The 57,671-nt window shown below is 58.7% G+C and carries 51 protein-coding genes and 2 pseudogenes (2 of these 53 only partly in view); 33 read left to right on the top strand and 20 right to left on the bottom strand.

The features are described 5' to 3' along the window. The 11 genes and pseudogenes from RAM80_RS04995 to RAM80_RS04945 form a co-directional block, all read left to right on the top strand. On the top strand, window positions 1-1,589 hold the 3' portion of the coding sequence (locus RAM80_RS04995) for an FAD-binding monooxygenase (RefSeq protein WP_416425128.1). 292 nt of this gene lie to the left of the window's left edge; only the last 1,589 of its 1,881 coding nucleotides appear in the window; its start codon lies off the left edge, out of view; the stop codon is at window positions 1,587-1,589. A gap of 13 nt (window positions 1,590-1,602) precedes the next feature. Beyond that, complete coding sequence (locus tag RAM80_RS04990) at window positions 1,603-2,037, top strand: MarR family winged helix-turn-helix transcriptional regulator (protein WP_416425127.1); 435 nt, start codon at window positions 1,603-1,605, stop codon at window positions 2,035-2,037. 175 nt (window positions 2,038-2,212) lie between these two features. After that, the gene (locus RAM80_RS04985) at window positions 2,213-3,190 is read left to right on the top strand and encodes an AraC family transcriptional regulator (RefSeq protein ID WP_416425126.1); all 978 of its coding nucleotides are present in this window, start codon (window positions 2,213-2,215) and stop codon (window positions 3,188-3,190) included. Between the two features lie 83 nt (window positions 3,191-3,273). Continuing rightward, window positions 3,274-4,638 carry a benzoate 1,2-dioxygenase large subunit gene (benA, locus tag RAM80_RS04980; protein ID WP_416425125.1) on the top strand — a complete coding sequence of 455 codons (1,365 nt, stop codon included), beginning with the start codon at window positions 3,274-3,276 and terminating at the stop codon, window positions 4,636-4,638. Continuing rightward, complete coding sequence (gene benB, locus RAM80_RS04975; protein WP_416425124.1) at window positions 4,635-5,123, top strand: benzoate 1,2-dioxygenase small subunit; 489 nt, start codon at window positions 4,635-4,637, stop codon at window positions 5,121-5,123. Before benA ends, benB begins: the two co-directional genes overlap by 4 nt. 10 nt (window positions 5,124-5,133) lie before the next feature. Next, window positions 5,134-6,141 (top strand): benzoate 1,2-dioxygenase electron transfer component BenC, encoded by a 1,008-nt coding sequence (gene benC / locus RAM80_RS04970; RefSeq protein WP_416425123.1) that lies wholly within the window; start codon window positions 5,134-5,136, stop codon window positions 6,139-6,141. A gap of 95 nt (window positions 6,142-6,236) precedes the next feature. After that, window positions 6,237-7,001: a 1,6-dihydroxycyclohexa-2,4-diene-1-carboxylate dehydrogenase gene (locus RAM80_RS04965; RefSeq protein ID WP_416425122.1), complete on the top strand. Its 765-nt coding sequence runs from the start codon at window positions 6,237-6,239 to the stop codon at window positions 6,999-7,001. Between the two features lie 57 nt (window positions 7,002-7,058). Beyond that, a complete protein-coding gene (gene catA / locus RAM80_RS04960; protein WP_416425121.1) occupies window positions 7,059-7,982 on the top strand; it encodes a catechol 1,2-dioxygenase in 924 nt (307 codons plus the stop codon). Between the two features lie 5 nt (window positions 7,983-7,987). Continuing rightward, a pseudogene (locus RAM80_RS04955) lies at window positions 7,988-8,799 on the top strand (benzoate/H(+) symporter BenE family transporter); the annotation flags it as partial. Beyond that, window positions 8,768-8,965 (top strand): LysR substrate-binding domain-containing protein, encoded by a 198-nt coding sequence (locus RAM80_RS04950; protein ID WP_416425120.1) that lies wholly within the window; start codon window positions 8,768-8,770, stop codon window positions 8,963-8,965. The pseudogene RAM80_RS04955 and the gene RAM80_RS04950, both read left to right, overlap by 32 nt. 98 nt (window positions 8,966-9,063) lie before the next feature. Next, the gene (locus RAM80_RS04945) at window positions 9,064-10,296 is read left to right on the top strand and encodes a LysR family transcriptional regulator (protein ID WP_416425119.1); all 1,233 of its coding nucleotides are present in this window, start codon (window positions 9,064-9,066) and stop codon (window positions 10,294-10,296) included. Between the two features lie 49 nt (window positions 10,297-10,345). Here RAM80_RS04945 and RAM80_RS04940 read toward each other — a convergent pair whose 3' ends face one another. From RAM80_RS04940 to RAM80_RS04925, 4 genes are all read right to left on the bottom strand, one after another. Next, complete coding sequence (locus RAM80_RS04940; RefSeq protein ID WP_416427415.1) at window positions 10,346-11,689, bottom strand: MFS transporter; 1,344 nt, start codon at window positions 11,687-11,689, stop codon at window positions 10,346-10,348. A gap of 32 nt (window positions 11,690-11,721) precedes the next feature. Then, a complete protein-coding gene (locus RAM80_RS04935; RefSeq protein ID WP_416425118.1) occupies window positions 11,722-13,143 on the bottom strand; it encodes an alginate export family protein in 1,422 nt (473 codons plus the stop codon). Window positions 13,144-13,208: 65 nt separating this feature from the next. Then, window positions 13,209-14,153 carry a PDR/VanB family oxidoreductase gene (locus RAM80_RS04930; RefSeq protein ID WP_416425117.1) on the bottom strand — a complete coding sequence of 315 codons (945 nt, stop codon included), beginning with the start codon at window positions 14,151-14,153 and terminating at the stop codon, window positions 13,209-13,211. A 17-nt stretch (window positions 14,154-14,170) separates the two neighbouring features. Then, complete coding sequence (locus RAM80_RS04925) at window positions 14,171-15,268, bottom strand: Rieske 2Fe-2S domain-containing protein (RefSeq protein ID WP_416425116.1); 1,098 nt, start codon at window positions 15,266-15,268, stop codon at window positions 14,171-14,173. 254 nt (window positions 15,269-15,522) lie between these two features. Between RAM80_RS04925 and RAM80_RS04920 the strand changes: the two genes are divergently transcribed. The 3 genes from RAM80_RS04920 to RAM80_RS04910 all read left to right on the top strand — a co-directional run bounded on the left by RAM80_RS04920 (window position 15,523) and on the right by RAM80_RS04910 (window position 20,575). Beyond that, window positions 15,523-16,149 carry a TetR/AcrR family transcriptional regulator gene (locus RAM80_RS04920; protein WP_416425115.1) on the top strand — a complete coding sequence of 209 codons (627 nt, stop codon included), beginning with the start codon at window positions 15,523-15,525 and terminating at the stop codon, window positions 16,147-16,149. Window positions 16,150-16,665: 516 nt separating this feature from the next. Beyond that, entirely contained in the window at window positions 16,666-18,246 is a 1,581-nt protein-coding gene (locus RAM80_RS04915) for a methyl-accepting chemotaxis protein (RefSeq protein WP_416425114.1), read from the top strand. Window positions 18,247-19,837: 1,591 nt separating this feature from the next. Continuing rightward, a complete protein-coding gene (locus RAM80_RS04910) occupies window positions 19,838-20,575 on the top strand; it encodes an alpha/beta fold hydrolase (RefSeq protein ID WP_416425113.1) in 738 nt (245 codons plus the stop codon). Between the two features lie 563 nt (window positions 20,576-21,138). Here RAM80_RS04910 and RAM80_RS04905 read toward each other — a convergent pair. Then, entirely contained in the window at window positions 21,139-22,509 is a 1,371-nt protein-coding gene (locus RAM80_RS04905; RefSeq protein WP_416425112.1) for an amidohydrolase family protein, read from the bottom strand. 38 nt (window positions 22,510-22,547) lie between these two features. Beyond that, entirely contained in the window at window positions 22,548-23,921 is a 1,374-nt protein-coding gene (locus RAM80_RS04900) for a nucleobase:cation symporter-2 family protein (RefSeq protein WP_416425111.1), read from the bottom strand. Between the two features lie 137 nt (window positions 23,922-24,058). Here RAM80_RS04900 and RAM80_RS04895 point away from each other — a divergent pair, with 137 nt between their 5' ends. Further along, window positions 24,059-24,958: a LysR family transcriptional regulator gene (locus RAM80_RS04895; RefSeq protein WP_416425110.1), complete on the top strand. Its 900-nt coding sequence runs from the start codon at window positions 24,059-24,061 to the stop codon at window positions 24,956-24,958. Window positions 24,959-25,151: 193 nt separating this feature from the next. Here RAM80_RS04895 and RAM80_RS04890 read toward each other — a convergent pair whose 3' ends face one another. After that, the gene (locus RAM80_RS04890; protein WP_416427414.1) at window positions 25,152-25,349 is read right to left on the bottom strand and encodes a helix-turn-helix domain-containing protein; all 198 of its coding nucleotides are present in this window, start codon (window positions 25,347-25,349) and stop codon (window positions 25,152-25,154) included. After that, window positions 25,301-26,065, bottom strand: a complete 765-nt coding sequence (locus RAM80_RS04885) for a hypothetical protein (RefSeq protein ID WP_416425109.1) — start codon at window positions 26,063-26,065, stop codon at window positions 25,301-25,303. The genes RAM80_RS04890 and RAM80_RS04885 overlap by 49 nt, the downstream gene beginning before the upstream one ends. A gap of 826 nt (window positions 26,066-26,891) precedes the next feature. Between RAM80_RS04885 and RAM80_RS04880 the strand changes: the two genes are divergently transcribed. The 3 genes from RAM80_RS04880 (at window position 26,892) to RAM80_RS04870 (ending at window position 28,994) form a co-directional block, all read left to right on the top strand. Next, complete coding sequence (locus RAM80_RS04880) at window positions 26,892-27,626, top strand: EthD domain-containing protein (RefSeq protein WP_416425108.1); 735 nt, start codon at window positions 26,892-26,894, stop codon at window positions 27,624-27,626. A gap of 61 nt (window positions 27,627-27,687) precedes the next feature. Continuing rightward, window positions 27,688-28,620, top strand: a complete 933-nt coding sequence (locus RAM80_RS04875) for a VOC family protein (protein ID WP_416425107.1) — start codon at window positions 27,688-27,690, stop codon at window positions 28,618-28,620. Further along, window positions 28,593-28,994 carry a Rieske (2Fe-2S) protein gene (locus RAM80_RS04870; protein ID WP_416425106.1) on the top strand — a complete coding sequence of 134 codons (402 nt, stop codon included), beginning with the start codon at window positions 28,593-28,595 and terminating at the stop codon, window positions 28,992-28,994. Before RAM80_RS04875 ends, RAM80_RS04870 begins: the two co-directional genes overlap by 28 nt. Here RAM80_RS04870 and RAM80_RS04865 read toward each other — a convergent pair. Then, window positions 28,981-29,976 carry a LysR family transcriptional regulator gene (locus RAM80_RS04865; RefSeq protein ID WP_416425105.1) on the bottom strand — a complete coding sequence of 332 codons (996 nt, stop codon included), beginning with the start codon at window positions 29,974-29,976 and terminating at the stop codon, window positions 28,981-28,983. The genes RAM80_RS04870 and RAM80_RS04865 overlap by 14 nt on opposite strands. Window positions 29,977-30,172: 196 nt before the next feature. Here RAM80_RS04865 and RAM80_RS04860 point away from each other — a divergent pair, with 196 nt between their 5' ends. From RAM80_RS04860 to RAM80_RS04805, 12 genes are all read left to right on the top strand, one after another. Next, entirely contained in the window at window positions 30,173-31,294 is a 1,122-nt protein-coding gene (locus RAM80_RS04860; RefSeq protein WP_416425104.1) for an FAD-dependent oxidoreductase, read from the top strand. A 141-nt stretch (window positions 31,295-31,435) separates the two neighbouring features. Then, window positions 31,436-33,061: a DUF1302 domain-containing protein gene (locus RAM80_RS04855; protein ID WP_416427413.1), complete on the top strand. Its 1,626-nt coding sequence runs from the start codon at window positions 31,436-31,438 to the stop codon at window positions 33,059-33,061. A gap of 16 nt (window positions 33,062-33,077) precedes the next feature. After that, window positions 33,078-34,442 (top strand): DUF1329 domain-containing protein, encoded by a 1,365-nt coding sequence (locus RAM80_RS04850; protein ID WP_416425103.1) that lies wholly within the window; start codon window positions 33,078-33,080, stop codon window positions 34,440-34,442. A 54-nt stretch (window positions 34,443-34,496) separates the two neighbouring features. Then, window positions 34,497-35,582 carry a WD40/YVTN/BNR-like repeat-containing protein gene (locus RAM80_RS04845; protein ID WP_416425102.1) on the top strand — a complete coding sequence of 362 codons (1,086 nt, stop codon included), beginning with the start codon at window positions 34,497-34,499 and terminating at the stop codon, window positions 35,580-35,582. Between the two features lie 3 nt (window positions 35,583-35,585). Beyond that, the gene (locus tag RAM80_RS04840) at window positions 35,586-38,123 is read left to right on the top strand and encodes an efflux RND transporter permease subunit (protein WP_416425101.1); all 2,538 of its coding nucleotides are present in this window, start codon (window positions 35,586-35,588) and stop codon (window positions 38,121-38,123) included. A gap of 6 nt (window positions 38,124-38,129) precedes the next feature. Next, entirely contained in the window at window positions 38,130-39,176 is a 1,047-nt protein-coding gene (locus RAM80_RS04835; protein WP_416425100.1) for a Rieske 2Fe-2S domain-containing protein, read from the top strand. A gap of 44 nt (window positions 39,177-39,220) precedes the next feature. Further along, entirely contained in the window at window positions 39,221-40,261 is a 1,041-nt protein-coding gene (locus tag RAM80_RS04830) for a Rieske 2Fe-2S domain-containing protein (protein ID WP_416425099.1), read from the top strand. Window positions 40,262-40,265: 4 nt separating this feature from the next. After that, entirely contained in the window at window positions 40,266-41,219 is a 954-nt protein-coding gene (locus RAM80_RS04825; protein ID WP_416425098.1) for a PDR/VanB family oxidoreductase, read from the top strand. Window positions 41,220-41,322: 103 nt separating this feature from the next. Further along, window positions 41,323-42,096, top strand: a complete 774-nt coding sequence (locus tag RAM80_RS04820) for an SDR family NAD(P)-dependent oxidoreductase (protein WP_416425097.1) — start codon at window positions 41,323-41,325, stop codon at window positions 42,094-42,096. A 291-nt stretch (window positions 42,097-42,387) separates the two neighbouring features. Next, window positions 42,388-43,389: an NAD-dependent epimerase/dehydratase family protein gene (locus RAM80_RS04815; protein WP_416425096.1), complete on the top strand. Its 1,002-nt coding sequence runs from the start codon at window positions 42,388-42,390 to the stop codon at window positions 43,387-43,389. Further along, entirely contained in the window at window positions 43,386-44,186 is an 801-nt protein-coding gene (locus RAM80_RS04810; RefSeq protein WP_416425095.1) for a cyclase family protein, read from the top strand. The genes RAM80_RS04815 and RAM80_RS04810 overlap by 4 nt, the downstream gene beginning before the upstream one ends. Then, window positions 44,183-45,028: a cache domain-containing protein gene (locus RAM80_RS04805; protein WP_416425094.1), complete on the top strand. Its 846-nt coding sequence runs from the start codon at window positions 44,183-44,185 to the stop codon at window positions 45,026-45,028. The genes RAM80_RS04810 and RAM80_RS04805 overlap by 4 nt, the downstream gene beginning before the upstream one ends. A gap of 170 nt (window positions 45,029-45,198) precedes the next feature. Here the strand turns inward: RAM80_RS04805 and RAM80_RS04800 are convergent, their stop codons facing one another. From RAM80_RS04800 to RAM80_RS04765, 8 genes are all read right to left on the bottom strand, one after another. Next, the gene (locus tag RAM80_RS04800; RefSeq protein ID WP_416425093.1) at window positions 45,199-46,002 is read right to left on the bottom strand and encodes a carbohydrate porin; all 804 of its coding nucleotides are present in this window, start codon (window positions 46,000-46,002) and stop codon (window positions 45,199-45,201) included. Further along, window positions 45,992-46,591: a hypothetical protein gene (locus RAM80_RS04795; protein ID WP_416425092.1), complete on the bottom strand. Its 600-nt coding sequence runs from the start codon at window positions 46,589-46,591 to the stop codon at window positions 45,992-45,994. The genes RAM80_RS04800 and RAM80_RS04795 overlap by 11 nt, the downstream gene beginning before the upstream one ends. A 204-nt stretch (window positions 46,592-46,795) precedes the next feature. Further along, window positions 46,796-47,755: an NAD-dependent epimerase/dehydratase family protein gene (locus RAM80_RS04790; protein WP_416425091.1), complete on the bottom strand. Its 960-nt coding sequence runs from the start codon at window positions 47,753-47,755 to the stop codon at window positions 46,796-46,798. A 1-nt stretch (window position 47,756) separates the two neighbouring features. After that, complete coding sequence (locus RAM80_RS04785; RefSeq protein ID WP_416425090.1) at window positions 47,757-48,752, bottom strand: fumarylacetoacetate hydrolase family protein; 996 nt, start codon at window positions 48,750-48,752, stop codon at window positions 47,757-47,759. A gap of 31 nt (window positions 48,753-48,783) precedes the next feature. Further along, the gene (locus RAM80_RS04780; protein ID WP_416425089.1) at window positions 48,784-49,797 is read right to left on the bottom strand and encodes an SMP-30/gluconolactonase/LRE family protein; all 1,014 of its coding nucleotides are present in this window, start codon (window positions 49,795-49,797) and stop codon (window positions 48,784-48,786) included. Between the two features lie 86 nt (window positions 49,798-49,883). Continuing rightward, window positions 49,884-51,011, bottom strand: a complete 1,128-nt coding sequence (locus RAM80_RS04775; protein WP_416425088.1) for an FAD-dependent oxidoreductase — start codon at window positions 51,009-51,011, stop codon at window positions 49,884-49,886. A 76-nt stretch (window positions 51,012-51,087) separates the two neighbouring features. Then, window positions 51,088-52,008, bottom strand: coding sequence for a VOC family protein (locus RAM80_RS04770; RefSeq protein WP_416425087.1), 921 nt, complete (start codon window positions 52,006-52,008; stop codon window positions 51,088-51,090). 35 nt (window positions 52,009-52,043) lie between these two features. Continuing rightward, entirely contained in the window at window positions 52,044-53,201 is a 1,158-nt protein-coding gene (locus RAM80_RS04765; protein ID WP_416425086.1) for an alpha/beta hydrolase family protein, read from the bottom strand. A gap of 90 nt (window positions 53,202-53,291) precedes the next feature. Between RAM80_RS04765 and RAM80_RS04760 the strand changes: the two genes are divergently transcribed. After that, a complete protein-coding gene (locus tag RAM80_RS04760; RefSeq protein ID WP_416425085.1) occupies window positions 53,292-54,263 on the top strand; it encodes a LysR family transcriptional regulator in 972 nt (323 codons plus the stop codon). Between the two features lie 338 nt (window positions 54,264-54,601). On the opposite strand, the pseudogene RAM80_RS04755 reads toward RAM80_RS04760, so the two are convergent. Continuing rightward, window positions 54,602-54,785: pseudogene (locus RAM80_RS04755) on the bottom strand (methyl-accepting chemotaxis protein); the annotation flags it as partial. Between RAM80_RS04755 and RAM80_RS04750 the strand changes: the two are divergent. Then, on the top strand, window positions 54,778-54,945 hold the full coding sequence (locus RAM80_RS04750; protein WP_416425084.1) for a hypothetical protein: 168 nt from the start codon (window positions 54,778-54,780) through the stop codon (window positions 54,943-54,945). The pseudogene RAM80_RS04755 and the gene RAM80_RS04750 sit on opposite strands and share 8 nt — an antisense overlap. Window positions 54,946-55,952: 1,007 nt before the next feature. Here the strand turns inward: RAM80_RS04750 and RAM80_RS04745 are convergent. Next, window positions 55,953-57,143: a tyrosine-type recombinase/integrase gene (locus RAM80_RS04745; RefSeq protein WP_416425083.1), complete on the bottom strand. Its 1,191-nt coding sequence runs from the start codon at window positions 57,141-57,143 to the stop codon at window positions 55,953-55,955. A 248-nt stretch (window positions 57,144-57,391) separates the two neighbouring features. Beyond that, window positions 57,392-57,580, bottom strand: a complete 189-nt coding sequence (locus tag RAM80_RS04740; RefSeq protein ID WP_416425082.1) for a hypothetical protein — start codon at window positions 57,578-57,580, stop codon at window positions 57,392-57,394. A 50-nt stretch (window positions 57,581-57,630) separates the two neighbouring features. On the opposite strand from RAM80_RS04740, the gene RAM80_RS04735 reads away from it, so the two are divergent. After that, window positions 57,631-57,671 carry the 5' portion of a Panacea domain-containing protein gene (locus RAM80_RS04735; RefSeq protein WP_416425081.1) on the top strand. The gene runs 400 nt beyond the window's last position, so the window shows 41 of its 441 coding nt (coding positions 1-41); the start codon lies at window positions 57,631-57,633; its stop codon lies off the right edge, out of view.

Genomic DNA, 57,671 nt, shown 5'->3' with positions numbered 1-57,671 from the left:
ACGAAACAGCATTCTGGCGGCCCAAGGCTGACGACCGCCACAGCATTGAGCGAACAGGGCGGGTACAGGATACAGAGGATGGCTTGTCGGAGTTTCCCCACGTCATCGTTAACCAGGCCCGTATCCAAGACTACCTGCTCGACAGCATGCTCAAGTCACCGCAGCGCCTGGAGCCGGACTATCACTTGGAGTTGGAGGATGTCACGCGTGACGACCATCCTACTCACCCTGTGGTGGCCACCCTCAAGCGCACCGATGCCGAGCACACGCTGCAGGTCCGCGCTCGATACTTGGTGGGTTGCGACGGGGCTCGCAGCAAGGTCCGCGCTGCGATTGGCCAGCAACTTCGTGGAGACGCAGCCAATCATGCATGGGGTGTGATGGATGTACTGGCTGTGACCGACTTCCCGGACATGCGCCTCAAGGTCGCCGTGCAGTCAGCGTCCGCAGGAAACATGATCCTGATACCTCGTGAGGGCGGGCACCTAGTTCGTATGTACGTGGATTTGGGGGAAGTGACTGAGCAAAACCGCACCGCCATCCGTGAAACTACCGTCAACCAACTCATCGCCACCGCGCAACGAATTTTGCATCCCTACACGCTTGAGGTGAAGGATGTGGCCTGGTTCTCCGTGTACGAGGTTGGCCAGCGCCTAACCGACCGCTTCGATGATGCAGTGGACGCAGATGGGCAAGTACGGGAACCGCGGATATTCATCGCCGGCGATGCGTGCCACACCCATAGCGCCAAGGCCGGGCAGGGGATGAACGTCTCTATGCAGGACGCATTCAACCTGGGCTGGAAGTTAGGGGCGGTGCTGGAAGGTCGTAGCCCGGCGAGCCTGCTGGCCAGCTACTCCCACGAGAGGCAGCCCGTGGCACAGGAACTGATCGGGTTCGACAAGGAGTGGTCGGCCATGATCGGCGCGAGACCAAAGGACCCTTTAAACCCAGGTGCCGGGGGCGTTGATCCTACAGAATTGCAGGAATATTTTGTCAAGGCAGGCCGCTATACCGCTGGGGTCGCTACTCATTACCATCCTGGGCCCCTCATAGGCGCAAACACTTGGCAGGAGCAAGCCCGGGGGCTGGTCATCGGTACGCGCTTCCACTCTGCGCCTGTGATCCGCGTCGCCGATGCGCGCTCGGTACACCTCGGGCATGCCGCGATTGCTGACGGCCGCTGGAGGCTGTATGCCTTCGCCGATGCGTCAGGTCAAGGTATTGCAGCGTTGTGCGAATACCTGGCGAATAACCCAGAGTCGCCTGTGCGACGATTTACCGGCGCAGGCGCCGACCTGGATAGCGTGCTTGATGTGCGCGCAGTGTTCCAGCAACCCCATCGGCAAATCAAGGTCGAGCAATTGCCGGCTTTGCTGCTGCCACGTAAAGGGCGCTTCGGACTGATCGACTATGAAAAAGCTTTCACAGTGGATCCTTCGGCCAATATCTTTGAGGCCCGGGGTATCGATGCCATTTATGGCGCCATGGTTCTGGTGAGGCCTGATCAGTATGTCGCTCACGTGCTGCCACTGGACGCCTATCCTGAGCTGGAGGCATTCTTGCAATCAGTTTTTATCCCGCAATAGAAGGCTCTCAATCGTGTCAGTCGACGCTCAACCTCGGATTCTCGTGCATACCGGTAGCCTGATCCGCCGTGCCCAACAACGTCATGTGGCCATCTGGCAGCAAGCTGTGTCCACGGATGTGACAAGCGTACAGTACGCAGTGTTGCTTGTGCTTGAACAACGCCCTGGCGTCAGCCAGCGGGAGTTGGGGGACGAACTCGACCTGGACCGCTCGACCATCGCCGAACTCGTGGCGCGCATGGTGCGCAACAGTGTGGTGGAGCGGGTAGGGGATACACAGGACAAGCGCCGTAATACGCTGTACTTGACCAATCAGGGGCGAGCTCAACTGGAGCAGCTGCGGCCTAGGGTGGAAACCGTTGAGCAGATTTTGACGCGGCAATTAAGCGCCTCGGAGCGTGAGCTTTTGCGAGACCTTATAGAGCGCTTGCTCGTCGCCGCTGACTGACTTCTGACTGTAACCGCTGAGGAGACGGAGCGTGCCTAGGTCTACCATCATACCCCGCGGGTATGTGGTAGACCTAGGCTATATTGGGGTTGCTGGCCAGTGCGCGTAAAGATGGGTACACGTCCGGCAGTGCGAGCTGCCGGCCAACTATAAAAACAATCCGAGTGACTAAGCCATGCACACGCCTTTTCTAGGCCAGCGCAGCGAAGTATTCAATCAAGCAGACCCCCACGCGGTGTCGTTGTACGTTAACCAGCATGTGGGAAGTCATTGCATTCAACTGCCCAAGGCCAGTCGCCCCTTGGCCCACCTGAACCATCGCGCGTTCGCCGAGCTGGATCTGTGTCGTATCACCTATGGCGCACCGGTGCGTGTTGTGTCACCCGCTTTGGAGCGCTGTTTTCATCTGCAAGTGTTGCTGGCGGGGCACTGCCTGTGGCGCCGAGGGCGCGAAGAACACTTTCTGACGACGGGTGAATTGCTACTGATCAACCCCGATGAACCCGTGGATCTGACCTATTCGACCGACTGTGAGAAGTTCATCGTCAAGATCCCCCTGCGCCTGCTGACGGACCTGTGCGAGCAACAACGCTGGGTTGTCCCATCCCCCGGGGTGCGGTTTGTGCAGAGCCGGTATCGGTTAGACGATGTGCAAGGCTTGGTAAGTCTACTGGGCATGGTCTGCCAAGAGGCCGAGGAGGTCGAACCGCAGCCCTTGGTACAGGCCCACTATACGCAAATCATCGTCAGCAAGCTGCTTTGCCTGATGAAAACCAATGTCCAGCACACACCGCAAGCGGGCCAAGCGCTCAACTTCCAGCGCGTGGCGGACTACATCGAACGCCACCTGCGGCAGGAATTGGATACCGACAACCTGGCAAGCCTGGTCAACGTCAGCCCGCGTACGTTGTATGGCCTGTTCGAGCGCAACGCCCAGGCTAGCCCCGCGGACTATATTCGTCAGCGCCGTCTGGCAAGGATTCATGCTTGCCTGAGTGACCCCCAATGCACGGTACGCAGTTTGTCCGAGCTGGCCATGGACTATGGATTCATGCACCTGGGGCGTTTCTCCGATCAGTATCGCAAGCAATTTGGCCAGTTGCCCTCGGAAACGTTGCGTCAGCGACGCTACGAAGTTGCGAAAAACGGATAGTGGTCTGCGAAAAACGGCTATCGACAATACTCACCCATTCGTACGCTGGAGGTGCCTGAACAATAACAACGGAGGCCCTGGCCATGACCCTGGGAATCGATTACCTGAATGCCTTGCTGCAGGAAGACCATGAGCAGGGCATCTATCGCTGCAAGCGCGAGATGTTCACCGACCCACGGTTGTTCGACCTGGAGATGAAGCACATCTTCGAGGGCAACTGGCTGTACCTGGCCCACGAAAGCCAGATTCCCAACATCAACGACTTCTACACCACGCAAATGGGCCGCCAACCCATCTTCATCGCGCGCAACAAGGCCGGCGAACTCAATGCCTTCCTCAATGCCTGCAGCCACCGTGGTGCCATGTTGTGCCGGCACAAAACCGGCAACCGCGCTTCCTATACCTGTCCGTTCCACGGCTGGACCTTCAACAATTCCGGCAAACTGCTGAAAGTGAAGGATCCCAAGGAAGCTGGCTACCCCTCCAGCTTTAATTGCGAAGGCTCCCATGACCTGACGAAGGTCGCGCGCTTCGAGTCCTACCGCGGCTTCCTGTTCGGTTCCCTAAACCCAGACGTGCCGTCTTTGCAAGAGCACTTGGGCGAGTCGGCGAAGATCATCGACATGATCGTCGACCAGTCTCCAGAAGGCCTGGAGGTGCTGCGCGGCTCCAGCAGCTATGTGTACGAGGGCAACTGGAAGCTCACCGCCGAAAACGGCGCCGACGGTTATCACGTCAGCGCCGTGCACTGGAACTACGCCGCCACTCAGCAGCAACGCCAGCAGCGCGAGGCCGAGACTGCCGCCAAGACGATGAGCGCTGGTGGCTGGGCCAAGCAGGGTGGAGGGTTCTACTCGTTCGATAAGGGCCACATGCTGTTGTGGACTCGCTGGTCTAATCCTGAGGACCGTCCGTTATACGAGCGTCGTGACGAACTGGCGCAGAACTTCGGTAGCGCCCGTGCTGACTGGATGATCCAAAACTCGCGCAACCTGTGCCTGTACCCCAACGTCTACCTGATGGACCAGTTCAGCTCGCAGATCCGCATCGCCCGCCCCCTGGACGTCAACCGCACCGAGATCACCATTTACTGCATCGCGCCCAAGGGTGAGAGCGATGCGGCACGCGCCCAGCGCATCCGCCAGTACGAGGACTTCTTTAACGTCAGCGGCATGGCCACCCCCGATGACCTGGAGGAGTTCCGCTCATGCCAGATGGGCTACCAAGGCAGCAGTACCGCCTGGAACGACATGTCGCGTGGCGCCGAACACTGGGTGCAAGGCGCCGATCAGGCCGCTCGGGAAATCGATTTGCACCCGCTACTCAGCGGTGTGCGTACCGAAGATGAAGGCCTGTTCGTTATGCAGCACAAGTTTTGGCAGGAAACGATGATCAAGGCACTGCAGGCCGAGCAGGCCAAGCGCATTGCCGTGGAGGTGGTGCAATGACTATTGCCTACGAGACGGTTCGTGACTTCCTTTTTCGCGAAGCTCGCTACCTGGATGACAAGGACTGGGACAATTGGCTGGAGCTATACGCCCCGGACGCTAGCTTCTGGATGCCCAGTTGGGACGACAACGACGAACTGACCCAGGACCCGCAACGCGAGATTTCTTTGATCTGGTATGGCCGCCGCGATGGCCTGGAGGATCGCATCTTCCGCATCAAGACCGAACGCTCCAGCGCCAGTGTGCCCGACACCCGCACCTCGCACAACCTGAGCAACATCGAGCTGCTGGAACAGGGCGACGGTGTGGCGCAGGTGCGCTTCAACTGGCACACCCTGAGCTTTCGCTACAAGACTGTGGACAGTTACTTCGGCACTAGTTTCTACACCCTGGATATCCGTGGCGAGCAGCCGCTGATCAAGGCCAAGAAAGTGGTGCTGAAAAACGACTACGTGCGCCAGTTGATCGACATCTATCATATCTGAGGCGGCCATCATGACTTACAAGATCGCACTGAATTTCGAAGATGGCGTCACCCGCTTCATCGACAGCAGCGCCACTGAAACCGTGGCCGATGCAGCGTACCGCCAGGGTATCAACATCCCCCTGGACTGCCGCGACGGCGCCTGTGGCACCTGTAAATGCTTTGCCGAGGCCGGTCAATACGACCTGGGCGAAGAGTACATTGAGGATGCGCTAACCGAGGAAGAGGCCACCGAAGGTTATGTACTGACCTGCCAAATGCGCGCCCAGAGTGACTGCGTGGTGCGCGTGCCGACGTCTTCCGATGTATGCAAGACCAAGCAGGCCAAGTACGAAGCCACCATCAGCGCTGTGCAGCAGTTGTCCGATAGCACCATTGCCCTGAAGATCAAGGGTGAGGCCCTGGCCCAGTTGGCCTTCCTGCCGGGGCAGTACGTCAATCTACAGGTGCCGGGCAGCGAGCACACCCGTGCTTACTCTTTCAGCTCGCTGCAACGCAATGGCGAGGTCAGTTTCCTGATCCGCAATGTGCCGGGCGGCTTGATGAGCAGCTTCCTGACCAGCCTGGCCAAGGCCGGTGACAGCATGACGTTGGCAGGGCCTTTGGGCAGCTTCTACCTACGCGACATCCGCCGGCCGCTATTGCTGCTGGCCGGCGGCACCGGTTTAGCGCCGTTCACTGCGATGCTTGAGCGGATTGCCGAGCAGGGCAGCGATTACCCGGTGCACTTGATCTACGGCGTGACCCACGACATAGACCTGGTGGAAACCGAGCGGCTGGAGGCTCTTGCCTCCCGCATCCCCAACTTCACCTTCAGCGCCTGCGTGGCCAGCCCGGACAGTACCTATCCGCGCAAGGGCTACGTGACCCAGCACATCGAGCCAGGGCATCTGAATGATGGTGATGTAGACGTCTACTTGTGCGGTCCGCCGCCGATGGTCGAGGCCGTCAGCCAATACCTGCGTGACCAAGCCATCGTGCCTGCCAACTTCTACTTCGAAAAATTCGCAGCTGCATAAGCGATCTCGGCGCCATGACGCGGCCTAGTGGCAGCTGCGACGAGACTTCGTAGCAGCTGCCCCAGGGTGCGTCATGGCCCCAAAGAGGAACTTTCATGAACCGATTTGACAATAAGATCGTGCTGGTCACCGGCGCCGCCCAAGGCATCGGCCTGCGTGTGGCTCAGCGCCTGGCCGCCGAGGGTGCGCGACTGGCGCTGGTGGATCGCTCCGAGCTGGTTTACGAACTGGAGCATCTGCCCAACAAACCACTGGTTCTGACTGCCGACCTGGAACAGTACGAGGAATGCAGCCGCGTAGTCGCTGCGGCGGTCAAGCATTTCGGCCGCCTGGACGTGCTCGTTAATAACGTCGGTGGCACCATCTGGGCCAAGCCCTTCGAGCATTACGAGCCGGCGCAAATCGAAGCCGAAGTGCGCCGATCCCTGTTTCCCACTCTGTGGTGCTGCCATGCCGCGCTGCCAGTGATGCTGGCGCAGGGCAGTGGTGCCATCGTTAACGTCTCGTCCATCGCGACACGCAGCCTCAACCGAGTGCCTTACGGCGCGGCCAAGGGCGGCGTGAATGCGCTCACCGCCTGCCTGGCTTTCGAAACCGCTGGGCGCGGCGTACGCGTCAACGCTACTGCCCCGGGTGGCACGCAAGCGCCGCCACGGCGCATTCCGCGTAACAGCGCCGAGCAGAGCGAGCAGGAAAAGGTCTGGTATCAGCAGATAGTCGATCAGACTCTGGACAGCAGCCTGATGCATCGCTACGGCACAGTGGATGAGCAGGTGGGCGCGATTCTGTTCCTGGCTTCGGATGAGGCGTCATACATCACCGGAGTGACATTACCGGTAGGCGGCGGAGACCTGGGTTGACCAAGGCACGCTCCTGCCAATTCAACGGCTCAACACCATAACAACAGGAACATCACAATGACCGTGAGAATTTCCCATACACCAGAGCTGCAGGCGTTTTTCCTGCAAGTCACTGGCGCCGCTACCGACCAGGGCAGCCCACGGGCTAAACAGATTCTGTTGCGTCTGGTTACTGAACTGGCACGTGTTCTGGAAGACCTGGAAGTCAGTGACGATGAGTTCTGGGGCGCGGTGGATTATGTTAACCGCCTTGGCGCCAGCAACGAAGCGGGCCTGCTGGTGGCGGGGCTGGGCATCGAGCACTTCCTTGACTTGCTGCACGATGCCCGCGATGCTCGCCTGGGGCAGGTGGGCGGCACCCCGCGTACAATCGAAGGACCGCTTTATGTGGCTGGTGCCCCCCTGAGCCAGGGCCAGGCCCGCATGGATGATGGCAGCGAGGAGGGGGTTGCCACGCCGCTGGAAATCCATGGCGTGGTACGTGATACAGATGGCAACCCTATCGCGGGGGCGGTTGTTGATCTGTGGCATGCAAACACCCAAGGTACTTACTCCTACTTCGATGCGCAGCAATCAGACTACAATCTGCGGCGACGCATCGTCACCGATGAACAGGGGCAGTATCGTGCCCAGTCAATCGTGCCGTCGGGTTATGGCTGCAACCCAGCCGGTCCGACGCAAGAATGCCTGGACCTGCTGGGGCGTCACGGCCAGCGCCCTGCCCATATCCATTACTTCATTTCCGCCCCGGGGTACCGTCACCTGACCACGCAGATCAACTTGGCGGGAGACAAATATCTGTGGGACGATTTCGCATTCGCCACCCGGGACGGTCTGGTGGGGCAAGTGGTGTTCAGCGAGCACGACGAAGGGGTGGAAGGACGTGTGGCACAGTTGGAATTTGACTTCTGCCTGCAGCCTACTCTCGCCGTCGCAGAGCAACAGCGCAGTAGTCGCCCGCGGGCGCTGCAGACGGCGTGACTGCTGTGAGGAGTTCATTCAGGGATTGTTCACTGTCAGCAGTGGTGGCGGGTTTTCTCGCCACATTGATTTCCTATGCAGGCCCGTTGGTGATCGTGTTCAACGCTGCAGCCCAAGGCCACCTCACCGCGCAGTAGATTTCATCATGGGTGTGGTCCATATCCATAGGCGCCGCGCTGCTGGGGGGCGGGCTGTCCCTGTTATATCGGGTGCCAGTGGTCATTGCCTGATCTATCCCTGGGTCGGCGCTGCTGGTCTCAGCCTTACCGCAACTGGGCCTGAATCAGGCCATCGGCGCCTATCTGCTGGCCAACGTGCTGTTGCTGTTTGTAGGCTGCACTGGGGTGTTCGATATGCTGTTGGTGCGTCTGCCAGGCTCCATTGCCGCTGGCTTGCAGGCGGGCATTCTGTTTGCCTTCGGCATTGAGGCTTTTCGGGCGTTGTCGATTCAGCCTTGGTTGCTAGGCTCGATGTTCCTTACCTACGTGGTGTTGCGCCGAACCTGGTCACGCTACGCGATAGCCGGAGTGCTGGTGGTTGGGATAGTGATCACTACAGTGGCCGGAAAATTTCACGGTGACGCGTTGGGGCCGGGTTGGGCAACACCCCAATGGATCATGCCGCAGTTTAGCCTGACGGCGGCATTGAGCCTGGCGCTGCCATTGATGCTGGTGTCGCTGACGGGGCAGTTCATGCCGGGCGTCGCAGTACTGCGAAACGCCGGATATGGCACGCCCGCCAGTCCGATCATCATTGCGGCGTGCTGCTGGCGCCGTTTGGTTGTCATGGCCTTGACCTGGCTGCCGTCACCGCTAGCTAAAGAAAGCCAGGATGACGGTCGACTGGAAAAGGTGCTCAGATCCTCGCTGGTGGGGGGCAGTACCTTCCACGTCGTCTGGCCTAGCAGCAGGCAAATGGCGCCCAAGGTACGCGCGTTCGTAGACTTTGTTGTGGCGCATTTTGCTGAGGGGCTGGTCATCTGATTTGCTAACCTGCCTTTGGAAAACCCCTCAAGAATATGGGTGTTAGGGCTCAACACATTGGTACTGTTCTGGTCATAAAAACAAACCGAGCTGAAGCCATGCCGTCCTTCGATTTAAACGAAGCGCCCAGCCTGCTGCACCTGCGTACCTTGGTGCGGGTCGCAGACCATCGCACCTTTTCCGGCGCGGCGCGCAAGATGCTCCGCACCGCTTCGGTGGTGCACGACGGCATTGTGGAACTAGAGCGGCAACTGGGGGTTGCGTTGTTCGAGCGCTTCCCTGGGGGATGGCAGTTGACCCCCGAAGGTACCTGTGTGGTATGCAGAGCACGCCGCATTCTAGCTGAGCTGGCCGTGTTGCCAGCTTTGCTGGGGCAGCCCCCGGTGACTGTGCACGAGCAACTGTACCTGCTCAATGCCCGGCGCCTGGGGGCTTTCGTCATGTTATGCAGGGTGCGCAATATGGGGCGGGTGGCCAAGGCCTTGTCGGTGACACAGCCGGCCATCAGCAGTGCGGTGAAGACGCTGGAGACCGGTACCGACAAGGTGTTGTTTGAGCGTTCCGGACGCGGTGCGCAACCCACCGAAATGGCGTTGGCGATCTTGCCCCCGATTACGCGTGCCCTCAACGAACTAGGGCATATCGAAGCGGACTTGGCTGCTCTTCAGGGGCGATTGAGTGGCAAAGTACGAGTAGGCGCATTGCCGCTAAGCCGCACCCGGCTGCTACCGGTAGCGGTGGTGGCGCTGTTGGACCGGTACCCCCACGTGCAGGTGGAAACCTTCGAAGGCACGTTCGAGCAACTTGAGACGGACCTGCGAGCTGGTGACCTGGACGTGCTGTGCGGTGCTTTGCGTGATCCGGGGGATAGCGAATTGACCGGGGAAGTGTTGCTCCATGAAAGCCTGGTGATTGTGGTCCGCTCAGGGCATCCGTTGTTGGGAAGGGCATCAGCACTGGCCGACTTGCATGCGGCACAATGGATCATGCCGCGCCCACAAACGCCTGCGCGGCGACTGGTTGAACAGGCGTTTCAGGCACAGCATCTGGAGCTACCGATGCCGTGCGTAGAGTCAGGGGACATGGCGATCATTCGCGGCCTATTGGCCCGCAGTGACTGGCTGGCCTTGGTGTCTCGTCATCAGTTTGAAACGGACGTTGCGAGCGGCGAGCTTGCGGTGTTGCCTGTCGAGCTACCTGCCACCCGCCGAGCGATAGGTTTGATCATACGGCGCCATGCGCTACATCCCCCCGCCGTGACTGCAATGATTGAAGCTCTGCGCGCCACGACTCTGGGAGAGGGCGAATCCGGAGAAGAAGGCGCCGCATGACATGAAGCATTAACGCCGGCTTCCTTAGCTGGCACGCAATCAAGAGGGATCAGTGGCCCAACGAGGCCACTACAGGGCTGCGGGCTGTTTTTGGTCCACTCATGAGGGAGAAGGCAGCCAATATTGCTGGCACGCCCAGTACGGCAAACACCAGGTTCATTGGCATGCCCAGGCTCAATAGGGTGCCACCTGCCAGGGAACCCGCAATGCCACCAAAGCGCCCGATGCCCAACATCCAGCTGACGCCTGTCGCCCGAAACGCGGTGGGGTAGAGGGCGGGCGCATAAGCGTTGAGTCCCGTCTGGGCGCCGTTGATGCAAAACCCCGCCAACAACACCAGAACGCCCAGAAAAGAACTGTTCACGGCCAGAAAGCCAATGGCGAACACGCAGCCAGCGCCGGCCAAATAGGCGAACGCGATGATCCGCCGCGGGCTGGTGCGGTCCATGGCATAGCCTACCAACAAGATGCCGGCCAGCCCGCCCAGTTGGAACAGCGCGGTGATCATCGCGGCGCGTTCAATCGGCAGGCCAGCCTCCTTGATCAGCGTTGGTAACCAACCAGTGAGCAGATAGATCACCAGCAGTCCCATGAAGTAGGTACCCCATAAGCTCAGCGTGATGCGTCGGTAGGGGCTGCTGAACAGTCCGGCGATGCGCCCGCCCGATGACTGGGGGGTGGCTTGCCCTTGGCTGATAAACCGTTGCTCAGGTGTGAACTGCCCTCCCATGGGGCGCAAGGCCTGGACGATACGTTCGGCAAGCATCTGCTTGCCGACCATGAATTCCACGGACTCGGGCAGTCCGCGCCACAGCAGCGGCAGTAGCAGAATCGGCAGAATCCCGCCCAGGATCAATAATGAGGCCCAGCCCCAGTGGGGCAGCGCCCAGGCGCTGACGAACCCGCCCATGGCCGAACCCAGGCCAAAGCCCATGAACATCAGTGTCACCAGCGAACCGCGCAAGCGTGCCGGAATGAATTCCGACAGCAGCGTGGTGCAGTTGGGCATGGCCGCCCCCAACCCCAGTCCGGTAAGCAGGCGCAGTGCCGCCAGTTGCAGCGGCGTCTGCGCCAGGCCGCTGAGCAGGCTGAAAAGGCCGAAGGTGGCGACTGACAACAACAGCACCCGGCGCCGGCCGATGCGGTCAGCCCATGGCCCCGACACCAAGGCACCGATGGCCAGGCCTATCATGGCCGCGGCCATGATCGGGCCGAACGCCGCCTTGGAGAGGGCCCATTCCTGCAGAATGGCTGGGGCAATAAAGCCCATGATGGCGGCGTCGAAGCCGTCGAGGGTGACGATGCAGAAACACAGGCACAAGATGCCCCACTGGTAGCGGGTCATGGGCCGTGCGTCGATCCACTGGCGTATGTCCACGGTAGGCGTTGTCATCGCAAGGTTCTCTCTTATTGTCAGGAAACGATTCAAAATCGCAGGGTGGGCCGCAGGCTGATGAAGTGTTGGCTTTTGCCGCCGGCTTCACGCAAAGCGCCGGCTACTTCGAAATATTCCCAGTCCAGGTCCAGTGTCAGATTGCGGGTGGCGAGCCAGCGCACGTACGTCTTGTAGATAGTGCCCAGGCGCCGGCTGTCGGTGTCGGTGCTGCCTGGCGCCAGGCCCATGCCGGTGAAATAAACGCCATCGTGGCTGTTCTGCTTCCATACGGCGTAGATGGCCGGCTCTATCCGCAGGGCGGGGACGGGCGAAAATGCCAGTTGCGGGCCGACGGCGATCAGGTTGGCGAGCGTGGTAATGCCAGCCTCGCCGTAATAGCCGTTCTTGCCATACAGCGGATCAAAGGTGCCGATGCGCTTGTCGCCACGCTGGCCGTCACCACTGGCCATGTCGGTGCGCAAGCCCAGGCGCGGTTGCCAGGGTGCATCGAAGGTATAACCGCTGCTGCCGGCCACCGCCCAGGCACGGATTGTGGCATCGCCCAGGTGGCCGGATTGGCCGGCGATATCCCAGCTCCAGTCCCAGCCGTTGGCCTTGCCGAATACCCGTGTACCGGTGGTGTAGCGCACTTCATCACCGATGACGCCAGCCAGGCTGCGGTTGCGGGTTTCCAGGTCCAGCGCGTAGAAGTCGAAGTTCCAGGGTTTGCTGAAATTGAAGGTGCTGTACAGGCCGGCGAAGACGATGTCATCGCTGGCCTCATCGTCGAACGACTTCAGCCCGTAGGCCACCGGGCGCAGGGCAAAAGCGTCGACCTTATAGCCCCCTGGGGTTTTGAGCATCAATTTCACGCCGTCCAGGTTGAATCTCAGGTTGGGCGCATCCCGATCGCTGATCAGCACCTGGTTGCCGTAGACCAGTTCCTGGCGGCCCAGACGGGTGGTGAAACTGTAGCCATTGTGCAGCGGCAGCTTCCAGTCGACGAACAGCTGCTGGAACTCGGTGCCGCTCTGGTCATTGGGCGAGTAGAACGCCTTGCGCCAGGAACGGGTGTCCTGCAACTGGGCGAACAGGCGCAGTTGATCGTCGAACAGGTGCACGTCGGCATAGGCCTGTATACGCTGCTGCAGGTAGCTGTTGGAATCCTTGCCACGCAAGCCGAAGAACGGCTGCTGGTGGCTGTCGGCGCGGTAGCGCAACTCGCCGCCGAAGGAAGCCCAATTACCGTCGCCAAAGGGCACGTAGCGCAAGGCATCCAGTGGATCGGTGCGTTTGGCCGGATCCTTGAGGAAGCGGTAGTCCTCGGCCCAGCGGGCGATCCCGGGACGCAGTGGGCGGGCGTTCTGTACGTCCGGCGGGGCCAGGACGTCGTCAGCCAGCACGCCGGTTGAGGTGCACAGCCAGGCGCAGGCGCCCGCTGCCAGATGTCGCACGGTCAGGGAGATAGTCATGTTTTTCCTGTCTTTTTGTTGTTGTCAGGATCAGGCGTAAAAAGGGCCGGCGCACCGGCCCGGTGTCACAGGTCCAGAATCAATCGCGCGCTTTTGGCCCGTGAACAGCAAGGTGTGAACTGGTCATTCGCCGCGCGCTGGGCTTCGGTGAAGAAGCTGTCGCGGTGGTCGGGAATACCGTCGATGACGCGTGTGACGCAGGTGCCGCACAGGCCTTGCTCGCAGGACACCGGAATTTCGAAGCCGGCGTCATACAGCACATCGACAATGGTCTGCTCGGCGCTGACCTGCAGGACTTCGCCGGAGCTGGCGATTTCGATCTCGAAAGCCTCGCTGGTGGCATCGACCTGTGGCGAGGCACTGAAGTACTCGCGGTGCAGGCGCTCGTCCGGCCAGCCAGCGGCGCGCCCGCTGCCCAGGATGTATTCCATGTACCCGCCAGGACCGCACACGTAGAGATGCGTTCCTTCAGGCGGGTTGGCCAACACCGTAGCGGCGTCCAGGCCTTGTTCGTCATCGAAGCACAGGTGCACGCGATCGCTGAACGGGCTGGCCAGCAGACGCTCCACGAACGCTGCACGATCACGGGTGCGTGCCGAGTAGTACAGCTCGAACGCAGCGCCCGCATGATGCAAGCGCTCAGCCATGCACAGGATTGGCGTAATACCAATGCCGCCAGCGAACAGCAGTGATTTCTGCGCCTGGCCGTCCAATTCGAACAGGTTGCGCGGTGCGCTGATCTGCAAGCGCTGGCCTTCCTCCACGGCGTCATGCATCTGCTGCGAGCCGCCTCGCGAGCTAGGCTCGCGTAGCACGGCGATCTGGTATCGGTGGTTTTCAGCGGCGCTGTTGCACAGCGAATATTGGCGCACCAAACCATCGGCCAGATGCACATCAATATGCGCGCCGGCGCTGAAAGGCGGTAGCGGCTGGCCGTCTTCACTGGCCAACTCGAAGCTGTAGATACCCTCGGCTTCCGCCTGTTTGCGGGCCACGATGACATTGATCATGCTGGCTTCCCCGGCGTTCATTGCGGTTGCACAGGGATGCCGTTTTCCAGCTGCGACAGGCGCAGCAGAGTACGGCGGCACATGATTCCGGGGCGATCCGGGGCGAAGCTCAGTTCCTCGACCGGCCCTGGTTCCTTGTCCAGCAGTTCCTGAATCCAGGTCAGGGCGTCCACGTCTTCCTGGTAGGCAGCGCGATGACTGTCCAGCACGTATTGGTCGATCTCGGCCTCGTCGTGGTGGAAGTCGCGGCTGTTGAACCACCAGTAGTGCAACGTGTTCTGGGTAGCGGGTGTGAAGGCGTGGGTAATGTTGACCTTGTACTCTTCGGCCTCTCCATCGCGTGGGTGCAGATTGACAATCTTGGCGTGGGCAATGTGAATGGCCGGCGACTCGAAGCGGGCGTCGGAGAAACGGTCCACGTCACGCCCTTCCAGTTTCATGGGGACCGCGTACACCGGTGGTGGTGGCGAGTTTTTCAGGGCGCGCAGGATGATCACCCGGTCGCCTTCCTGGCGTACGTCCAGGTCCGAACGCACGTAAGCCGGCGTACCGATACCGGTCTTGGCGTGCAGGATGGAGAAGTGGGTCTGGTCCAGCAGGTTTTCGTGCATGGCCACATAGTTGCTGTGGAACTGGAATTCACCGCCCAGGGTTTTCCACTCCGGATGCGCCAGCCAGTGGGTATCGGGCACCAGCGCCGGGTCGGCCTTGTCACGGTCCCCCATCCATACCCAAATAAACGGCGCATGCTCAATGATCGGGTAGCTGGCTAAACAGGCGTGGCCTGGCGGATTGGGCAGGGCAGGCATGCCCACGCACTGGCCACTGGGCGCGTAGACCATGCCGTGATAACCGCAGATGACGTCGTCGCCTTCCAGGCGGCCCTTGCTCAGCGGGAACGAGCGGTGGGCGCACCGATTGTTGAGGATCACGGGGGCGCCGGCTTCGGTGCGGTACAGCACCACCGAGGTATCCAGCAGGCGGCGTTCGAGCAGCGTGCGACCGACCTCGCTGCTGAGCGCTGCGACGTACCAGCAATTCTTGATCAAAGGGGTGCGATGGTCGGCCATCGCCTGGCCGCGCGCACGGGCGGGGCGGTGGGTGGTTTGCAGCATGGGCTAATCTCCCGATTCTTGTTATGGCGGCCTGTGGGGCAGGCTCGATATGGCTCGGGAATAACGGTATCGCCGGGGAGTGGGGGCTGTCGCGGCGGTAAGGTTGATAGCGTCGTCGGTTTTGCTTATGAGGGCCGGCGGTGGTGGATGCGCGGACTGTTCATCAGGCGGCGCAACGTTCGCGCGACAACCTATGGCCCGTTACTGGGTCGCACAAGATAGACGCGGTCGATCCTCGTTGGCATCATAGCTAAATGACTAAACCTTCTACTTTTCCGTGTTCGTCCAACGAAGATGTGCGCCGAGCGCGCCATACTCCTCAGCAAACCACGCGAGAGATACTGATCGCTGCCGAAGGCCTGTTCGCGGAGCATGGTTTTGCGGGTATGAGCATGAGCGGCTTGGCCAAACAGCTGGGGATGTCTGCTGCCACGGTACATAAGTATTTTGGCAGCAAGCGTGGGCTCGCGGAGGCCGTGTGTGGCCTGGAACTAGAACGCTTTGCTGGGCACATGGAGGCGGCCATTTCAACAGAGGACGGCACCGCTGTTGCTCTTGAACGTTTTGCGATTGCAGTACTGGCTTACAACTCCGGTTTCGCTTCTCCTACCCCAAAGATCTTTGAGCTGTATGTTTTTGCAGCTCAAAGCGACTGGACAGTGTTTCGAGCATTTCGAGAACGCGTCGTCCACTTGTTATCGAAGGTCCTTCAGGCAGGCGAAGTCCGTGGAGATGTGCGTGTGGGCGCCGCCGAATGTGTCGAGCAGGTGTTCGATGGCTTTTCGGCCATTCTCCACCCCTTGGTGGTAAGGGACTTTCGTTATCAAGGAGGGGGCCGCGCGCCAGCGTTAGCGCGTTTTCTCTACCAAGCCTTGCAGTGAGGGCCATGCTACATCAGTCTCGACGCGCGAGTGCAGCGGCTTGCCCCTTGTTCAGGCCGCTTGAGCAGCGCGCGTTCCTCGCCCTGTGCTGAGCACGGCGCAAACGCTTGAGCCAACATTCGCTGAGGGTTCTATCCACATTCTTTAAGTGGAGCCAATCAGCTATCACGGACGGGGGGCGCTAGCTCACTAGTGATAATCACGATGAAAGGTCACTATCGCTGGTACCAGCCTTCTGGCATCATCAACCTGAAGGTCACTCAGGGGCCGGATGAAGCTGCTTGGACGTCACTGAGCCAGTAACGCAACCTCCTGCTAAAGCAGCATTGATCCAAACCTGTTGGCCCCATTGCAATCCGAATTCCTTACACGGCTTTTCTCCAGCGGTCGCTAAAGGATTCGATCAAATTGCCGATGAATACTTCAGTTTATAAATCAAATTTTTAGTTCACTCACTGCATGGCTCGTCATGAAAGCGTCAGGGGCTGAAGAGTTTCTTTCTATTGTTTTGAATAGATGCGCAGAATTAATATAAATCGGTCTTTGGGAAAAAAGATGGGAAGCCGTGTTTCTGAATTAATAGCTCATTATCGTAAAGCTGATCGTGTTCTACTGTCAGTGCTGTGGTTTATATGGTTTTGCACTTTTGCGATGGGCATGTATTTTGAACAATGCTTGCTTGCGTTACTAGCAGGGGGGTTAGCTGTGCTTGCCTCGTTCTTTACGATCTTATGGCCTGGCCAGCGCAGGACACGTGTCACTATCGCAATGTCCGCTATGACGCTGATATCCGTCCAGATAGATATCAGCGGCGGCTTGGTCGAAATTCACTTCGGTATTTTCACATTGCTGGCGTTTCTGGTATTTTACCGAGATTGGCTACCCATCGTGGCGGCAGCGGCCACCATCGCCCTTGAACATATTGTTTTATATGCCATTCAACAGCAGGTGGCGTTAGTCCACGTTATCCATCATGGTGGCTGGGGTACTATTTTACTGCATGCGACTTACGTCTTTGTTGAAAGTGCAGTTTTAATCTATCTGTCCATACGTAGTCATCAAGAGGCTGTCGAGGCTGAATCATTAATGGCCGCTACTGTCGGGATAAGCCAGGCGGGTGAGGGGTATCTTGATCTCCGGCACAGAGCACAACCCTTTGGTACGGCGTCCAATGACTTCAACCATTTCCTGGACCAGTTGTCTGGTGTCATCGAAGGTATGGGACACGAAACGAACGATCTCAACACCGCGGTAACTATACTCGTCCAGGCGAGTGAGGCGCTGCGCACCGGGGCGGGGCGTCAGTTGGATGAAGGAGCAGAGGTAGCCGCGGCCATCACGCAGATGGGGGGCGGCATCCATCAGGTCCATGAGCACGCTTCACGGGCCATGCAGGCCGCGCAAGGTGCCGGTTATATAGCCAATGCAGGGCACGACGCCCTTAAGGACACACAAATCCAAGTTACTCTGCTTGCCCGGAGGATGGAAGATACTGAAATTGTGGTAAGTGATCTTGCCAAAAAAACGCAAGAAATCGGCGAGTTCGTCTCGGTGATACAGAGCGTCGCGCAGCGTACAAATCTATTGGCGCTGAACGCGGCGATAGAGGCCGCCAGGGCGGGCGACAATGGTCGTGGATTTGCAGTGGTTGCAGCAGAGGTTCGCAATCTTTCTACGCTAACTGCCCAATCGGCCTCGCAAATTGAGACGTTGGTTACGGCATTGATCGAAGGCAGTGCTCAAGCATCCGAAGCCGTCCAACAGAGTCAGGGTGATGTCAGGCACTGTGTTACCAATGTTCGCCGGGCGAGCGAAGTGTTGGAGTCAATTGCTGGTGAGCTCGAAAACATTAAACGTGTCAATTCTGGCATTGCCAATGAAGCGGCACTTCAGGCCCAAGTATCGATGACTATCCAAGGGCACGTGAATAACGTGCAAATCGTCGCCGAGCAAAACGCTGAAGCGGCTGTTCAGCTCGACCACTCTAACGGCGAGCTGCGTAACATCGTACTTCGGCTGGCCAGATTGAGCGGAAAATTTCTAGTGGCTCAGCATGACTCGATGCCTTCGGCGCAGCAGCATAAACAGCACCTTTAGTCTACGAAGACGCTGGTGGTGAGATCAGGAGATGTTGAATGCAGGGGGCAAGGATTCCATTCGGTGAGCGGGGGGGGGCACTTTATCGAGCCATGGAGGTAGAAAATTGGCTTGCTTGTGGCTGTATCTGTCCGGGGTGCCGCAAACCACTAAATGCTGCTAATGGTGGTCAGAAGGTCATCGCGCATTTTCGTCACGTTCAATCTGACGACTGCGTCAGTGGCTATAAAGAGGGTGTGCGTCGGGCGGCTGTATCTCTTATCGCTGCACGGCGACATCTAAATCTTCCGGCCTTTTGTAATCGGGTGAACGCCTCCACTGAATCTGGGCGCACCCTTTTTCGCGAAGTCGCGATCCCAGCACTGTCAGTTGAGGGGGGCTCAATCGAACGGTTCGTGGACCTTGGTGACGTCTTAGCCCATGCCGTCGTTACCGTTGCCAATCGGCAACTGCTAGTACGAATCAAAATTTTCGCTAGAGTAGAGCACGAGCGATACCGTCGGCTCACTAGGGTCCAAGCCTCTTCAATCGAGATCGACCTAAGTGGCCTCAGCCTGGAACAGATCAACGACCCTGTAGCATTTGAACGTGCAGTTCTATGGGATCCTGACAACAGGTCATGGATTCGATCGCTAAAGGGGGAAATGTTGATCAGACGTGCTGTCACCGAGCTAGCTGACGAAGTTACAGCCGAAAACAACCAGTGGAAGCTGGAGCAGGACCGCCAACATGAAATCGAAAAAGCAAAGCGAGTCGAGTATGAAACCATAGCAGCCGAGCATGCATCCGCGCTTGTAGGGCATCGGCAGGCTCAGTTGGCAGCTGCTCAGGAACAGTGTACTGCGCCCCCTCCAGCAAACGACGGGCGTGGCGCTCGCGAGCGGCGGGAAGAGCTTATTGTGAACCAAGTGCTGCGAGCAGTGCATGAGTGGGGTGGGCGTGCGGTAGAGTGTTCTGCATGCTACTTGCTCAGTCCGCCCGGGAGTCAGTTCTGCCCCTTCTGCGTCAGTGAGGCAAGCAAAATGGTATATGCTGAAATGCCACGCGACGTAGCAGCCACCATCCATCTTCGAATGCGCAGCTCTGCCAAGCCTGACCGATCCCTGCAAATGGCAGAGACTCTGCTAGTTCAGCCCGAATTTTTTGGCATCTCAAGCCGGCAGGTTGACACTAAGGCCTAATGATCCACCGAGCAGTGCTGTTCACCTGTTTCGACAGCAAACCAATATGACAGCACTGGACCTGTGCCTTGAATTTGACTTGACCACGAACCTCAAAAATTAAGCGTTTGTCTTAAAAAATCCTGACTGCTCATTCAGAACCTAACTAGGCGGCAGCTTTCAGGGAAGTGCCGAGCGACCGATCTTATAAATGCTGATCCGTTTATTTGTGTACGACAATGTACAAATAGACGTGACGTTCTTTCGTTCGGTACTATCGGCAACCTATGCTAGGAGCGCTGAAAGCTTTGGATGCGCAGGATCGAACATGAAAATTCCGCTTGTACGCCATGCCAGCTCGCACGCCTAATGAGGCGGCGCCCGCTCGCTGCACGTGCAGTAATGGAACCCAGGGATCAGGAGTAAGCAACTTGCGTATTACACCCCTCAGCGAAGGAAATATTCACGGGCCGGTGTTGGTCTGTCTGCCGGGGGCAATGTGTACTCCGCAAGTCTTTGAGAGTGCGGCACTGCTAAGCGGGTTTCCTGCGATTGGGCTTGGCTGGCTAGAGGGCGGAGGGACGCATGATCTTGACTCAATCGCCTCCCGCGTTTGCAACGCGATTGTCGACTTGCCCTCGGTAGTCCTCGTTGGTCACTCGCTAGGCACCTCGATTGCCATGCTGGTTGCGATGCAGGAATCGCAGTCTGGCTCCACTCGTATCAAGGGGCTTGTGCTCTCCAACAGTGGAGCAAATACCCGCGGTCATGGCGACATCACGAAGCTGGTCGAGCGGATTAGGCATGACTGGGGTGATGCATTTTGGGCCGCGTTTATTGCACGCTGCTTTCGAACGTTACCGAGTTCACCATTACTTGAGGAAGTACGTGCATATCCACAGCGATTGGATGGCAGCTGCGTGATTGAAGTTCTTCTCAGCCAACAAGCGATTGATTTCGTCCCGCTCCTACACATCCTTCCACGTGTTCCGACTGCCATAGTCCATGGGAAGCATGATCCAGCGCGCACAATCGCTCATGCTCATGAGATGGCCAACGGCATTGCTTGGGCCACGCTTCATGTCATGGATACTGGTCACACGTCTTGCGCAGAGGATCCTGTTGGATTTGCGAGCATTGTTCGCGACATTGCGCGGGCCGGCACCTAGGTCGTTACCGGTGGCATGGCATTTACGAAGCTGGGACGCCGTAGTTGGGGCCACAACGGGCCAGATCGTCGATGATGAAGCGACACACATTTCAAGTAGGCTAAAAAAGGGTTTCGAAAATCAGTTCGTCGAAACGTGCCGCTGTGTAGGCCGTCTTTTGAATCGTTACGAATTGATAGTCTTTACGAAATCGAGGGCCGAACGCAGCGCGTTACGATAGCGCTCTACGGTGCCCTGAATGTACACGCGTCACTGTCTGACCGGCGGGCTGTCGGCTGTGCAGCGCCTGCGCAGGGCGCTTGAGCTGCATTTAGCGCTGCATGAATCGATGGCGCTGAATTAGCTCCCTGATCAAGCCGTGGATGAAAGATTGCAACGAAGCTACGGTACACGCCCGTGCACGCAGTGTAGTCACCCTACTGAATATGGTGCCCAGGTATTTGCAGCAAGCGAACGTGTCGTTCCTGGATCCTGATGCCTATGATCATGCGAGCGCCTTGTTAATCCATGGTGAGTGCTCGCACGTGGGACCAGCTTTCAAAAAGCGACCTGGTCGAGTCATATCATCGATTAATCTCGTTGATGGCGCCCCCGGTTGTGTCCAGCCAGCTTTTCCGCCGGGCAAACAATTGCGGCGCCGCTTCATTGACTTCAGTGATCAACACGTCCACTTCAGCGTTTCGTAGTTGACCATCTTCCACCACCACCTGTCCTGCCACCATCGTCATGGCCACATCACCGCCTTGCACCGCATGCACCAGATTGTGGTGGAGGTTAGCCAATGGCCCTTGGGCGATGAGCGGTGTCATTCTAGGGGTGTCCACACGCACGGCGATAATGTCCGCCGCCTTGCCAACCTCCAGTGAGCCAATCAGGTGGTCCATGCCCAGGGCGCGGGCACCATCGATGGTGGCCATGCGGCAGATAGACCAGGCGTCCAGGGCTGCCGCGTTGAGCGTGGCGAACTTGGCTAGCAACGAGGACACTTTCATTTCCTCGAAAAGATCCAGGTTGTTGTTCTCCTTCTCGCCATCGGTGCCCAATCCGACGGCGATGCCCGCCGCCAGCATTCTTTCTACCGGGGCTGCGCCGGATGCCAACTTCATGTTGCTGACTGGATTGTGCGCCACACCGATATTTCTCCGGGCCATCAGCGCGATCTCCTGGTCGTCCACCCACACGCAATGAGCCAGTAACACGTTACTGGCCTCAAGCAGACCAAATTTCTCCAGTGCCTGAATGGGACGGATGCCATGGCGTCGTAGAGTCTCCTCCACATCAAAGCGGCTTTCGTTACTGTGAGTATGAAAGCCTACCTGGTGGGCCTTGCAGATGTCGGCGATGCGCTTGAAGGCTTGGGGGCGGGCATAAAACATGTGCTCCAGGCCAACCCAGACGCTGATGCGACCGTTCGCACCGCCATGCCAGCGATTGATCAAGGCCTCGTTGCCGTCCAAGGTCTCGAAGTAGTCATGGTCAGGGTGTTCAGCCACATAGGGCACCAAAACGACGCGTATGCCCAATTCGGCAGCGGCCTCGGCACTGCCATGCATATACCGCCACATATCCACTACGGTGGTGGTCCCTGATAGCAGGGCTTCGCTATAGCACAGCATGGAAGATAGTCGGGCCTCGGCGGGCAGCAGTACCTGGTGCATCGGGTCGATGTACCGTTGCAGCCACTCCCACACCGGCAACCCTTCGGCGGTGCCCCGCAGCATGCCGGAGTGACAGTGGGTATTGACCAGCCCGGGCATCAGCAGGCGATCAGTGAGTCGGCGAACCGGGAGCTGAGGGTGTCTGGGGAGCAGCAGGTGGGCGGGGCCCACGTCAGCGATCAGGCCATCTTTGATCCAAACTGCGCCATCTTCGATCACAGTGTTGTGGGCGTCCATGGTGAGCACGTAATCTGCCCGAAGGAGCTCGTTGGTCATCGTTCTAATCCTGTGTGCTTTAGAAAGTCTGTCGGGCATCAGTGGTCGTTCAGTGCGGCCGCGCGCCGGCTAGCTGCAGTGACAGTTGCAGCGTCGCTGAATCCGTTGAACAGTAGGTTGAGGATCAGCGCGCTGCACACGCAAAGAATGATCCCGCTTTCAGTAAACACCCGGCTCCACGCCGGCAGCGCCTGAAAATAGAGAGGCGACACCATCGGAATCATACCGATACCCACGCTGGTCGCCACGATTAGCAGATTGTGGCGCGATCGATCAAAGTCGACGGTGGATAGAATGCGTACCCCCATCAGCGTGACCATGCCGAACATGACCATGCCGGCCGCACCGAGTACGTACTGAGGGGTAGACGCTACGATGTAGGCCAATTTAGGAAACAGGCCCAGCCCCATGAGCATCAGTGCCCCGGCCACGCAAACATGGCGACTCTTGACACCGGTGATGGTCAACAGACCGATGTTTTGTGAGAAAGAGGTGTAGGGAAAAGCGTTGAAAACGCCGCCGATCATTGCACCCAGACCATCGGCACGTAGGCCGCGAACTAACCGCACAGGTGTGGTCGGGCGGTCTACCATCGTGCCCAGTGCCAGGAACATCCCGGTGGATTCAACCAGGGTGACCAGCATGACCAGGCACATGGAGACGATGGCGGCGCCATCGAAGGTCGGCACGCCAAACGCTAACGGGGTAATCATCGAAAACCAGGGGGTTTGGCCTAGGCCGTCAAGCACGATATCGCCGCGCAAGCACGCAACGCCAAAGCCCACCAGCACACCGAGCAACACCGCGACGTTGGCCAGAAAGCCTTTGGCAAAGCGGTTGATACCCAGGATCAGAGCCAATTGCAAGAGCGCGATACTCAGATAGACCGGGTTGCCGTAATCCGGGTTCGGGCTGCCGTCGGCCAGGGCGGGATGCCCACCGGCCGACCAGTCGATGCCTACACGCATCAGGCTGATGCCGATCACCAACAGGACCGTGCCAGTGACCACAGGCGGAAATAGGCGCAGAAGCCGCCCTATGACGGGTGCCACCAGAATTCCAAAGAGCCCTGAGGCGATGATTGCACCATATACGCCCGGCAAGCCGAGGGTTGGATTGACGGCGATGGCGATCATTGGCGTGATCGAGACGAAGGTCACACCCATCATGACCGGAAGTTGAATACCGAACAGCCGGCTGCCCGCGCATTGCAGTAACGTTGCCAGGCCAGCGCAGAACAAGTCAGCATTAATAATCAAGGTCAACTGCTCTTTGGGCAGTTTCAGGGCTGCACCGAATATCAGCGGTACGATGATGCACGCCGAATACATCACTAACACGTGTTGAAGGCCCAATATCACGGTTTGAACCAACGGTAGTCGTTGATCAACAGGGTGCACGGTAAGGGTCAATGTCCTCTCCTTGTTGCTATGGTCGAGGCAGTGTTGGTTGGGAAATCATTAGAATTATCGGCTGATGCCAGGCCAAAATGCGCTCAGTCGTCCCTGGTGTAAAAATGGGATCTATTGATTTTTTTTATGGTGTATCCATGAGGCTGTCCTTGGAGCAACTGACGGCGTTTTCGGCGGTGGCCAGTGAACGTTCTTTCTCGGCCGCGGCTCGCAAGCTGGGCAAGTCGCAGTCGGCGTTGAGCATTTCTGTCGCTAACCTTGAGATCGACCTGGGGGTGACCCTGTTCGATCGTACCCACCGTTATCCGCTCTTGACCAACGAAGGACGCGCGTTGCTGCGCGATGCCGACGCCATCTTGGGCCAGTGCTTTAACATGGAAAATCGTGCGAGCAGCCTGGCGCAAGAGCTGGAAACGGAGCTGGTGATCAGCCTTGACGATGCCGTCCATTACCAGGCGCTTGCTCCCGTGCTGGAGGAGTTTTCTCGACGCTTCAGCCATGTCGACCTGACGGTGCTCCATCCCTCCCGGCAGGATGCCCTCGGCTTGGTCGAGGCGGGCAAGGTGCTACTGGGGATCATGTGTACTCGGGCCCATTACCCGAAGGATCTGCAGTTCAAGCGCTTGGGCAGCGTTACCTTCTGCAATGTGGTTGCCCGCAATCATCCGTTAGCCCAGATGGGCCCCGTTAACTTCAACCAGTTGAGCAATTTCCGCCAGTTGGTCTATTTGCCTTTCCAGGACAACCTTCCTACCAGCGAGTACCTTAATTCGCCCAACCATTGGAGCTTCGAGAGTTATTTGACAATGATGAACCTGCTGAAGGAAGGGATGGGCTGGGCTAGCATACCTAGACAGCTCATGCGAGACCTGAGTGCAGATGGCAGGCTGGTTGAGCTGCAGTTGGAGGCGTACCCGTTCACGGACTGGACAGTTGGGGTAGATATGGTTTGGGCCTCACTGTTTCGGTTGGGTAAAGCAGGGACCTGGTTGCGGGAAAAACTGGGGCAGACTCGGTTAGTGAATATAAAAGCTTGAGACACTCCACTCTTCAGCCGGATGGCTGCCAGATCCATCGCGTTGATGCCGCCGAAAACGGCGGACCCCCGCTGTGACCGAGCTTGAAGAAATCGACCAATTTTCCTTTCGATTCCGATGCCCGCCCCGACGGTTTCTGTGTTTTGTTCCATGAAGTGTCTGCGATAGTTCATTGCATACAGGGCCTAAAAAACTATGTCGCCATTGAGTCACTGGAAAGGCGGGCACGGCATTTTGATGGCCTCTCGCCAAACAACTTCTGGTACTGGCTGCAGAAATAGCTGGTGTGCTCGAAACCCCACTGAGCCGCGATGTCGCTAATGCGGGCCTCGGGGTGGCTGCTCAACGCGCGCCGTGCTTCGTTGAGGCGGATGGAGCGCAGGTATTGCACCGGGTTGACGTCGGCCACGCTCTGGAAGCTGTACTGCAGGGTGCGTCGGGAGATCTCAGGCGTTTGCACAGGTCCACCAGGTTGCCGGCGCTTTGCGGTGCATCCATCACCAGTTCGTGGCAGCGCTGCACGATGTACTGGCGGGTGGTGAGGCTGATCGGGCGGGCCGGCAGGTTGTCGAGTTCGGCCAGCAGGCGTGCAGTGAGGTCCAGCAGTCGCGGTTTGATCGCGCTGTGCGTTGGCCCCATCAGCAACTCCACCAGTTCGCGGCACGCGCCCTGGTGGGCTGTCGACGTCAGGGCCATGCCCTGTACGACGTGGTTGGCGCGGCATCGGGCGAGGGCGCTGTAGCTGAGCAGGTCGGTCAGATCGGCATAGGGCACGGACAGGCCCAGCACGTCCATGCCGGCGCCAGTGACAGTGCGGAACTCGTGCTGGTTGGGCAGCAGATTGACCCCGTCCAGCACCCACGGCTGCTGGCTGCACCGCTGTGGCCACACCAGCGGTACGATCAGGTTAAGGTGGTCGCGCGGCAGTCGCATGTGCTGGATGGCAGCCTGGCTCAAACGCTCGCGGAACAGTCGCACGCTGCCCACGTCGCGCACCCACAGTGCGGCATCGACGGGGCCGTTGCTCAACTGGTCGTAGCGCTGGTCCCAGCCACTGAGGTGGCTGGCATGTTCGGACATGTCGGCGGACTGAAAAAACTGCTGCATCAGACAACCTGCGTGAGGGGTTGGACTGAAATTGCAATTGCCGTGCCTGTTGCGGGCGGTGGGTTCTTGGCGCTTCCATGTGCGCGTGCACCGCCCGGTCAACTTGGGCGCGAGTAGCCGGCTACTACACATACATGGGATTACTTTGGACGGACGTACTTGGCGCTCAAACCAGTGAACGAAGCCGCCATGCGCAAAGGCCTTGGCTACCCTGCGGGTGAATTGACTCTCGCCGTGATCGAGCAAGCATTGAGCTATGCGATACCACATAGCTCAAATATAGATTGGTCGGGATAGGTGCCCGAGTTTTACATTGAGCTATTCCCGGAGCGGTGTTGACGTGAAACAGCCCGGAGTACAATAACAATAGGGCAAACACAGCATGACACACGCAAGTTCATCACTATTGCGACTGTTCAGCCACCTCCCTATCGGCAGCAAGCTCACCCTCGGATCCGGTCTCGTGGTGTGCCCACCCCTCGTTGTCGCATCGACTACCCATCATTCGATCATGCTGCCAGGTAAACGCAGCGCGCAACTGCACAATCAAGCTGGTACTCCTGGAGTGGGGTAATGGCTGTGATCAAGGCCGTCGCAGACCAAACCATCGGCTTGGTGCTCAATCTTGCCATAACAGTGTGCTGCTTGTTCGCGACGTCGCCGAGCAGGGGGGCAGAGTAAATGCCAGCTTGCATGCCATCACTGCCGGGCTACGGCGTGTGGGCGATGAATTCAATGTGGCCGTCGGCCATTTCAACCTCAAAATGAAGAGTCGCATTGTTTGGCATCGCAAGGTGCTTACTGAAGCGTTCACAGGAGAAATCGAATGATCAAGATGGTCGCCGCCATGCGGCGCAAACCCGGAATGACCCACGCGGAGTGTCTCCAATATGTCGAGCATACCCACGGTGCGATTTCCCGTATCAAACCGTTAGGCTTGAAAAAATACATGCAGAACCACGTCTTCGATGGAGCATTTGGGGCGGAGTCCGATACGGGCTACCACCAGACATTCCATCGTGACTCCATTACCGAGCTGTATTTCGACGACTACGCAGGCCTCATAGAAACTTTCAGTGATCCACATACCCAGCAAAAGGTTGGGCCTGACGGCGCCAATTTCGCCGATCTGACTCGTCAGGCGGCGCAACTGATGAGCGAACGGGAGATAAAAGTACCTACGCCTGGGAAAGGTGGCGTGAAGGTCATGCACTTTCTAAAGCAGGCGCCTGGGGTGGACCTCCTCGCATTCGTCAGCGCCTGGGAGATCGCGCACCAGGCCGCACAGCAGCAGTGTCCAGAGTTTGCCCAAGCAGTGCGCCGGCACGTTCGTGCCGAGTACATTCCCGAGGGCGACAGAATCACCGCCTACTTCGGCCCGGACATTGAAGTCCATCAAGGGTTGGCCAGTTTTTGGTTCGAGGATGAGCGCGACCTGACGACGTTCCGCGCCTACCAGCGTCTGTTGATGCGGCTGCTGGGCGAAGACGGGGTAGTGGAGCCCCAAGGCTCTTTCTTCGTATACGCGAGGGAAGTCTCGATCATCGGAGGGGAGGCGTAGAAGCATCTGCAACAGGAAGCATTAACCAGTTTCGTCCAACAAGCGAACGAGAAAGAACTCAATGAATATCCTAGGGCTCGATACCTTGGTGTTCGGTGTCGATGATATTGCCGCCTGCGCTCGACATTTGCAGGATTATGGCTTGAGTACGGTCATGCTCGATGAGCGTGGCGGGCAGTTTGAAGCGCTGGATGGTACGTCGATCATCATCCGCCTCGCGGACGATCCGTCGCTGCCAGGGGCTATCGGTCCGGCACCTTCGCTGCGCGAAACCGTGTACGGAGTAACCGACCGTGCGACCTTGGAAGGCATCGCCACGAACCTGGCCACTGATCGGGCGGTATATCGACACGATGATGGCTCGGTGCATAGCACTGATGACATGGGCTTCGCGATTGCGTTCCAGCTCAGCGTGCGGCGCCCCTTTGTGGCGCCTGCGGATCTCACTAACGCCCCTGGGACGGCGCCACAGCGTGGCCTCAACCAGCTGGGAATCAGCCCGGATATGCCCGCGTTGCCGCGCTCCTTGTCCCATGTTGTTTATTTCGTACCCGATTGCGTCAAGGCAGAGGCTTTTTATATTCAGCGCCTAGGCTTCGTGACCACCGACCGGTTTACCGGCGTGGGGCCGTTCATGCGTCCGGCTGGCTCTGATGATCACCACTGCCTGTTCATGATCCAGACTCCGCCGCAGATGAAAGGCTGCGAGCATTTCACCTTCCATATGGGCAGTGGCACCGAGGTGATGCTAGCAGGAACGCGCTTTGCCGCAAGAGGCTGGACCAGTTTCTGGGGGCCAGGCAGGCATTTATATGGTTCCAACTGGTTCTGGTACTTCAACAGCCCGTTAGGGTGCCATATCGAGTACGACGCCGACATGGATAAGCATGACGAGAATTGGACTGCACGTGAGGCCTCGCTTTCGGCCGACGCTTCGCAACTATTTCTTTTTACCGCGCAGCCCAAGTGGGCACCTGGCGGTGGTCCCCATTGAGTGACTGGCCGCCGGACAAGACTTGGCAGGACCTTTACTTATGCAAGGCCAGTGACCTTCGGGAAGGCGAAGCCAAGGGGTTCGATCCTTGGCAGGAGGGACGCGACAGCATCTTGGTGCTGCGCCATGGCGGGCAGATCATAGGGTACCGTAATCGCTGCCCCCACCTGAACGTATCCATGGAGTACCGCAAGGACCGATTCCTGTCCGCAGATGGCCAGCGAATAATCTGCTATGCCCATGGTGCACATTTTGTGCCGGCCTCCGGCCTGTGCATTCATGGGCCCTGTCTTGGTAAAAGTCTAACGCCGGTGTGTTGTTTCGTGGACTCTACCGGCCGGGTATTTCTTTCCGGACAAGCTAGTTCCGGCTAGGCGCCAGGCTTCGAAAATGATCGGTAAAGTCTTGCCGGAGGACGCCAGCGTTCGCCAATGGAGCGACGGTGGTGGGCTCCGGCTGGGACATGGTGTCGAGTATCACGCGGCGTAACCAACGCAGCATAGGGTCGCACTCCATGCTTCGATGCCAGGTCATGCACTCGGTGATAGTCGGCAGTTTGACCGGAGCTGGAAGGATACGAAGTGGCATCAAAGCCGCGAATTGGATTGCCAGACGCCTGTGCATCGTTGCGATGCGATGTGTGCCGACCACCAGTTGCGGCAGGGTGGTAAAATTGTTTGTGACCACTTCGATTCGGCGAGCGCATCCATACTCGCTCATGAACCATTCCTCGATCCCCATCCGTCGATTGCGGCCAAATCCAGTCGCTACGTGCCCAGCCTCAAGATACTGTTCTAGCGAGAGTATTTCGCCAATCTCAGTGTTGTCTTTCCAGATAACGCAAACGTGCTCTTCGTCAAAAATACGTTCGGAGGGGTGTTCGCTGGTCAGGTACTGCTCAGGGCAAATCATGAGGTCTATTTCGCCCCGGCTGAGCAGATGGTACGACGTATCACCGGGAGAAATCAGTTCGAAACTGATCTGCGGAGCCTGCCGATAGGCTTCCTGAACCACTGTTGCGAATACGGTGCTGATGAGGTAATCCGAGATGATCAGCCGAAAGTGGCGTTTGCTGGTCGAGAGGTCGAGTACGGGCTTCGCGGTTATCGAGGACTGGATGGTGAGGAGTACTTCGCGAACGGGCAGTTCAAGCTGCTTTGCATAGGGCGTAGGTTGCATTGTGCGCCCCACCTGCACCAATAGTTCGTCGTCGAAATAGGCGCGCAGTCTGCTAAGTACTCCGCTGGTCGCCGATTGCGTCATATGCAGTCGCTCGGCTGCACGGGTGATGTTCTGTTCCTCCAGCAAAATGTCGAGAGCGAAAAGCAGGTTGAGATCCAGCTGGTGGAATCGCATCGGAGAAGTACCCTCATCATTGTATTTATTTTCGCGATACTTTCCATCCTAACTCGCGATTAGTCAAACGCCCCCCATCGCATTAACTTTCCTCCTACGGGTTCGCACCGAGCGATAGTCACACCTCGCTGCGAATCGGCGTCCAGCCCCGCTTTCGCAAGCCTTGAAAAACTCTAAAAAAACAAGAGACAGAAAAATGAGCGAAGTGAGCAAGGTTTTAATCGTGGGTGGTGGTATCGGTGGCTTGTGCGCCGCTATTGCGCTGCGCCGCAGGGGCATAGCGGTCGATGTAGTCGAGCTGAAAGCTAAATGGACCGTTTACGGTGTCGGCATCATCCAGCAAAGCAATGTGGTGCGTGAAATGTCCAGGCTAGGGCTGCTGGACGCCTACCTGGAGGCAGCTTACCCGTTCGAGGTCGTGAGTATCTCTGACCTGGACGGCAATGAGACTCGGATCCCTTCGCCGCGCTTGGCTGGCCCTGAATATCCTGCCAACGTCGGCATATCGCGGCTGGCACTGCATGAAGTACTGAGCAAAACGGCAATCGAGCTTGGCGCTGACGTACGCCTGGGGCTTAGCGTCGATGCGCTGGCACAGGACGCAGAAGGCGTCGATGTCGCATTCACCAACGGCACTCGCGGCCGTTACGCCCTTGTAGTGGGCGCCGATGGATTGTTCTCCAAGGTACGTAGCCTGATCTTCGGCGACCAGTACCAGCCGCGTTTCACCGGCCAGGCCGTTTGGCGCTACAACTTTGCCCGCCGCCCGGAAATCGATCATCTAGCCAACTTCCATGGCCGTGAAGGCGTCGCCGGCCTATGTCCGCTCGCCGACAACCTCATGTACATGTACCTGACTTCTTACGAGCCAGGCAACCCATGGAAGGAGCCGACGACCCTTGCGCAAGAGATGCGTGATCGCCTGGAAGGTTTTACCGGCCTGATCGGCGAGCTACGCGAACAGATCACCGACAGTGCCCAAGTGGTTTACAAGCCGATGGAGGTGGTGTTTGTCGACGAACCCTGGTTCAGGGGCCGGGTGCTGTTGATCGGTGACGCGGCGCACGCCACTACGCCCCACTTGGGCCAAGGCGCTGGTATGGCGATCGAAGACGCCGTAGTGCTGGGTGAGGAGCTCGGCGGCAGTGGCTCGCTGGCCGAGCAACTACAGCGTTTCATGGTCCGTCGCTTCGAACGCTGCAAGTTCATCAGCGAAAAGTCAGTGTTGGCAGGCGATAAAGAGATCGAAAAAGACCATAGCTTCGATCGGATCGGCCTGCTCAAGGACATGCTAAAGCTGACCGCGCAGCCTGTTTAGCACAAAAGGTTCCATCCAAGGGCAGAGGGGGGCCCCTTGCCTGGCAGTACCCACAAGGTCTAACAACAACAAAAGGTCGCAATAATGACGACTAACAAGATCGTTTCGCCCCGGCGTCGCTGCACCGACTCGTCACTCCATATGAAGCTCACGCTGCTGGCAGCGCTGATCGCTTCGCCTACCGTATACGCCTTTGAGATCGATACCAGCGTACCTGACCTCAGCGTACGCTGGGACAACTCGCTGAAATATAGCGCAGCTTGGCGCACCCGTGCGCAAAGCGGCCAGTTGACCGAGGGGAGCACCGCGCTCAACCAGGATGACGGTGACCGTAACTTCGATAAAGGCCTGATCTCCAACCGCTTGGACCTGCTATCGGAGCTGGACGTGGTGTACCGCGACGTGGGCGTGCGCGTCAGTGGTGCCGCGTGGTACGACGATGTCTACAACAAGAGCACCGATAACGGTTCGGCAGACCGGGCCAACAGTTATTCGGTGCCCTATGACCATTTCACCGACGATACCCGCGACGTGCATGGGCGCAAGGCCGAGTTGCTGGATGCTTTCGTGTTCGGCAAGACCGACCTGGGGGGTATGGCCGCCAGTGGGCGGGTAGGGCAGTACGCAATGCAGTGGGGCGAAAGCCTGTTCTATGGGCAGAATGGCATCGCCGGTGGAATGGCGCCGGTTGATGTGGTGAAAGCCTTGTCGGTACCCAATAGTCAGTTCAAGGAGATCATTCGGCCGGTCAAGCAGATGTCCGGCCAGCTGCAGATCACGCCAGACGTTTCCGTGGGTGCCTACTATCAATTCGAGTGGGAGGAAAATCGGCTTCCTGCGGCGGGGAGTTATTTTTCCAGCACCGATACCTTCGGCGAGGGTAACGAAAGGCTCTTCATTGGTGGTCCAGTCATCCCCGGTGGGCAGAACCTGGCGTTTTACCATGGTCAAGACAAGGATGCGCGCAATTCGGGACAGGGCGGCGTACAGCTGCGCTGGCGGACCGAAACCGTGGATTGGGGCTTCTACGCGATCCGTTACCACGACAAGAACCCCCAATTGAACATTCGCCCCGACCTGGCAGCGCTCAACCCGGTGACCGGCCAGGCCGGTTCGTACTACTGGGTTTACCCGGAAGGTATCGAGAGCATTGGCGCGAGCTTCTCCACTGCCATCAACAACTACAACCTGGCCGGTGAGATTTCCACCCGCTGGAACCAGCCGCTGGCGTCCACTATGCAGCGAGTATTGCTGGTGGGTGAGGGAATCGATAACGACCGAAACCCGCTGTATGCCACGGGTCGTACCCTGCATGCGAACTTCTCCTGGCTGGCGACGCTCGATCCTTCGTTCATTTCACGGGAGGCGAACCTGCTGGGCGAGGTTGCTTGGAACCGCACGCTCAGCGTCAGCAAAAACGCCGATGCCGTGGACCCCAACGCCGATCGCGATGCCTGGTCGGTGCGCACGGTATATGAACCCATGTACCGCCAGGCCTTCGCCGGCTTGGACCTCAGTGTGCCAATGGGCGTGAGTTTTACCCATGGGGCGTCATCGGCACTGGGTACCGCGTTCGGCCCTAACCGTGGCGGCGATATCAACATCGGCCTCAAAGGCAACTATCTCAACGTCTGGAATATCGGCTTGACCTACACCCATTACTACGGTCCAGCCGGCACATTCCTGGACGCCAGCAGCAACTACAGCTTCGACCAAACCAGCAAGGACCGCGATTTCGTCGCGTTCAGCCTCAGTCGTACTTTCTGAGCCCAAGGGTAGCGAAATGAAAAACTATAAGAAATTACTTTGCATGCTGAGTGCTCTGAGCGCGTCGTTGCTCATGGCCAATGGAGTTCTCGGCGCCGTTTCTGTCGATGAGGCTGCCAAGCTCAAGACTACGCTGACGCCGATGGGGGCCGAGCGCGGTGCCAACGCCGATGGCTCGATTCCCGGGTGGGATGGTGGTTACACCACCGTGGACAAAAGCTTGGCGGTCGGCAAGCGCGGCGATCCGTTCTCCGCCGACAAGCCGCTGTTCACCATCACCGCGCAGAATATGAGCCAGTACGCCGATAAGCTGGCCCCCGGCATCCAGGCGATGTTCAAGAAGTACCCCGACAGCTACCGGCTGGACGTATACGCCACGCGGCGTACCGCGGCGGCGCCGGCGTCCGTCTACGAACAGACGTTCAAGAACGCCACCACGGTCAAGATCGTCGATAGCGCGGGTGGCCCGATGCCGGAAGCGACAGCCCAGGGCGGAATTCCTTTCCCCATTCCCAAGGATGGAGTGGAGGCGATCTGGAATCACCTGCTGCGTTGGCGCGGTGTCTCCTGGCGGGAAACCGCATCGCAGTATCTGGTGACCTCGGATGGCAAGCCGGTGCTGACGTCGGTGGGACTGGGTGAATTCCAGATGCCGTACTATCTGCCCGGCGGCAGTGCCGAAGGGACGTTCTGGACGGTGCGCCTGGTCAACTCCGGCCCACCGCTGCGGGCTGGCGAGGGCATAGTCGGGCGTATCGATCTGGACCAGGACAAAAGTGCGGCGTGGACCTACCTGCCAGGGCAGCGGCGTGTGCGCAAGCTTCCCAATGCCTGCTGCGATACGCCAACGCCTTCGACCGCCGGTGTGATGAGCTTCGACGAGTTGTCGGTATTCGATGGCCGCATTGATCGCTTCAACTGGAAGCTGGTGGGTAAAAAAGAAATGTACCTGCCCTATAACGACAACAAGATATTCACCGTTGCCGAGCCTACCGCGCTGCTCGATAAGCACCACCTGACTCAGCAGTCGCAACGCTGGGAGCTGCACCGGGTGTGGGTGGTGGAGGCAACGCTGGCCGCCGGGAAGCGACACGTGCTGCCCAAGAGCACGTACTACCTGGATGAAGACACCTGGACGGCCGTGTTGGGTGAGCGCTATGACCAGCAAGGCCAGCTCGTCAAGGTGATCTGGCAGCCAATGGTAGCTATGCCTGATATCCCTGCAACCACTGCCTCCATGGCCGGGTTCTACGACCTCATTTCGGGTAGCTGGTTCGCCTTAAATATCCCGTCGGGAGCCAAGGAGCAGTACCACATCGTCAGCCCAGTCAAGGATTCGACGTTCACCCCCGATGCAATGGCGGGCGAAGGTATTCGTTGACCCACAGCAGCGCTTGCTCTTGGAGTAATCGAACAGCAATTAGGGGTGTGAGCGATGAAATCTGGATTTTTCGGGCTGTGGATCGCCGCCGGCTGTGCCTTGGTGCTGGGTAGCGCCGGGGCCAGCCAGCCGGGCAACGACGCGTTGAGCACGCCAGCGGTACTCACCGCCAAGTCCGACCGCGCGGTCTTGCAAGCGATTACCCGCGCAGGTCAACGCATGGTAGCAGTGGGCGAGCGTGGGCTAGTGCTGCTGTCGGACGACAATGGGCAAAGCTGGCGGCAAGCCAGTGTGCCAGTCGGCTGCACGCTGACCGCCGTGCAGTTCGTGGATGCAGCAAACGGCTGGGCGGTCGGGCATGCAGGGGTGATCCTGCATTCGTCCGATGGTGGTGAACGCTGGACCGTACAACTCGATGGCCGGCAGGCGGCTCAGCTGGAATTGACCGCGGCCTCGGCCGAAGCAACGGATGTTGCTGCACAGCAGCGAATATCGGCAGCGCGACGCTTGGTGGAGGATGGTGCTGACAAGCCTTTCCTCGCCCTGGCATTCGCCGATGCCAACCACGGCACTGCGGTCGGCGCCTTTGGTCTGGCCTTCCATACGGACGACGGTGGCGCCACCTGGGCCTCCTGGATGGGGCGACTGCCCAATCCTCAGGGCCTGCACCTGTATGCAGTGGCGCAGGCCGGGCAGCAGATTTACCTGGTGGGAGAACAGGGTCTGGTGTTGCGTTCTGGTGACGGCGGCGAGCGCTTCGATGCGCTAGCAAGCCCTTACGAAGGTAGTTATTTCAGTGCGGCATTATTGCCTGCTGGTGGCCTGGTCATTGCTGGCCTGCGCGGCAAGGTGTTCTTCTCCGATGATCAGGGCCAGAGCTTTCGGCCAGTCACTGGCTCGGCCGCTGTGTCAGTCAATGCGATCACCATGACGGGCGACCGGCTGATGTTCGTTGACCAGGCGGGTGGCGTGTTTCAGAGCGACGTGACGAAATTGCACCTCACCCCCTTGCAAACACCCCCCGGGCATCCCCTGACCGACGTGGCACAGGCGCCTGACGGTAGCCTGACCGGCGTAGGGTTTACCGGGGTCACGCGGTTTTCGCCAGCGGTGGCGGCAGCACAGTCGATTGCGGAGTAAACCATGCAACCCTCGAATCATTCTTCAGCCGCTCGCCCGGCCAATGGCGTTGGCGAATTCGACACAGCGTCAGGCTCACTGCTGGAGCGTGCGCTGTTTAACCATCGTCAGTTGGTGCTATTGCTGTGCGTGTTGGCCACCCTTGTGTTGGGATGGCAGGCCACGCGTCTGCAACTCAATGCCAGCTTCGAAAAGATGATCCCCAGTGATCATCCCTTCATCGTCAACTATCTGGAGCACCGCAAGGATCTCTCCGGCCTGGGCAACGCAGTACGCATCGCGGTGGTGAACAAGGCAGGCACCGGTATCTACGACAAGGATTACTTGCAGACCTTGCAGCGCCTCAACGATGAAGTGTATCTGCTGCCAGGCGTGGACCGGGCCTTCATGAAGTCGCTCTGGACTCCCGCCACCCGTTGGGTAGGCGTAACCGAAGAGGGACTTGAAGGGGGGCCGGTCATCCCGGATGGCTACGATGGTAGCGCCAAGAGCCTCGACGCGCTGCGCCGCAACGTCGAGCGTTCCAATGAGATTGGCCAGTTGGTGTCGTTCGACCAGCAGTCGAGCATCATCTATGTCCCGCTCCTTGCCACTACGCCGGACGGTAGCGCCCTGGATTACAGCACTGTGTCGTCGCAGCTCGACGCATTGCGCAGCAAATACCAGAGCGACCGCGTCGAGGTGCGCATCACGGGGTTCGCCAAGGTCGTAGGTGATCTCATCGCTGGTCTGCGGCAGATACTCATGTTCTTCGCCGCAGCTATTGTGATCACCGGGATAGTGCTGTTCTGGTACACCCGCTGTCTGCGCAGCACCGCGCTGGTCTTGATCTGTTCGTTGATCGCGGTGGTCTGGCAACTGGGATTGCTGCCGCTGCTCGGTTACGAACTGGATCCGTATTCGGTACTGGTCCCATTCCTGGTGTTCGCCATCGGTATGAGCCACGGTGCTCAGAAAATGAACGGCATCATGCAGGATATCGGCCGCGGTATGCACCAACTCGTGGCGGCGCGGTTCACCTTCCGCCGGCTGTTCCTCGCGGGCCTCACCGCGTTGCTGTGCGACGCAGTGGGTTTCGCGGTGCTGATGATCATCAAGATCCAAGTCATCCAGGACCTCGCCGTGATCGCCAGCATCGGCGTTGCGGTACTGGTGTTCACCAACTTGATCCTGCTGCCAGTGCTGCTGTCGTATATCGGCGTCAGCGAAGTCGCAGCGCGGCGCAGCCTGCGCGCGGAGGCGGCGGAGCGTGCCGGCCAGGAAAAGCATCGGGTGTGGAAATTCCTCGACCTGTTCACCCACAAACGTTGGGCGACGTCCTGCGTCGTTGTCGCGGGGCTGATGGCCGCAGGCGGATATTGGGTCAGTTTGCACTTGAAGATCGGCGACCTGGATTCCGGTGCCCCGGAGCTGCGCGCCGACTCGCGCTACAACCAGGACAACCGCTATGTCACCCAGCACTACGGTGCCAGCAGTGACGTGTTTGCGGTCATGGTCAAAACCCCTCCCGGCGGTTGTGCATCCTATGACACGCTGCGCCGGGTAGACAACCTCGACTGGCAACTGCGAGGCCTGGAAGGGGTCGACTCGACCAATTCGCTGGCGCTGCTCAATCGCCGAGTCCTGGTGGGCCTCTCCGAAGGCAGCCCCAAATGGTACGAACTGCTGAATAACCAGACCACTTTGAACATGGTCACCGCCGGCGCGCCGCGTGGGCTGTACAACGATGACTGCAGCCTGCTGACCCAGTACGCCTACCTGTCGGACCACAAGGCGGACACGCTCGAACGGGTGGTCGATAGCGTCTCAGCCTTTGCCAAGGTCAACGACAGCGACCAGGCCCAGTTTCTCCTGGCGGCAGGTAGCGCGGGAATCGAGGCGGCCACCAATATCGTGGTCAAACAGGCCAGCCGCGAGATGCTCTGGTGGGTTTACGGCGCTGTGGTACTGCTGTGCATGGTGACCTTCCGCTCGTGGCGCGCGGTGCTCTGTGCGGTGTTGCCACTGATGCTCACCTCGGTACTTTGCGAGGCCCTGATGGTGTGGCTAGGGATTGGAGTCAAGGTTGCCACGTTGCCAGTGATCGCCTTGGGCGTGGGTATCGGCGTCGATTACGCGTTGTATGTCATGAGCATCGTACTCGGCCAACTGCGCAATGGCGCGAGCCTGTCGGAAGCCTATTACCGGGCGCTGCTGTTTACCGGCAAGGTGGTGATGTTGACCGGTGTGACACTGGCCATAGGCGTGGGCACCTGGGTGCTGTCGCCGATCAAATTCCAGGCAGATATGGGGATACTGCTGGCGTTCATGTTCATCTGGAACATGATTGGCGCGCTTATCCTGCTGCCCGCGCTTGCCTATTTCCTCCTGCCAGTGCAAAAGCAGGATGTTCAGGCCGCAAGCGAAACCTGCGATATCCCACAGCTTGAGGGCGCAAGCCCCCCACCAACAGTGGTCCCACAGCGTGTGGCACGGCGCAAAGTATGCGGCAGCGTCGAACCCGTTGGCCTGGACGTCTGCAAGACAATAAGAAAGAGGTGATTAGCGATGAAATATCTACTCAATACCTGGTACGTCGCTGCATGGGCCGACGAGATTTCGGCAGCAGATCTGTTGGCGCGCACGCTGCTGGAGCAACCCATCCTGTTCTTCAGGGACAGCCAGGGCAGCGTGCAGGCGATCTACGACCGTTGCCCTCATCGTTTTGCTCCGCTGCATGAAGGGAAACGCGTGGGTGACAGTATCCAGTGTGCTTATCACGGCCTGCATTTTGACGGCAGCGGTGCCTGCGCGCACAACCCCCATGGCGACGGCAAGATTCCAAAGGCCGCCTGCGTGCGGTCCTACCCGGTGGTCGAGCGAGATGGGTTGATCTGGTTCTGGCCGGGCGATGTGGCGCTCGCCGATGAAAGCAGCATTGCTGATTTCGCGTTCTACCAGCAGGCGCCCGCAGCGGCCAAGGGCAAGGGCTATCTGCCGACCAAGGCGAACTATGAGTTGCTGTCCGACAACATCATGGACCTGAGTCATGTCGATTATCTGCATCCCGATACGTTGGGGGGCGGCGCTTTGTCCAGCGCCCGTGCCGAGGTTCAAGAGCTGCCCGACAACAAGGTGCGTATCAGTTGGTGGGCGCCTAACGAAGCTCCTCCACCGGCGTTCGGCGCACACCTGAAGGATCCCAGCATTGCTGACGTGTGGGCTGACGTCGTGTGGCACCCGCCGGGCTACATGCTCCTCAGGAGCGGCGCCACGGAGCCGGGGGCCGCGGTCGAGGACGGCCCGCATTCGGTCAACCTGCATTTGATGACGCCGCAGGATGCGGGCAATACCCATTATTTCTACGCTAACACCCGCAGTTTCGAACGTGACAATCAGCCGCTCAATGACTTTATCCAACAGATGCTGCTGGGCGTGTTTGCCAATGAAGACAAGCCCATGGTCGAGGCGCAGCAACGCCAGATGGGCAATGTCGATCTGCTGGGTTTGAACCCTGTGCTGCTGCCTGTCGATGCCGGCGCCATTCGGTGCCGGCGAGTACTCAAGCGCTTGATCGACAGCGAATCGGCTGTGCTGCAAGCCAAGAGCGCCTGACCACAGATCGTCCAGATTCCGCCTGATTTTCGAGGAGAAACCCCATGAGTTTCTTACGCAATACCTGGTATGCCGCCGCCTGGGACACTGAAGTGTCGAGCGGCACATTATTTCAGCGCACCTTGCTCAATGAGTCGGTGCTGCTTTTTCGCGACACTGCGGGGCAGGCCCAAGCCATTTCCAACCGCTGCCCACACCGCTTTGCTCCTCTGAGCATGGGTACGTTGGCAGGCGACGCGGTGCGCTGCGCTTATCACGGCCTGCAATTCGACGGCAGCGGGGCCTGCGTGCACAACCCCCATGGCGATGGCTCCATCCCCAAGGCAGCGAAGGTCAGGAAGTACCCGTTAGTCGAGCGTTACAGCCTGCTGTGGATCTGGATGGGCGATGCCGCACAGGCAGATCCATCGTTGATTCCGGATTTCAGTTGCATGGACCCGGAACACTTCTACGTAGGCAAGCGCTACCTGCATGCCAAGGCCAACTATGTGCTCGAAACCGACAACATCATGGACCTCAGCCACATCGAGTTTCTTCACCCGGGTACCCTCGGTGGGGACAAGGTGAAGAGTGCGCTCACCAGTGTCGAGGAAACGGCCGATACGGTCTGGTCCAATCGGCAGACTGTGGCCGAGATCATGCCGGATTTCCTCTACGACGCTTGGAGGATTCCGCGCGGCACCTTGGTGGACCGCTGGATCGACGTTCGCTGGGACGCCCCCGCCAACATGCTGTTGTTCTCTGGCGCGGTTGCTACCGGGCGGCCGCGCGCCGAGGGGGTGGCCAGCCCGATTCCTCATCTGTTCACGCCCGAGACGGACACTACTACCCACTATTGGTTCTCCATGTGCTTTCCCAAGGCCATGGGCGAGTTCGGGGCGCAACTGGCTGAGGAGCAGGTGGCCGCCGTCAACGTGCCATTCACTGAAGAGGATTTGCCCATGCTGGAAAACCAACAGGCGATGATGGGGGATACCTCGTTCTGGGACCTGAAACCTGTGTTGTTGATCGGTGATGCAGGCGCGATTCGCGCCCGGCGCGTGCTCGACCGGCTGATCGCCGCCGAGCAGCAGAGCAGAGGCTAGGAAGATGTTAGAAGTTATCGTCACTTGCAAGCGTACCGAAGCTGAAGGCATTTGCAGTTTTGAATTGGCATCGGCAGATGGCCACCCGTTGCCGGCGTTCAGTGCCGGCTCTCACGTCGACGTCCACGTCCCGGGGGGCGCGGTACGCCAGTATTCCCTGTGTAATTCGCCTGCCGAAAGCCATCACTACTTGATTGGCGTGCTCCTTGATCCGGCTTCACGGGGCGGATCCAAGGCCATGCACGAAAGGGTCGAGGAGGGCACCCGGCTTGTCATCAGCGAGCCGCGCAACCTGTTTGCGTTGGCCCATGGCGCCCAGCGTTCGCTATTGTTCGCCGGAGGTATCGGCATCACGCCGATCCTGTGCATGGCGACGCGCCTGGCGCAGATAGGCGAGCCCTTCGAGTTGCACTATTGCGGTCGCTCGGCCGAGCGCGTGGCGTTCATCGAGACCATCAGGGCATCGGCATTTTCCGGCCATGTGCATTTCCATTTCGACGACGGCCCCCCCGAGCAAAAGCTAGACGCAGCGGCGGTATTGGCGGGTTTCGGCGCCCGCGACCACCTGTATGTGTGCGGGCCGGGCGGCTTCATGGAGTTTGTGTTGGGCGCCGCGCGCACGGCGGGGTGGCAGGAGCAGAACCTGCACCGTGAATACTTCGCCGCGGCACCCACCGTGAAGGCCGACGACGGCTCGTTCGAAGTGCAGCTGGCAAGTTCCGGGCGCTGCCTGCAGGTGCCGGCCGATCGTTCGGTCGCAGAGGTGCTCAACGAGGCCGGCATCGATATCCCGCTTTCTTGCGAGCAGGGTATCTGCGGTACCTGCGTCACCCGGGTACTGGAAGGTACTCCCGATCACCGGGACATGTTCCTGACGCAGGCCGAGCAGGCACTTAACGATCAGTTCACGCCTTGTTGCTCGCGATCAAGAAGCCCTCGTCTGGTGCTGGATCTGTAAGCGATGCGGATACGCCAACAGCCGCTGCAGGCCCGTCTCGCGGCGGCGCGGACAGCCACCTTGGCACCTTCCCCTGGCCCAATGGGCCTAAGGTAGAAAGTTTATGAACGCGCTATTTAGCCTGGCCGACAAGGTTGCGCTGGTGACGGGTGGTACGCGGGGTATCGGGCTCGCGATCGCCCAGGTACTGGGGCATGCTGGAGCGAGGGTAATCATCAGCAGCGAAAGCACGTCTGATTGCGCCCAGGCCGTCGTCCAGCTCCAGCAGCAAGGCGTGGATGCGACTGCAGTGTGCGCCGACCTGCGCGTGCAGCAAGAGGTCGATGAACTGGCCCGCCGAGTGCTTGCTAGCCACGGCCGGATTGACGTCCTGGTGTGCAATGCTGGCGTCGCGCCGCACATGGGCCCGATCGCCAGCGCCAGCGAGCACGACTGGGACCTGACCATGACGGTCAACCTGCGCAGTGCGCTGTGGTTGTCGAGTGCCCTGTTGCCCTGCATGGCCGCCGCTGGCGGCGGCAGTCTGGTGCTGATGGCCAGCATCGCAGGGGTCCGTGGCAATCGGAGCTTGGGTCTGTATGGGCTGTCCAAGGCAGGCCTGGCGCAATTGGCGCGCAACCTGGCGGTGGAGTGGGGTCCCAGCAATATCCGTGTCAACGCCATCAGCCCGGGGCTGATTCAGACCGACTTCGCCCGCCCACTGACCGAGCACCTCCAGGTGCTCAAAAGGCGCCTGGAGCAGACGCCGCTACGGCGCATAGGGCTGCCCGAAGAGATCGCGGCGGTCGCCCTGCTGCTGGCGAGCCCGGGAGGCGCCTTCATTACCGGACAGAACATAGTGGTCGATGGTGGTACCACTATTGGCGATGGCAGCTGAGGAGAACAGCATGGCAGAACTACCAACTTTCAAACCCGTGATGGTTCACCGACCAGTTCACGCCATGTCGCTCCCGATCAATAGATCCACGGTTACCGCTAGTGCGCTGGCGCAATGTGTTGACTGCTTGGCACAACCGTTGCCCGTTTCTCGACATGACACTGCAGTACCGCAAGGTTCGATTCGTCTCCAGCGATGGCCTGCACGATGGATAGGGTGGGTGCTGATGGGTAGTCGATATTCGGCGCTGTCGAATAGCGCGTGGTGCAGCCGAATGTCCAAGGGGGAGTAATGCGCGTATTGATCACGGGAGCCAACGGCTTCGTTGGCCGGCTGCTGGCTCACCAGCTCTTGGCAAACGAGGCGATTTGTGGTCACGCTATCGGCAAGCTGTTATTGCTTGATGCTCGTCTTGAAGGCTTCTCTACAGACCCACGGTTGCGCCTGCATGAGGGCAGCATTACCGATGCAGCGTTTGTTCGCCGGGTATTGGCTGATGGCGTAGATGTAGTCTTTCACCTGGCCAGTGTGCCAGGTGGAGCCGCAGAACAGGATTACGATCTTGGATATCAGGTCAATCTGATGGCCAGCCTCGAACTGCTTGATCAACTGCGTCACCAGCCGCGCCCCGCCGTGCTGGTGTACGCCAGCAGCATTGCGGTATACGGCGCGAATTTGCCCGCACGTATGGATGAGCAAGCCGCCACGCAGCCGGAGCTTTCCTATGGCGCGCACAAGCTGATGGTCGAGACCGCGCTGTGCGACCTGTCGCGGCGTGGGGAAGTCGACGGGCGCGCTTTGCGTTTGCCAGGGATCGTTGCGCGCCCAAGGCAAGCCAATGGTTTGCGCTCGGCATTCATGAGCGATCTCCTGCACGCCTATGCCGCCGGCGAGGCTTATATCTGTCCAGTGGAGCCGCATGCGACCGCGTGGTGGATGTCTGCGCGCTGTTGCGTCAACAACTTGATCCAGGCGGCCGACATGCCCGGGCTCGCAGCCAATACCGAGCGGGTGTGGCAGCTGCCAGTGCTCCACTTATCGATTGCGCAGGTCGTCGATGCGTTGGCCAGCCGCTTTGGTGAAGCAGGGCGGGCGGCGATTAGCTACCAGCCCGATGCGCGTCTGCAGGCCTTGTTCGCGGCCATGCCGCCGTTGAAAAGCCCGCATGCCCGCGCCGCCGGATTCACTCACGATGGCAACGCCAGCGCCTTGATTCGCAACGCTCTCAACCTCGGCACGGCAAGGAAGACGAGCTATGCACAGACCCAAAATGCCATGAGAAAAATCATATGAAGACTGCCAAGCGCCGCCTGCTGGATCTATCCGCTACCCTTGACAATAACCCCTACACGGATCCGCCCACGCTGCTCCCCAAGATCGACTACATGGATCATCAGCAGGGTTGGCCGGAAATGGCCGCAATGTTCCCCGGCCTTTCTCTCGAGCAGATGCCTGATAACGAGTCGTGGGCCGCCGAGCGGCTGAGTATCACTACCCATAGCGGTACGCATATGGATGCCCCCTGGCATTATGCGTCCACCACCGATGGTGGCAAGCCGGCATGGGGTATCGACGAGTTGCCGTTGGAATGGTGCCTGCAGCCCGGCGTGAAGCTCGATTTTCGTAAGCTGCCAGACGGGCACATCGTTACTGCCGCACAGGTTGAAGCAGAGCTGGTGCGCATCGGCCATAGCCTTCAGCCGTTGGACATCGTGCTCGTCAATACCCGCGCCGGGGCGCTGTTCGGCCAACCTGGCTACCTGGACGCCGGCGTCGGTATGGGGCGCGAAGCCACCCTTTATCTTTTGGAGCGAGGTGTGCGGGTTGTCGGTACCGATGCCTGGAGTTGGGACGCTCCGTTCAAATACACCCGCGAGCGGTTTGCTAAAACCGGTGATGCATCGGTCATCTGGGAAGGGCACAAGGCCGGGCGCGATATTGGCTATGGGCAAATGGAAAAACTCGCCAACCTCGAGCAATTGCCAGCCAATGGATTTGAGGTGTCCTGTTTCCCCTACAAGATCAAGCATGCGTCTGCTGGCTTCGTTCGCGCGGTCGCCATCTTCGATGAATCGGTACCAGCGCTATGAACCGCTATCTTGCCGCCGGGCTCGGATTTTGGGTCAGCTTGGGCCACGCGACTGACGCGCCGCAGGACGCCCAGGCTAGCGCGTTGCTCAAGCGCGCCGTTGATTACTACCAAGTGCAAGGCGATGCAGCCTTGCCGGCATTCAGCCGCCAAGGCGAGTTCATCGATGCCGACCGTTTCATATTCGTAGTCGATAGCCACGGCACTCTGCTGGCAAGCGGGGGTAACTCTGCCGTGCTTATCGGACGTGAGATATCCAAGGTACTTGCTCCAGAGCTCAACGCAGCCTTTGCTGATGCGTTCGACAACATCGGCAAACAGGGCGTCCAAAGTGTGGAATATCGCTGGGATAACAAGGCGCAACATCGTATCGAGCTAAAGCGGGTGTACTTCCAGAAGGTAGGCGACAGAGTCATTGCTGCAACTCAATCAGTTCCCCGCGCGAGCGCAGAACAAGCGGTGCGATTGCTGGAAAATGCCGTTGCGGCCATGCAGCAGAACCCTATGGGCACAGTGAAGGCCATCAACGATCTGTCGGCGGATTTTCGTGAAGACGATCTGTATGTTTTCGTCGTAGATGCCCGTACACATCGCTATGTTGCCCATGGGTACAACCTGCGATTGCTGGGGGTTGATTTCACCAGCATCCACGACCCGGCAGGCAGGCCAGTGGGTCAGCCAATCGTGGCATTGATGCGTAACGCCACCTCGGCCAAGTACGAGTATCGGTGGAAAAATCCAGTGACTGGCATCGTCGAGGACAAGTACGCGCTGATCCGCAAGGCGGGAGATTACCTGGTAGTCGTCGGCTACTACCGCGGGGCCCAGGCAGGCGTGAATTAGATCCTGGAGGACCATCGTCAGCATGATGGCCCCCAGTTCCGAATTGACCCAAGCTAACAGCCTCCACAGCCCGCGGCCAGACGTGCAAATGATGACGCGAGATTGGATCTGCTGCTAACGGGCCGGGTTACCATTTCCGTAGTGGGTCTGCACACTTGAGGCCAAGCGTTTTAGATGCCACCCAGCCCCAGCAGTTGGTCAATCTGAACACGTACCAGCAGCCCCACGGCCAGGCCATCGCGGGGGTTTTCGGTCGCATAGGGATTGAGCTTGCTGCTGGCATTGAACGAGCGCGCGATATACGGGCTGAGAATGATGCTGTCCCCCAAGACGATGTTGGCATCCAGATTCAGCGTGAACTCATCCGCGTTTGGACTATAGGTGCTGCCCGGGTTGCTCAGGGCGTGCGCTTCCTCCAGATAGCGTTGGGAGTCTGCTGTCTGGTGGACCCAGTTCATATGCACAGAGTAGCTGTCGAAGGGGCGGCTGCGAAACGGCGCCGACAGTATCAAACCGGTGTTTGCCTGACGCGTAATACCGTTGCTCTGACCACTGCCGGCATTGCTGTCGAACAGATGCGAATACGCAACGTAGGCGCTGATCGCAGTAGGGTGCTTATCTTTACCGAGGCCGCCATCAGCACGCCAGAAGGTCTGCTTGGCCCCCAGGTAGGCGCCGGTGATGCCGTCACTGGTGCGCGGGGCTGCGCTGCTCGATGCACGCGATGTGCCATCCACGGTGTAATAGGGATCGAGCTGCGCGCCATTATTGTGAAAGCCTAATACCTCGACACTGGTCGGATAGGCGCTATTGCCATAGTCCGTACGATAGGCAATATCGGCCAGATAAGTGCTACTCATCGTGCCCCCGCTATCGCCGGCGCTACGCTCCCAGCCATTGGTGAAGGGGTACATATTGTTGCTGCGCCAGGCACCTATTTGAGCACGCCATTGCGGATTGAAGTCATAGGCCACTCGGGCCCCCCAGTTGGCATAGGGGGGGGGTGAAAGCAGCGGCATCTTGCAGAATCACATTGACGCAGCCCAACGGCACGTTGCAGAGGGGCAATGCGAAATAGTTGCCCGCGTTACTCTTTCCTACCTCTAGGGTCAGGTGATTATCCAGCAACCGTTGCTCGTAGGTCAGCAAGGTCAAGTGGCTGGTCTCGGGCACGTATGGATTGGGCTCTCCAAGCAACGGGTCGCCCACTTGGGAGCCATAGCCGAGGTTGCTGACCCATGGCGCATAGAGTTGTTGAAAGTGCACAATGGCGCCGCCAATCCCAGCTATGCGTTGCATGTCGAAGTCCGCGCCGATGTCGAAAAACGTGACTGACGACTTGTTGCCAGTCTCCAGCCCGGTACTCGGGTTACGCATGTACATTTCAGTCATGCCCAGGTGCGGACTGATTCCGTGTTCTTTGAGCCAGCGTCCCTGGTCCACCAAAAGGCGATCGTCCCGGGCGGGCTGGTGCGGTTCTGCGAACAGCACGCGTGGGCCGGTGCGCTGATTGGGGCTGGTGCTGTCGATGCTGGAGGGGAGCTCCTGTAGCGAGCGCTGCACCGGTAGCACGTCGCTGGGCTCGGCTGCCAACGCGGTGGCGCACAGGATGGGAAGCGAGTAGCCGAGCGCTGCAATTTTTTGAAGCTGCTTTCATGCGTTTATTACCTGTTATTTTTGTTCTTGAGAGCCGTTTGTTCTGCTCAAGCAGGCGAAACGAGTCAGTCGGTATCGGGCGGCCGATGCTGTGATCCGGGTCGAGCAACGTTAACCGACGGGCGATGCTTCTTGTGCAGGGCCCAAGGTGCGCCTGATCAGTTGCTCCAGGCTGCCGTCGTGGATAAATCCCAAGGCTTGAGCGGCAGGGCTTGCAAGCGGCGGGTAACTGGCAAATGTCGACTGCAACACTGGGTTAAGTTGGTATTGCACTTTGGGTGGCGAGGTGAATCCTGCGTATCGATTGACCCCCTCAATGACTTCGGCCAGGGTGAGGTGCAATACGGGCAACGCAAAAACGCGTTTCAGGTGCAGAGATTGGGCGGGGATAAGGGCGCCATGGAGCAGATTGTCCACGCAGCACTGCACCGACATCCACCATGCAGTGCCTTCGGCACTGACCGGGCATACGAAGGGTTCGCCGTCGCGCAGCTTCCAGAACAAGTCGCTCATGAATGCCGAGAGCAAGCCGCTGGACTGTGGGGGGCGCGCGACGATACCGGGCAAGCGCAAGGCGATGCCGTCCAGGCGCCCGCGGCGGCTCAGGTCCTCAAGCAATATTTCCCCGATGAGCTTCTGCGCTCCGTAACTCAAGCCCGGACGCAGCGGTGTCTCGTCATCGACTACTGCAGGTAAAGGCGAGCCATACACCGCGATAGTACTGGCGAACACTACGCGAGCCGGATTGGCTTGCTGCTGCAGCTGTTCGAATAATGCCAAGGTAGCTTGCAGATTGACCTGACGCCCCAGTTCGTAATCACGCTCAGCCGCCCCCCCAGGCACGCTGGCCAGGTGAAAGGCTACATCCACCGGTACCGCCAGTGCGGCTTCCAGCACCTGTGGGTCGGCCAGGCTACCGGCCAGATACGAGATGCCGGGAGAGTCATAGGCAGGGAGTTGAAGGTCGACCAGCGTCAGGCGCGTCCACGCCAAAGCACTGGGGGCACTGACCAAGCGGGCTACCAAATGTGCACCAACGAAGCCGTTGGCACCAGTCACCAGTATGTGCATTTCAGAATCCTTCCGAGGCGCCCGGCGCCACATAGCGGTTATCGATGGCGCCGAATACGCTGACAGCGTCGCTGTCGAGCATTTCAAAACGCAAGCGTTCGCCGAAGTTCAGGAACGGCGTCTGCGGCTTGCCATGGGTGATGACTTCCAGGGCGCGTCTTTCCGCCAGGCAGCTGGAGCCTACTTCAGCATGATCGCGGTTTGAAAAGGTCCCGCTTCCCAGCAGGGTGCCCGCGCCCAGATTGCGGTTGTAGGCCAGGTGGCTCAGCAACTCGCCAAAACTGAAATCCATTTCGCGACCATTGGGATGGCCGAACCACTGCTCATTGCGTGATACCTGCAGGTCGAGCGTAACTCTGCCTTGCTGCCAGGCATCGCCCAGTTCGTCCATAGTTACTGCGACAGGGGCGAACACAGTAGCGGGCTTGGCTTGTATGAAACCGAAACCCATGGCCATTTCGCGGGACAAATGCGTGCGCATCGAGACATCGTTGAACAGGGTGAACAGACGGATGCCGCGCTCGCATTCAGCAGGTGTGGCACCCATTGGAATGTCGGCGGTAATCACCCCGATCTCGCCTTCAAAGTCGCAATTATCGGCTTCGTCAGGGAAGGCATAGTCATCGCAGGGCCCGCGAAAATCATCGCCTTGACGTTGAATCAGAATAGGCACGCCTTCAGGCACATCGATCTTGAGGTTGAACGCGAGTTGCATGATGGCGCCATGGTTCAAGAATGCCGAGGCGTCCACGAACTGGTAGGCGCGCGGCAACGGTGCCATGGCTTGGGCCGGGTCGAATTTGAATGCGCCGCTGGCCTGGTTGTTCTGCAAGGACTCGAACAACGTTTGTAGCTGCGGCGCGCAGTCCTCCCAATGCTCTAGGACGTGCTGCAGCGTGGGGGCAATGCGGTGGGCATCGACCGCGCGTGATAGGTCCCGCGAGACGACTACCAGCCGGCCCCAGCGAGTATCGCTTTTGAGTGTGGCGAGTTTCATGGTGTAACTCCTCGGAAGGCTAACGCTGTTGTTACCAATGAATCAGTGGTTGACCACTGACAGGAGAACGGAAGCAGGGGATACGATTGCCCAACAAGCTTCCTAGATACACCGTTTTCAGATCTGGCCCGCCGAAGGTAATACTGGCCATCCAGGGGGCCAGTTGCCCATGGGCGGCCTGCATGACCTGCGGGGTCAGCGTACGGTTGTCACGCTGACGGTAGAGCTCTGCATTGGCTTGCTCATTGCCATCGTCCAGCAGGGTCAACACCTCGCCTTGCGGGGTGATCGCGATCAACTTGTCGGTCATGATCAGGGTCACCCACAAGTTGCCGGCGCTGTCAAAAGCGAAACCGTCCGGGAAGCCCTCCAGTGACGGCGGGCCATAGACTTCCCGGGCCCTCAGCGTTGCGTCTGGGCCAACCCGGAATCGCGAGATCCGCCGGGCATTACTTTCCACCACGTAGAGCCATTCTTCTGCGTCATCGAAGCGGATCTCGTTGGTGCCTTCCAGATCGCTGGCGACAATGCGAATACCGTTGTCATCGATCACGCCGATGTAGCCATCGGCGACCTGGGCATTGATCGAGTCGGCCCAAGGCTGCATTTGCGTGGTCACGGTAAACCAGGTCCGGCCTTTGGAATCGAGCAAAGGGAAGTTGGTTTTGCCCAGCGGCAAACCGTCCAGGTGGTCGTGCAGCACCTTCAAGTGGCCTTGCGCGCTCAGGTGCTCGATCCTGTCGAGCCCCCAATTGCAGATGATGAAATCGCCCTGGGCGGTCAGGGCAAGGCCGTTGGGCAGTGACGCATTACGAGACTGAATGAAGCGTTCTTCAAAGCTGCCTTCGCTGATGCGGGCATCTTGTGGACAAAGTAGCGATTGGCTGCCGTCGGGGTTGATGCGCATCACACCGCCGCGGGCGTCGGCTGCCCAGAGCGTGCCGTCACGCTGGGCGATGATGCATTCGGGGCGTTGCAGGTCATGGCCGACAAAGGTGATCGCGTGACGATCAACCTGCCAACCGATCAGTGGGTTGTAGGACATTTGAACCTCGAACAAGCGTGGCAGGGCTACAAAAAGGGCGCGTTGTCGGTTCACCGTGACGTCTGTCGGCGTCACGGTGGCGCCAATCAGATAGGTTGCAGCAAGGTCTTCATGGCCTCGCGCATGACTCGGCCGTGTTCCTCTTTGGACCCCCCGGACATTTCGATTTCACCCAGGCGCATGGAGCTCTCGACGACCAGGCGGCAGCGCTCCCAGCGCCGCGACTGAAAGCTGGCCAATGCATCCGCTACGTTGCTGGCATTTGCCAGCTCTTGAGCAACCACAATGCCATCCTCGATACCGATACCCGCACCTGAGGCCAGGTGGGGCGTGGTCGCATGCACTGCATCGCCAATAAGCAAGACGTTGCCCGTCGCCCAAGGCAGCGGCATCAACATGCCTTCCAGCGGTCGGTAGATGACTTTGGAGTTGGTACCCAAGGATGCAATCGCATCCTTGAGCAGCGGGGCAGTGAATTCTTCCAGCAGTTGCTTGAGCATAGGGACGGCTTGATTGTCTTCTACGTAGGTAAGCTGCGGGCGAATGTCGTTCAGGAACAGATACATTTCGTCCTTGGACACCGGGTTCACCCCGGTTTTGCTCTGCTTGCCCAAGAACATTGAGCTGCGCGGGACCTCCCCGCGAGGCACCACCGCACGCCAGACGCCCTGTCCGGTGTAAAAAGGCTTGGGTGCAGTGGGGAAGAGGGTCTGGCGCACTTTGGAGAACACCCCGTCGGCACCGATCACCAGATCGTATTCGCCGCGAGTGTGATCGGTAAAGGAGACCTGGACCTTGCTGCCGTCCTGTTCGATCTTGGTAAAGGTACAGCCCAACCGTACTTGGGTGCCGGAACCGAGGGTGGCTTTGGCGAGGATTTTCGCCAATACCGGCCGCATGATCGCACCGCCGCCAGGTATATGCTCGCCCGCAATACGAGGCGTCGGCAGTTGGCTGATGAACGTGCCGTCGGCGGTGTGCATGTCACAGCCGTCGGCACACCAGCCCAGTTCGACGATGGAGTCCAGCACACCCAGTTCGCCGAGTGCGCGTAATGATGGGCCGCTGATCGTGATACCGGCGCCGTAGGAGCGCCAGTCCTTGTCGAGTTCGACCAGATCGACCGCGATATTGGTTTTGCGCAGCTGAATCGCAGCGGCCATTCCGGAGAAGCCACCGCCAATGATCAATGCTTTGCAGTTGGGCGCTTGCATGAGCGGGTCCTTGTTATTGTTGTACGAGCAATGCTGCATGGCATTAGCCAGCACTCATCAACCCATGGTCTTGCGTTTAGTGTGGATCGCCACCAGGAGCCCATTTTTCGCGGTGTTCGAACAGAAAGTACTGCGAACTGTCGGCGCTGATATTGACCTCGCGCGCTACCCAGCTGTCATCGTGCTGGTCCATGTCAGCGTCGTACTCGACGTGGCAACCCAAGGGACTGTTGAAGTACCAGAACCAGTTCGAGCCCAGTTGGTGGCGGCCGGGCCCCCAAAAGGACGTGTAGCCTTTCTCGACGAAGCGAGTGCCAGCCATCATGACCTCGGTAGGGCCACCCATGTGAAAGGTGAAATGCTCGATGCCTTTCATGAATGCGGGTGTCTGGATCAGGAACAGGCAGTGGTGGTCATGGGAGCCGGCGGGGCGCAGAAACGGGCCTAATTCCTGGAAACGATCGGTACAGATGAACCCCAGGCGGGCATAAAATGCCTCAGCCTTGGCGCTGTCCGGTACGAAATAGACCACATGAGAAAGGCTGCGCGGTAGAGCGGGCATATCCTTGTATGCACCCAGCTGGTTGACTTGCCGGCCTGCAATATCGCCAGGTGCGTTGATGGCTTCGGCGCCAATGCCTATCGGGCGGCGCTCAGCGATCTGGAAGCCCAGTGCGAAGCCCATATCGTCAACACAGCGCAGTACGCCGTCCGAGCCCCGGGTAACGTCGCGATCTGTGCGCAGCTCTTGCTCAATCGCTAGCAGTGCTTGCTCGTCGGCTACCGCATAGACCGTTTCGCGTAGTGTGCTGGCAGTGCCCATCGAGGGTGGCAAGGCCGGATCGGCCTTGTCCAGGATAACCACAGCCGTGCCATCCAATGCTTCGAGGCGACTGCCGTCGCCTACCGCGCTGAGGCCATAGTCAAGCATGTACTGGCGGCAGGCGCCGACGTCGTCCACGCCAAATACAAGGTATTGGAGTCCGATAATATTCATATCTATTAACACCGAAGAAAGGGGAGAACCGTGGATCAGCTCACACGGCCATTCAGGGTTTCGGCAATCCAATCGGCGATGTAATGCCCGGCGTTGACCGGATTATCGAAGCTGGAATGCTGAATGCCACCCATACGTTCAGTGAATATCTTGAGCTCGCGCTTGGGGCTGTTGACCAGTTGGTCATAGGTGCGCTGGGCCCATTTGAGCGGGATCTGCGAGTCTTTTTCGCCGTGCGTTACCAGGAACGGCACTTTTATACGATCCAGAATCCCGTCGAGGTGGACGTTTTCGGCGATCTGCATGAACTCGTCGGTATCCATGCCGCCCCATACCCAGCGTACGTGTTCCCAGTAGTGAGGCACCGGGAAGCTGCCTTCCTTGTCCAGGCGACGTTTTTGCACATCGCGCCAGTCATGGTTAGCGCCCCACACCACGCCACAGGCGAACCGCGGTTCGAACGCCACAGCACGTGGGCAGTAATAGCCTCCTAGGGATACCCCTTCCAGGCCGATACGCTGTGGGTCGACATCGTCACGTTGTTCCAGCCAGTCGACGACGCGGCTGGCCCAGTGCTCGCTGTCGTAGCGCGCCTTCATGTCATAGATGCGCAGGGCTTCACCGGTACCCGGCTGATCGACCAGAAGCGAGGAGACACCCCGTTTGGCCAGCCAACCCGGCAGGCCGACGCGGTATTTCATTTCCTTGGTGGAGTCCAGGCCATTGACCTGTACCAGTATCGGAGCCGGGCCTTCAACGCCCTCTGCGCGAACATACAGGGCCGAGAGGACCTTACCCTCATAGGGGATTTCGACCCGCTGACAGTTTTCTCGGCTCAACAGCACGCCACGCTCGAAGGAGGCCAGGAACTGCTTGTAAAGTTCCAGTCGGCCGGGAGCACCGTGCCCCTGCAGGCGTTCGCAGGTGATGTAATAGGTCGCGGCACGGTTGTATTTTTCCCCGGCGGACAACATGCGGCCTTGGGCTTCGTCTTCCTCGGCCAGGCCGCACAGCTTGTCGGCCATCCGCCCCCATGTTTCACGAAACGCTTGAGTGCCTGCAGCATCAGGCTGTTTTGAGGCTTCTAGCAGAGGCGCGCACATTTCTTCGATTTCGCCCATCCGAGCACCAGACTCGATGGCAAGGTCAACCGAAAGATTCCACACGTAATTGGTAGGAAAATAGCGGAACATAAGTAGTCACTCGTTTTTGGATTTATGGTTTCGATGTAACGTTGTCCGACTCTAGCGAGCGCATGGCTGATTGAAAATTTGCTTGTATCCATGCCAGCATTCGATTTCATCAACACATTCGGAACCTCTATGCGCTTCGGAAAGCTTGATTTGAATCTCCTGGTGGCGCTGGACGCATTGCTCACTGAGCGCAGCGTCACCAAGGCAGCCGAACGGCTCAGCCTCAGCCCCTCAGCCACCAGCAACGCATTGGCCAGACTCCGAGACTATTTTCAGGACGAGTTGCTGGTGCAGATGGGGCGCAAGATGATTTTGACCCCCAGAGCCGAAACGCTACAAAATCCGATACATGACATTCTGCAACGGATAGATAGCACGGTTTCCGAATCCCGTTACTTCGATCCCTCCGCCTCTACGCGCGCATTCAGAATTTTGGCCACCGAATACATGCAGATCGTGCTGATGCCTTCGGTCATGGAGCTGTTTGAAGAAGCTAGATGCACAGCGCAAATCAATCTGCTGCCCTGGACCAGTACTTCCAAGCGCGATCTTGAACGTGGTGAAGTAGATTTCCTGATAGCGTCGCAGGATTTGCTATCAGAGGATCACCCCTCCCAGCGGTTGTTCGAGGACAGGTTGGTGTGCCTGGTATGGCGTTCAAGTGAACTGGCCAACGGACCCCTGACGAACGAGTGCTTCATGAATGCGCGCCACGCCAAAGTCAAAGCCTGGGGCGGCTTACAAGACCCTATTGCTTCTTGGTACCCCAGCAGTTCGGACGATTCAGCCGGGACGGTTGTCAGCACTTATAGCCTGGCTGCCTTGCCGTTTTTGGTCGAAGGCACCGAGAGCATTGCCGTTGTCCCGTACCTGTTGGGCGTGAAACTTTCAGCTGCTGGGGTATTTGAGATCAGGGAAATGCCTTTCCAGGCACAGCAGATGAAACTCGCAGTGCAGTGGCATGATTACAATGCCTGTGACCCTGGCATCACCTGGTTGTGTGGAGTCTTCGAACAAGCGGCAGCGGGTTTGCGCAACCCTCATTACAGCCCAGAGTGTTGATCCCCAGGGTGGGCGCAGCCACTCAGTTTCGGAGTTCGTCCATCGCAGTTGACAGTTGTCTGGCGGTGCGATTCATAGAGTCGGTTGCAGTGGCAACCTGCCGAAAAAAACTCAAGCGATTCCCGGACAACGCTTTCACGTTCTCGACATTACGATTGATCTCCAGGGCGACACTGGCTTGCGCCTGCGCCGCCGTAGTGATCTGGTGGTTGCGGTGGTTGATTGCTTCCCCGATGCCGTAGATGCCGCTCAGCGCTTGTCGGGCCTGCGCGGCATCTACGGCGCACTGGCACTCATGCTTGCCTTGCCCTGGCTCATAAGGTCTGTCGCCTCCCTGACGCGCAGTTGCAGGCCAGCGACCAAATCGGCGATCTGATCGGTTGATTGCGCCGTGCGTAAGGCCAGTCCACGCACTTCGTCAGCCACCACTGCAAACCCGCGACCTTGCCCGCCGGCCCGTGCAGCTTCTATCGCGGCGTTGAGCGCCAGTAAATTGGTTTGTTGGGCGACGGAATTGATCACTTCCGCTATCCAGGCCGGTGGCACGGTAGCCATCACCGCCAGCCAAACCCTCACCAATAGCGTCATCCACGAGGACTACGGCTACTACGCCGGCGCCAACCAGATTCAAAATACCCAGGCCGCGACCGGCCCGCGCGTGGTCGTCAGGGTCAACGCCTAGTTGCCCCCGAAACTGGCGCAGCAAGAAGTCGATCCGCTGACCCTGCCAGGCTTCAGCCTGCCCACGGGCCAGAACGGCTTGTTCCGCATTAGTGGCCAAGGCGCTGGCACCGTTGTTGCGCCTCAGGACTTGATGCTGAGCAGCGGCCAATTTAGCGGCGTGCAGACAGCCGGGCGGCGGGTGTGCGGGGGGGGGGGGGGACAGCGCTTTGAACATGGCTCGTTTCCTCGACGGAGCACTGGGTGCTCCATCCTGCAGTCGGTTGGCGTGGCAGGCGTAGGGGCCTGCACGCCTCGACTGTAGGGGAGGGAGGAGAGGGGCAAGTAGCACAAATCGGCAATGCGATGTAGCCGCTGCCGCGAGGCTGCAATGGCCCGCGTTGGTTTGCTGGTGGTCACGCTACAGATGGACGAATGCCCATGTGATTTGCTTGGCGACGGCGGTGGTTCTAGCGTGGCAAGATGACATCCGGAAAAATCTTTCGCTCGCCGCTTCGGCCATGGTCCTGCTCGGAGACAGATTTGGAATTGTCTCTCTAAAAAGTGAGTGAAACTGGTAACTAATATGGTCGGGCAATGAATGGGCATGGTTTGCCATCGAATCCCATCAAGCACCGACAGGTTGTCGCGATCTTAAAATGGGTCATTCACTAGGTAGATTGGTGAGTTGAGCGGCCAACAGCGGTCTTTAGGTCACCAAACCCATAGGCCATGTGATTTCTTCAGCGGTCAGAAATTGAAATTGCATTCGGCAATCATAGGGCTTGCATCGCCGTTGACCGCGCAGAGGGCAGATATTGAAGCTGCGGAAGCGCAAAGTGGTATAAAATTGGTATGCGGGGAAAGTCTTGTTAGATCATTTTAAATAATACGTTGTTGGTCCCATCCATCACTGGGCGAAGAGGATGTTGCCGTTTCTCCAAGACTTTCGGTTCTTGAATATCGGTGGCGATCCGTTTGACAGGAAAGCAGCGTCGCGTGGTTAGACTCGCTTTCAGGTTGGAGGATCTAAATTAACCGCTTACCTGTCTTGGCATAAAGCGACCATTCCTCCATCAGTTCTCTGCGTTTTTCCAGAAGGTCTCCTCTACGATAAGCTGCTTCTGTTGCATTCTTGATTTTATGCGCTAGCGCCATTTCCGGGACGGTTTCGGAAAAATGAGTCGCTTCTGCGGCCCAGTCGCGAAAGCTGGACCGAAATCCATGCATTGTGATGACTTCGTTTTCTGCATTTCTCCACCCGATTCCCCCGGCGTTGATGAATGATTCATCCATCCTACGTAGTTTAAGCAACATCGCCATGTTCGACAGAGGTCGACCAGGCTTTTGACCAGGAAAAATAAAAGGGTTGTTGTGTACTTTACGTAAACCTAAAAGCGTCTTGATTACCGAGGATGATAGGGGGACGCGATGCGCCCGGCTTGCTTTCATTCGTTGTGCAGGGATGGACCAGATCTTGTTGTCGAAATCAATTTCATCCCACGTTGCTCCAATGGCTTCTGTTGTTCGTAGTGCACATAATATGGTCACCTTCACAGCCATAGCGCTCATATCAGAATGTTTGTCCAGCTCTGCCATGAAGTCGGGCAAACGTTCCCAAGCAAGGGCCGGATGGTTGCCCTTGTCCGATATTTTTCGTTTCGCCAGAAGCTTATCGAGGTGACCGCGCCACAGGGCGGGATTTTCCCCTGCGCGTAGCCCCAAGGCTTTAGCCGCACTCAAAACCAGCTCAATACGATTACGCACCCTGCTAGCGGTTTCGGGCTTGACTGTCCAGATGGGGTTAAGAATTTTCAAAAGGTCAGCCGTTTCAACTTCCGCGACCGACTTGGACCCTATAACCGGATAGGCGTAGGTTTTTAAAGTGTTTGCCCATTGCTGTGCATGTTTGGCATTTTTCCAGCCTGGGCGATGAGCTTCGACATAGTCTTCAGCCATCTCCTGAAATGACTTCTCTGTAGGTTTTTCATGCTCAGTTGGTGGGCTGCTAGCCAAAATACGCATCTGTAGCGGATCAATCCCACTCTTCACATTCTTGCGTGCGTCCGCCGCCAGGTCTCTGGCCTCAGCTAAGCCAATATCGGCTATGGTGCCAAGACCCATGTCCCGCATCTTGCCATTGACTTTGAAGCGGTAGATCCAGCTCCCGCTGCTCTGAGCAGTGATTTTCAGGTAAAGACCTTGGCCGTCGCTGTTCATCGAGGGTGCTCCGTTACGAAGCAGCTTCTCTACGGTTTTCACGTTAAGTAGGTTGGATTTCATAGTAGGCCCATCCCAGCAGTCCACTCGATTTCCAGCCCATATTCCAGCCCATACTTTGGGAACCGGTCAGGGCTGGAGGCCCATAGCACTCATTGGAAGAGGTTAGCGTCAATGCATTGATTTCGAGAGGTTATTCGTCGAAGATGTGGTAGCAGGTGGAGCAGAGTGGACGTTGATTTGGCGGACTACGCTTCCGCCACATTTTCTTCGTTAGAGCCCTGATTATTCAGGGCTTTTTCGTTTCTGGGTTTTCTTTTCCTGCCATCCAGGTCGCACGCGCCTTCATCATTTTTCAGAGTGCGACGACTTTTTCTTCCTTCTTGAAACGAACTGTCGAGGAATAGCTGCCCCGTCAGCTTGACTTGCCCACGCATGCGCCTCACTTTGAGTGGAGGACGACTCGTATCACGAAAGGGGAGGCAAAATGCCAAGCAGCGCAGACGTAGCCAACTACTTCCTGAACCT

It is taken from the genome of Pseudomonas sp. App30 (assembly GCF_047947025.1).
In the GTDB taxonomy this organism is placed as follows: Bacteria; Pseudomonadota; Gammaproteobacteria; order Pseudomonadales; family Pseudomonadaceae; genus Aquipseudomonas.
This window is presented reverse-complemented; position numbering and strand designations above follow the sequence as displayed.

Excerpts from the sequence above, each read along its gene's own strand:
- RAM80_RS04985 (WP_416425126.1), top strand. The coding sequence starts at position 2,213 with ATGCACACGCCTTTTCTAGGCCAGCGCAGCGAAGTATTCAATCAAGCA.
- benA (WP_416425125.1), top strand. The coding sequence starts at position 3,274 with ATGACCCTGGGAATCGATTACCTGAATGCCTTGCTGCAGGAAGACCAT.
- benB (WP_416425124.1), top strand. The coding sequence starts at position 4,635 with ATGACTATTGCCTACGAGACGGTTCGTGACTTCCTTTTTCGCGAAGCT.
- benC (WP_416425123.1), top strand. The coding sequence starts at position 5,134 with ATGACTTACAAGATCGCACTGAATTTCGAAGATGGCGTCACCCGCTTC.
- RAM80_RS04965 (WP_416425122.1), top strand. The coding sequence starts at position 6,237 with ATGAACCGATTTGACAATAAGATCGTGCTGGTCACCGGCGCCGCCCAA.
- catA (WP_416425121.1), top strand. The coding sequence starts at position 7,059 with ATGACCGTGAGAATTTCCCATACACCAGAGCTGCAGGCGTTTTTCCTG.
- RAM80_RS04950 (WP_416425120.1), top strand. The coding sequence starts at position 8,768 with ATGGCCTTGACCTGGCTGCCGTCACCGCTAGCTAAAGAAAGCCAGGAT.
- RAM80_RS04945 (WP_416425119.1), top strand. The coding sequence starts at position 9,064 with ATGCCGTCCTTCGATTTAAACGAAGCGCCCAGCCTGCTGCACCTGCGT.
- RAM80_RS04940 (WP_416427415.1), bottom strand. The coding sequence starts at position 11,689 with ATGACAACGCCTACCGTGGACATACGCCAGTGGATCGACGCACGGCCC.
- RAM80_RS04935 (WP_416425118.1), bottom strand. The coding sequence starts at position 13,143 with ATGACTATCTCCCTGACCGTGCGACATCTGGCAGCGGGCGCCTGCGCC.
- RAM80_RS04930 (WP_416425117.1), bottom strand. The coding sequence starts at position 14,153 with ATGATCAATGTCATCGTGGCCCGCAAACAGGCGGAAGCCGAGGGTATC.
- RAM80_RS04925 (WP_416425116.1), bottom strand. The coding sequence starts at position 15,268 with ATGCTGCAAACCACCCACCGCCCCGCCCGTGCGCGCGGCCAGGCGATG.
- RAM80_RS04920 (WP_416425115.1), top strand. The coding sequence starts at position 15,523 with ATGACTAAACCTTCTACTTTTCCGTGTTCGTCCAACGAAGATGTGCGC.
- RAM80_RS04915 (WP_416425114.1), top strand. The coding sequence starts at position 16,666 with ATGCGCAGAATTAATATAAATCGGTCTTTGGGAAAAAAGATGGGAAGC.
- RAM80_RS04905 (WP_416425112.1), bottom strand. The coding sequence starts at position 22,509 with ATGACCAACGAGCTCCTTCGGGCAGATTACGTGCTCACCATGGACGCC.
- RAM80_RS04895 (WP_416425110.1), top strand. The coding sequence starts at position 24,059 with ATGAGGCTGTCCTTGGAGCAACTGACGGCGTTTTCGGCGGTGGCCAGT.
- RAM80_RS04885 (WP_416425109.1), bottom strand. The coding sequence starts at position 26,065 with ATGCAGCAGTTTTTTCAGTCCGCCGACATGTCCGAACATGCCAGCCAC.
- RAM80_RS04880 (WP_416425108.1), top strand. The coding sequence starts at position 26,892 with ATGATCAAGATGGTCGCCGCCATGCGGCGCAAACCCGGAATGACCCAC.
- RAM80_RS04875 (WP_416425107.1), top strand. The coding sequence starts at position 27,688 with ATGAATATCCTAGGGCTCGATACCTTGGTGTTCGGTGTCGATGATATT.
- RAM80_RS04865 (WP_416425105.1), bottom strand. The coding sequence starts at position 29,976 with ATGCGATTCCACCAGCTGGATCTCAACCTGCTTTTCGCTCTCGACATT.
- RAM80_RS04860 (WP_416425104.1), top strand. The coding sequence starts at position 30,173 with ATGAGCGAAGTGAGCAAGGTTTTAATCGTGGGTGGTGGTATCGGTGGC.
- RAM80_RS04855 (WP_416427413.1), top strand. The coding sequence starts at position 31,436 with ATGAAGCTCACGCTGCTGGCAGCGCTGATCGCTTCGCCTACCGTATAC.
- RAM80_RS04850 (WP_416425103.1), top strand. The coding sequence starts at position 33,078 with ATGAAAAACTATAAGAAATTACTTTGCATGCTGAGTGCTCTGAGCGCG.
- RAM80_RS04845 (WP_416425102.1), top strand. The coding sequence starts at position 34,497 with ATGAAATCTGGATTTTTCGGGCTGTGGATCGCCGCCGGCTGTGCCTTG.
- RAM80_RS04840 (WP_416425101.1), top strand. The coding sequence starts at position 35,586 with ATGCAACCCTCGAATCATTCTTCAGCCGCTCGCCCGGCCAATGGCGTT.
- RAM80_RS04835 (WP_416425100.1), top strand. The coding sequence starts at position 38,130 with ATGAAATATCTACTCAATACCTGGTACGTCGCTGCATGGGCCGACGAG.
- RAM80_RS04830 (WP_416425099.1), top strand. The coding sequence starts at position 39,221 with ATGAGTTTCTTACGCAATACCTGGTATGCCGCCGCCTGGGACACTGAA.
- RAM80_RS04825 (WP_416425098.1), top strand. The coding sequence starts at position 40,266 with ATGTTAGAAGTTATCGTCACTTGCAAGCGTACCGAAGCTGAAGGCATT.
- RAM80_RS04820 (WP_416425097.1), top strand. The coding sequence starts at position 41,323 with ATGAACGCGCTATTTAGCCTGGCCGACAAGGTTGCGCTGGTGACGGGT.
- RAM80_RS04815 (WP_416425096.1), top strand. The coding sequence starts at position 42,388 with ATGCGCGTATTGATCACGGGAGCCAACGGCTTCGTTGGCCGGCTGCTG.
- RAM80_RS04810 (WP_416425095.1), top strand. The coding sequence starts at position 43,386 with ATGAAGACTGCCAAGCGCCGCCTGCTGGATCTATCCGCTACCCTTGAC.
- RAM80_RS04805 (WP_416425094.1), top strand. The coding sequence starts at position 44,183 with ATGAACCGCTATCTTGCCGCCGGGCTCGGATTTTGGGTCAGCTTGGGC.
- RAM80_RS04790 (WP_416425091.1), bottom strand. The coding sequence starts at position 47,755 with ATGCACATACTGGTGACTGGTGCCAACGGCTTCGTTGGTGCACATTTG.
- RAM80_RS04785 (WP_416425090.1), bottom strand. The coding sequence starts at position 48,752 with ATGAAACTCGCCACACTCAAAAGCGATACTCGCTGGGGCCGGCTGGTA.
- RAM80_RS04780 (WP_416425089.1), bottom strand. The coding sequence starts at position 49,797 with ATGTCCTACAACCCACTGATCGGTTGGCAGGTTGATCGTCACGCGATC.
- RAM80_RS04775 (WP_416425088.1), bottom strand. The coding sequence starts at position 51,011 with ATGCAAGCGCCCAACTGCAAAGCATTGATCATTGGCGGTGGCTTCTCC.
- RAM80_RS04770 (WP_416425087.1), bottom strand. The coding sequence starts at position 52,008 with ATGAATATTATCGGACTCCAATACCTTGTATTTGGCGTGGACGACGTC.
- RAM80_RS04765 (WP_416425086.1), bottom strand. The coding sequence starts at position 53,201 with ATGTTCCGCTATTTTCCTACCAATTACGTGTGGAATCTTTCGGTTGAC.
- RAM80_RS04760 (WP_416425085.1), top strand. The coding sequence starts at position 53,292 with ATGCCAGCATTCGATTTCATCAACACATTCGGAACCTCTATGCGCTTC.
- RAM80_RS04745 (WP_416425083.1), bottom strand. The coding sequence starts at position 57,143 with ATGAACAGCGACGGCCAAGGTCTTTACCTGAAAATCACTGCTCAGAGC.
- RAM80_RS04740 (WP_416425082.1), bottom strand. The coding sequence starts at position 57,580 with ATGCGTGGGCAAGTCAAGCTGACGGGGCAGCTATTCCTCGACAGTTCG.